The following is a 40864-nucleotide window of genomic DNA, read 5'->3' as shown; positions in this document are numbered from 1 at the left end:
GGTTTTCGGTTTTTCTTGATAACAATTTGTTTTGCAGTGAATTTGATCATTTAAAGCTATAAATATTATTTTTTCACATTAATATTTGGATACTATAAAAGATTTTATATTTTTGTCTACTTATTCTATAGACAATGTATTATTTATCTATTTCCTCATTAGTTTTGATGCCCCGAATGCAGAGCCACACTGCATGCTGTTGTTGTTAATTCCACCCCGAATAACAATACGTAATAACACATTTTTTAATTTTCTTTCAACCTTATTCCATGAAATCTTTTAAAAATTTCTTAAAGCTCATTGCGCTTTTTTTGACACTTGTCCCGAGTGTGGCCCTGGCCCAACTGAACGGGAACTACGCGTTAAGCGGTAAAGTTAACGACGAACACGGGCAGCCGCTTATAGGCACAACCGTAACTATAAAAGGGACCAACAATAAAACCGCTACAGATAGTACCGGTAGATTTACCTTGCAAACCAATGCTAAGCTGCCGTTTACCTTGGTGTTTAGCGCTATAGGTTTTCAAACGCAAGAGTTTCTGATAAAGAATAGCAACAGTGCATTAAATGTGCAGCTAAGTACACAGGCCTTACTTATAAATGAGGTAGTGGTTACCGCATCCCGCAGGGAAGAAAAGTTGTTGCGCTCGCCGGTGGCTATTGAAAAACTAAGCATAACAGCGCTTAAACAATCGCCGGGCCCCAGTTTTTATGATGCGCTGGAAAACGTTAAAGGTGTGCAAATGACCACTACCAGTATCACCATGAAAGTGCCAAATACGCGTGGTTTTAACAGCCCCAACAATTTCAGGTTTATGCAACTGGCAGATGGTGTGGATATGCAATCGGCAACATTGGGTGTACCACTTGGAAATGCCATTGGCCCCACCGAACTGGATATAGCAAGTATTGAGCTAACACCCGGTGCTGCCGCGGCCTTGTATGGTACAAATGCTATTAATGGCTTATCGAATTTATTCACTAAAGATCCATTTAAAACGCAGGGACTTAGCTTTTACCACCGTACAGGTATTAACCACGTAGATGGGATAGGTGTTAGCCCGAGTGCTATAAATGAAACTGCCATCCGCTTTGCGAAGGCATTTAATAATAAATTTGCCTTTAAAGTGAATGCCAGTTATTTAACAGGAAAAGATTGGCAATCAAATACCCGCCGTGATCAAAACCCCGGCAATTTAAAAACAGCGAATCCGGCCTATCCGGAACTTACCGGCACAAGCAATGCGGCTTATGACGGCTGGAACAAATATGGTGATGACGCGCTTGCGGGCAGTAATACGGTATCTATAAAAGGTATTGTTGTTGATGGCGTAGCAAGGCCTAACCTAACCGTTGCCCGTACCGGATATAACGAGGTTGATTTGGTTGACCCTAAGGTTACTAACTTAAAACTGGATGGTACACTGGCTTACAAGATTACCCCGAACACTCAATTATCATACACTTACCGCTATGGTAACATGGATGGTGTTTTTCAACGCGGTAATAAAATATCTCTAAATGGTGCAACTGTACAAAACCACAAAATTGAATTAAAGGGTACCGATTTCCTGGTTCGTGCCTACGAATCTATAGAGAACACCGGCAAGTCATTTAACGTTAAACCATTAGCAGATAACCTTGATTTGAACCACGCCAGTAACTCGGCATGGGGAACGGCTTATAAAAACGCGCTTACATCATATGCCAACACACATGGCGGCTCTTTAACATCGGCAAATTTGGCTGCTGCTAACGATGCTGCCCGTGCTGCCGCTGATGCAGGCAGGGTTGAACCAGGCACACAAGCGTTTAATGATCTTCGCAAAACCATAATTGGTATAAATAACTGGGATATAAAATCGAGCCTGATACCTAACGCGCCAGTAACAGGTGGCGCTGCTTTGGTACAAAAAAGCCACATGTTTAATGCCGAAGCACAATGGGATTTGACCAAAAGAGTGAAATTTATTGATTTGCTGGTTGGTGCTGATGTACGTGTTTATGATATCATCCCAGATGGAAATAACTTTGTTGACTTTAGCCGCTCAATTGCCGACAGGAACACACCACTGCCCGATGGTAGCTTTGGCGAGAATGTTACCTACAAAAAATATGGCGCCTTTACGCAAGTCACCAAAACCTTTTTTGATGAAAAACTGAAACTATTTGGTTCTATCCGCTGGGATCGCAATCCATATTTCGCCCCTAAATTTACGCCACGTTTGGCCGCGGTTTATTCGCCAAACCCAAACCACAATTTTAGGTTCACCTTTCAGAATGGTTACCGTTTTCCATCGTTGTTTGAGGCATTATCTTACGTAAATAATGGCCGTGTTAAACGTGTGGGTAGTTTAGAATTTATAAACGAAGGTTTGGGATATTTAAATAATAGTTATACCCAACAATCGGTAACCGCGTTTAACGCGGCGGTTAAAGCACAGTCAACAACCGGCGATGATGCGACAGCTTTAGCCAACAGGAATTTATTGAAGGTAGCCGATCTGCCAAAGGCACGCCCGGAGCAGATCACTTCGTTTGAGGTGGGTTACAAAGGGATCTTTTTTGATAACAAGGTGTTTATTGATGTAGATGCTTATGCTAATCGTTATAATGGCTTTTTAGGGCAGGTACAGGTATTTGTGCCAAACGCTGCCACAGTAGGCTCTGATGCTGCAGTATTAGCCATGCTTGATATCAATCGCGACCCTACAACAGCTACTGCAAACAACGCCGCAAGCGCCGGCCAAAGCCGTTATCGTGTTTATACCAATGCTAAGAACATTTATAATAACTACGGTTCATCTGCAGGGTTGAGTTATAATTTCTATCAGAAATATACCGTATCGGGTAACGTAAGTTTTAACAAGCTGAAAGCTCAGCAAACTTCAGATATTTTCGTAACCGGATTTAACACGCCGGAATGGTCTGGCAATCTCTCGTTCGGTAACCGTGAGGTGGTTAAGAATCTTGGTTTTAATGTGGTTTACAAATGGCAGCAAAGCTACCTGTGGGAAAGCCCGTTGGTAACCGGTACTGTGCCGGCTATCAATACGCTTGATGCACAGGTAACATTACGTGTACCGGTATATCATGCAACATTTAAAATTGGCGCTACAGATATATTCAACAAACGATATATCCAGTATGCAGGCGGCCCAACAATCGGCGGCATTTACTATGCCTCGGTTACGCTGGACGGCCTGTTGAGCGATAATAAATAAAAGATCCTATTTGTTTTTTTAGGTATAATTTAGTTTTTCGAAAAGCGGGCGGGCGAGCTGCCCGCTTTTTTTGCTTTTAAAAGCTATATTTAACTGCTTAAATTATATCACGTATTATGTTTAAAAGCAGACTGCTTCTTGTCACACTATCGCTTTTTTTGCTAATAAATACACAGTATTTTTGGGAGGGGATGCTTGGTGGTTTTGCGATACCACTAACACTTGTATTCGCAATCACTTTCCTGGTACTTGTTTTTCAAGTATTCCGCCAAATCTATTTATCAGTAAGAGAACGATTCAGAGATAAGCAGAGGATCTATAGAGTTGGTCTTGTGATAGTACTTTTAATATTGGTGGTATTGCGCCCTTTTGGCCTGATCGACTATAGGGTATTTGAAAGTGAAAACGTGTTGGTTGCGGAAAGAGAGGGGGTTGCAAACTGTATGACTACCCTTATGCTAAAGGAAAGCGGCAGGTTTAAAATGAGAAGCGTTTGTTTTGGTGTTGATGAAGAAACCGGAACATATACGATAAATAAAGATACAGTAAAATTAAAATACTCTTCTTTAAGAAGTAATGAAGAAAACATACAGTATGCTGTTTTAGACAGTACTAAAACTTCTTTAAAGTTTAAGAAGTCTGGCGAGTATACTTTCCCATTCTTCTTAAATGTGAAGATAAATAAGATCAAATTTCATTAATTACAAGGGGCGGCGGTGAATTTGCATAATGGGATGCAAAGTGTAAAAGATTTCTCCTCACTGCGTTCGTTCGAAATGACAGGGAGTAGGACGACAATACCCCCTAAAATGCAAGAACCCTGGACGAGTTGCACCTCGCACAGGGTATTCTTACTTCACTTAACGGTTTATATAATAATTGGAATTATTCTTACTCTACCGACTGGCGCAGCATTAGCGCACCTACGGTTACATTGGTGCGGCTATCAATAATTATAGCGCCGCCATTGGCTTTATTTACCTGGTATGGGTCGAAGGCTAAAGGTTCGGCAGTTTTAATAACAATGCGGCCAATATCATTCAGTTTAAATTCCTCGTCAAAATCTTTTTCCAGGGTGTTAATGTTCACTTTGTAAATGATCTCCTGTATTTTGCAGCGGATAGTTTTTGTATTATGCTGTACCAAATAAGTAAGGGAAGTATCCAGCGGACGGGTATCCATCCAGCATAGGTCGGCTTCTATAACATTGCTTAGTTGCGGTTGCCCGGCACTGTTCACAATGATATCGCCACGGCTTATATCAATATTATCCTGCAGGTGCACCGTTACAGACATGCCCGCAAGTGCTTCTTCGGGCTGCTTATCATACACCTCAATTTTAGAAATGGTAGAACTAAAACCCGATGGCAGCACCGTTACCTTATCATTTACCTTAAATGACCCGCTTGATACACGGCCGGCATAACCACGGTAATCGTGTAGTGCATCCGTTTGGGGCCTAACTACCCATTGTACCGGCAGCCTTGCATGTGCAGATGAATCGTCAATCGTTATCTCTACATTCTCTAAATGCTGCAAAAGGCTATCGCCTAAGTACCAGCTCATTTTTGATGATGGATATACAATATTATCACCCTTAAGCGCACTCACAGGGATGTAGGTTACATTATCAAGGTTAACCTTTGCAGCCAGTTTCTTAAAGTCGGCTATGATCTGTTTAAATACATCTTCGCTGTAATCAACCATATCCATTTTGTTTACGGCAACCACAACCTGTGGTATTTGCAGTAACGATACCAAAAAGGAGTGGCGGGTGGTTTGCTCTACAACACCTTTACGTGCATCTATCAGGATAATAGCCAATGCGGCGTTACTGGCACCGGTAACCATGTTACGGGTATACTGGATATGGCCGGGCGCATCGGCAATAATGAATTTACGCTTATCAGTTTCAAAGTATTTGTAGGCTACATCAATAGTAATACCCTGCTCACGCTCGGCTTTAAGTCCGTCGGTTAAAATAGCAAGGTCAATACTCCCGTCGTCGTTTTTACGGTTTGATGCATGCAGAGCTTCCAGTTGGTCAAGCAGTATGGCCTCACTATCGTATAATAACCTGCCTATTAATGTACTTTTACCGTCATCAACACTGCCTGCGGTAATAAATTTTAGTATATCCATTCTCTTTATTTCGGATTTCGAATGTTCAATTTCGGATTTGTTAATGTTTTAGCCTCACCTAAATCCTCTCCAAAGGAGAGGACTTCAAAAAGTTTTAACGCCCTCTCCTTTGGAGAGGGCCGGGGTGAGGCTTATTAAAAATATCCCCCTTTTTTCCTGTCTTCCATGGCCGCCTCACTTACTTTATCGTCCATACGCGCACCGCGTTCGCTAATTTTTGATGATGCTATCTCGTTAATTATATCATCTATCTCAAACGCGTACGATTCAACAGCAGCTGTACAGGTCATATCACCCACAGTACGGAAACGCACATTCTTTTTTTCCACTATATCATCGGCATCCATATTAAGGAAAGGCGATGCGGCCATTAGCTGTCCGTTACGGGTAATACAATCGCGCTGGTGTGCAAAGTAGATGGTTGGCAACGGAATATTTTCCCTGCGGATATAGTTCCATACGTCCAGCTCTGTCCAGTTACTTATTGGGAATACGCGCACGTTCTCACCTTTATGGATCCTGCCATTGTAAATATCCCAAAGCTCGGGGCGCTGGCGTTTAGGGTCCCACTGGCCAAATTCATCACGTACCGAAAAGATACGTTCCTTGGCGCGGGCTTTTTCCTCGTCGCGTCGTGCGCCGCCTATACAGGCATCAAACTTATGTTTGGCAATGGTATCCAGCAGGGTAACCGTTTGCAACGGATTACGACTGGCGTTTTTGCCTTTTTGCTCAATAACTTTTCCTTCGTCGATGGTGTCCTGCACGTGGCCTATGATCAACTTTTCGCCAATGCGGGCCACCATTTCATCACGGTAGGTAATGGTTTCTTCAAAATTATGCCCGGTATCAATATGCACCAGCGGAAAAGGGAACTTACCCGGGCGAAAGGCTTTTAATGCCAAATGCACCAGGGTAATAGAATCCTTGCCGCCTGAAAATAGCAACGCAGGTTTTTCAAACTGCCCCGCTACTTCGCGCAGAATATAAATGGCCTCTGCCTCTAATTCGTCCAAGTAATCTAACCGGTATTTGCTCATTCTTTTAAATCATTTAACGTTACTGCATGTAATCCACACTCTTTTTTGCTTTGGTCCTCCCACCACCAGCGCCCGGCCCTAAAATCTTCGCCGGGTTGCACCGCCCTTGTACAGGGCAGGCAGCCAATACTGGGGAAACCCTTATCATGCAATGTATTGTACGGTATATTATATTGTTTGATGTATGCTTTTACATCATCTAAAGTCCAGTTAAAAATAGGATGGAACTTGATCAGCCGATTGCCTTCGTCCCATTCTACATTGCTCATGTCTTCGCGGTTTGGCGATTGCTCGGCACGGATGCCGGTTATCCAGCATTGGTTGCCTGCCAGCGCACGGTGCAAAGGCTCTATCTTGCGGATACCACAGCATTCCTTACGGTTGGCAACTGACTCATAAAAGCTGTTAGGGCCTTTAGCGTTCACCATAGCTTCCAGTTTGTTATGATCCGGATAGTATGCATAAATAGGCTGGCCGTAGATCTCCATAGTGCGGTTCCACACATAATAAGTTTCGGGGAACAGTCTGCCGGTTTCCAGCGTGAAAACTTTTATAGGGATGTTATTGGCGAATATCATGTGCGATATTACCTGGTCTTCCCACCCAAAACTGGTAGAAAATACTATCTCACCCGGGAATTGCCCTGCCAGTGCTTGTAATGCAGCTATAGAATCTTTCCCGTTTACTAATTGCGATATGTAGCTTATATCTGCCACTTATAAAATTTTTGTTATAAAATTAAAAATACTGCGTATGCTGATCAGGATAACAATAACCGCTACCGAAAACATAATAGCTTTCGCTGATATTCTGTTAGAGATCCTTGCAGCCACAGGCGATGCTAAAGCACTACCTATAACTAACCCGGCCACCGCATCCCAGTGCGAACTATTAAGCATGGTGATGAAGGTTAATGAACCCATCAGCGCGATAAAAAACCGCGAAAGTTTTACTGTACCTAACGAAAATCTTGGATGACGCCCGCCCGCTATCAGGGTAGACAGCACAATTGACCCCCAACCACCGCCGCCAACCGCGTCAATAAACCCACCGCCTAAACCAAGCAAGGAGATGTTTTTTATTTTAGCTTTAGTGCGTTTACGATTCAGGTTAATGGCTTTTGATAATATTACGCAACCTAATATCAAAGTGTAAAGTGATACTACAGGTTTTGTGTATTGGCTATAATGCTCTAACGAGGATAACAGGTATGCGCCTGTAACCGCGCCAATAACGCCTGGTAACAGCAACAGTTTAAACAGTTTCCAGTTTACGTTGCCCATGCGGTAATGCATCCAGCCGGCAATACCGTTGCTCATAATTTCGGACAAGTGCACACCCATACTTGCCGAAGCCGGAGGGATGCCCATAGAAAGAGAAAACGTGGTTGATGTTACCCCGTATGACATGCCGATAGCACCATCTACCAATGCGAAAACAAAACCTGCACCCAGGAAATAATAAAACATAGGTGGGATGGTTTCCACATAGCCTCTAAAAGCTGGCTCCCTATACCAAAGCGAAGCAATCACTATAAGCAAAAAAGCGATAGACATACCCCAAACCAGTAGCTTAAGGTTTTTATTGCTTGGTGGTTTTTGCGTGCCAACCAGTACCGCGGTTACCCGGTTAAGTTCTTTTACTTTATGGGTGAAATCGCCAGCTAAGGTATTGCGTACCTCGTTCATTTGCTGCAGGGTAATATCCAGTTCGGCCGGTAACGCTTCGCCCAAAACTTCTTTAAGTCGTTTGGCTATCGTAGGCGATTTTCCGTTGGTAGATATTGCTATCTTCAGATCTCCTTTTTGTATAATAGAACCCAGATAGAAATCACACAGTTGGGGTTTATCGGCTACATTGATCAGCAACTTTCGGTCATGGGCCGATTGCCTTACATAACTGTTTAACTCACTATCATTTGTGGCGGCAATTACCAGGTCGGCACCGTCTAAATCAGTATCGGTAAATGGTTTCTGAATAATATTTACCTGCGGGTGTATTGATGCCAGAAGGTGCACATCTGTTAAAAAAGTTTTAGAAATAACAGTGACGGTAGCAGCCGGACTGTTTTGCAGCAGGGCGGTTAACTTTTCCAAGCCAACATTACCTGCGCCAACCAGCACCGTATGCAAATTGTTCAGCTTTAAAAATACCGGGAACAATTGATTCCCCTGAGTTTTCTCAGACTGAACGTCTGTTAAATTATCATCCTTTGGTAACAATGTCATAAACTTCTTTTACCAGTTTAAACTTAGGGTGTAGTGAAACCACTTCGCCAAAAACGATAAGGGCAGGAGAGGTGATGCCATTTTCTTCGGCCAAACCTGCAATATTATCGGCTACGCCAATAACTACCTTTTCATTAACGGTGGTTCCGCTTTGTATTACGGCAACTGGTAATTTACCTTTGCCTTCATTCTTGAATATCTGTGCAATTTGCGCCAATTTGTGGATACCCATAAGCACCACAATTGTCGCGTTAGTTTTGGCTGCCTGATATAAATCGGCAGATACTTTACCATCGCTTGTTGTGCCGGTAACTGCCCAAAAGCTTTCGCTTAAGCCCCTATGGGTAACCGGTATACCTTGCATGCCCGGCACGCCAATAGAACTCGAGATCCCCGGAACAACCTGGGTAGGGATGTTATATTCGGCAGCAAAATCCAATTCTTCGTGCCCGCGGCCAAATACAAATGGGTCGCCGCCTTTTAACCTAACCACATGACCATAGTTTAGGGCGTAATCAACCATTAGTTTGTTGATGTTCTCTTGTGAAAAAGAGTGATCGCCTGAGCGTTTGCCTACATAAACTTTGGTAGCATTAGCTGGGGCAAACGTTAATATTTCTTCGTTCACTAAAGCATCGTATAAAACCACATCAGCGGTTTGCAGGGCTTTAATACCTTTAAGGGTAATAAGCTCTGCGTCGCCGGGGCCCGCACCCACGAGGGTAATACGTGGTTCTTTTATACTATTTATATTTCTTGATATCATGATTGCAACACAGCCTCTCTTTTAACTTTAACCGCTTCTAAAAAATCTGTTGCCTGTTGCTTGTAAGCGGTGGCAAATTCTTCAGAAGGTTCATTTTTATTTATTTGCAATATCAGGTCGTTAAATGTACCATTTATATCAATCTCTCCGGTTGATACATAATGCGTATCAAACTCGCGGATAATACCTGCCTGCGTGCTGCTGTTAACGCCTTTATCCAACAACAAAGCCTTAGCCGAGCTGATGAAAGTATTGTAGGAATGATAGATAGCATCTGACCACAAACCTTTGGCATAAGCGCCCTTGGCCCAGCCCAGCTTCTCGTCGCTTTCATATAGCAAGGTGGCAACCAGATCAATGATCACACCGGCACACTCGCCAACACCAATTGCAGAAACATAAGTTTCCTGGTGACCCCAGTCAACAAATTCGTCATCTGTAAGCGTGGTTAGGTCGGCCAGTGGTTTTAGCAGGCGATAAAAATAATCCTTACCCTGCCTGTCGTAATAAGCATGGAATGTTTCCCCTTCGGGCGATAATGTTTTATAATCATCCAGCACAGCCCTTAAAACATGGGTTGCTCGTTTAGATGGTACTTTTATAACACGTTCTGCCACACGGCCTTCGCCATTGCCAACGGTACCACCACCAAGCATTACCTGTACAGATGGCAATACTCTTGTACCGGCCTTAAGCGAACTGCCATGAAAACCAATATGCGCCAAACCGTGCTGGCCGCAACTGTTCATACAACCGCTTATCTTTATCTTTATTTCGCGGTTATAAATAAGATCCTCATATTCATTAAATATCACATCCTCCAGTACCTTAGCCATGGTCATACTGTTACTGATACCTAAATTACAGGTATCGGTGCCAGGGCAGGTGGTTACATCGGCAATGCTGTCAAAGCCTGGTGTGGCCATGTTTAAAGCATGTAAACCTTCGTAAAGCGCGGGTAGAGCCTCCTTACGCACATATTTTAATAATAGACCCTGGTTTTGGGTGATGCGTATCTCGTCGGCTGCATAAGGTTGTATGGCAGCAACCATTTTGCGTGCAATATCGGTTGGGATATCGCCAACAGGCACTTTTACATATACGCCATAAAAACCTGTTTGCTTTTGCTCAAAAACGTTTGTTATCAACCATTGTTCGTAGCGCAGCGGATTGCTTATATTAACCTGCGGATAGGCAATTAAAGGCGGAATAACAGGCTGCGGAACCGAGTCGCGGTTGATAGGCCAGGTTTTTACCTTAATGGCAGTGCGTTCTTCGGCTGCAAGACGTAAAACTTCGTCCAAACCTATTTTTTGTATCAGGTATTTTAAACGGGCCTTGTTACGGTTATTACGTTCGCCGTAACGGTCAAATACGCGGATAATTGTTTCTATGTATGGTATCAGCTGGTCTTCTGGCAAAAATTCCTCTACCGCACTTGCCAAAAAGGGTTGGGCGCCAAGCCCACCGCCTAAAAGTACTTTAAAACCGCGTTCACCGGCTTCATTCACTTTAGGGATCAAGCCAACATCATGTATGTAAGCGAAAGCCGTATCTGCTTCGCTTGATGAAAAAGAAATCTTAAACTTACGGCCCATTTCCTGGCATATGGGGTTACGCAAAAAGTATTCAAACGTAGCCTGTGCATACGGCGAAACATCAAAGGGTTCCAGAGGGTCAATACCCGAAGTAGGGGACGAGGTTACATTCCTAACCGTATTGCCACAAGCCTCGCGAAGGGTAATATCATCCTGCTCCAGCTCGGCCCATAATTGCGGGGTGCGGTCAAGGCTAACATAATGGATCTGGATATCCTGGCGGGTAGTTAAGTGCAGATTGCGGCTTGCATATTCATCAGATATATCGGCAATTTTTAAAAGCTGCTTAAAAGTAACCTTACCAAACGGTAATTTAATGCGTACCATTTGTACGCCAGGCTGCCTTTGGCCATAAACGCCGCGCGCGAGGCGCAGGCTTCTAAATTTTTCGTCGTGAATTTTGCCTTCGCGAAAAGCCCTTATCTTCCGTTCAAGGTCGATAATGTCCTGTTCTACGATCGGGTTCTCCAGTTCTGTTCTGAAGCTTTGCATATTGTTGGTGGATTACTTTAAACTTATAAAAAAGCCCCTTCGGCTAAGCTGAAGAGGCGTATATTTCTCATTTACACATACTTACAGCCACGGTTTCTCCTGTTGCATACAGCAATAAATTAGAAGGGTGCAATATGTTAAATGTGTGTTATTCATTTCTATTCCCCAAATATATATATACCATATGGAATTAGTAGAATTTATTTGAAAAAAAATAGGAAGTGACATTTAAATTATTAAACCAGCATATTAAGCGTTTGCCGCTTCCAGGATCTTCCTTACCCTATCAGCACTGGTAACATCAATGCTATATTCATCGCCGGGGTTGTTGCTCATCAGTATATGATCATTTTTATACTGCATTTGCCCGGGCATGCTAATGCGGGCAGAAGAATGTACTTCTGTTGCACCGGTAAAGTGGACCAGGTCGGCCACGTTGGTTTCGGTGATTCCGCTGCCGGGCATAATGGCTATTCTGCCCGCCGCTTTTTCAATTAAATGGGTTAAAATAGTTGCACCTTCCATGGCAGTGCTTTTACCACCAGAGGTAAGTACGCGTTCGCATCCCATCTCAATAATATCCTCAAGGGCCTGGTATTGATCTACACACATATCAAACGCACGATGAAAAGTAACACCAAGTCCCCATTGGCGGGCCAGGCGTACAAGTTCGGTACAGCGTTCTTTATCAATACTTCCATCAGGTTTAAGCATGCCTATTACAACGCCATCACAGCCGGCCTCAATGCAGTTTCTGATATCAGCCTGCATCACTTCAAACTCCAGATCGGTGTAAAGGAAATCCCCGCGCCGTGGGCGTATAAGCACGTAAAGTTTAATATGTAAAAGCTTGCGTGCCAGTATCAATTGGCCATATGAAGGTGTGGTACCACCTTCGGCTAAATTCTCGCATAATTCAACCCTTGCAGCCCCACCGTCCTGTGCGGCAATAGCCGACGTTACCGAATTAGCACAAACTTCGAGTATAACAGGTGATGGTTCGCCGTTCATTATGTAACAAAAGTAGGGATTATGGTTATCAAAACTCCATTTGATGAAATATGTTTGGAAGAGTTACTGATATAGCACCCACAATAACCCATAATAATTATTTAGTTTCTTTATAAAAGCTCTTGCCGGGTATTAATAATTCTTGATTTTTATCATCACATACAGCAAACGAAAAACCTTCCTGAATGGCATAAGCACCGTATTCGCCTTTTTTGTTGATAGCCAAAAAACCTACCTGTATCTCTTTAGCGGTTTGCGGTTTCTTTTTAATGATGCGGCTAACAGCTTCTTTACAGGCATCCTCGGGCGAGTAGCCTTGTCGCATTAACTCAACTACTAAAAAACTCCCTACGTTACGTATCACTTCTTCGCCTACTCCGGTTGATGTAGCACCGCCAACTTCGTTATCTACATAAAGCCCGGCGCCAATAATAGGGCTATCGCCAACACGGCCATGCAGTTTAAAAGCCATACCGCTGGTGGTGCAGGCACCACTGATGTTTCCTTTTGCATCAAGCGCCAGCATACCAATGGTATCGTGGTTGTATTTGCTGCCCGGGCGGCGTTGTTTGTTCTCGATATTTAAAATAGGTGAATATTTGGCTGTTTTAAGCCATTCTTTCCATGCCTTGTATGACTCAGGTGTTAGTAGTTTTTCTTTTTTAAAGCCCTGCTCAATGGCAAATTGGGTGGCACCATCGCCAACCAGCATTACGTGAGGGGTTTTTTCCATCACCAAACGCGCAACCGAAATTGGATGTGCAATGTTCTCCATAGCAGCTACAGATCCGCAATTGCCAAACTCATCCATTATACAGGCATCCAGCGTAACATGGCCATCACGATCAGGGTAACCGGCACGGCCTACGGTATGGTTCTTCATATCCGCCTCGGGTATTTTAACCCCGGCTTCAACAGCATCCAAAGCACGGCCGCCTTTAGATAGTGTTTTCCAGGCCTCTTTATTGGCTTCAATGCCAAAATCCCACGTAGAAATTACAATCGGAAACTTTTCTGCACCCGCACGAACAATAGGTTTTGCAAGGGTATATTTTGATAAAGCTGTTAAAGAGGCAGTTACTGCGGTTAATTTTAAAAATTTGCGGCGATCATACATATGGCTAAATATAATAATAGGGCAATAATAAGTATAAATGTATCAGCTTTGATACAATAAGAGAGCCTTACCCCGGCCTTCTCCAAAGGAGAGGGCGATGCTATGCTTTTTAAAGTCCTCTCCTTTGGAGAGGATTAGGTGAGGCTTCGAGCTTTTAATCAAAATCGCGCCGGCAATTAAAGCAATGCCAGGATTTGCGTGCATAAAGCGGAAATGCCGATAGCAGAACAAATAGTAAAGCTGTAAACCAATGCGTTCTTCTTTCGGTGGCAGGGCCGTAACGCACATTACTTGATGCGCAATAGGGGCAAATAACAGGGGAGTGGGTTTCCTCGTCAATTTCAAAATGGTCTTGTTCATGCAGGTCGCCACTTTCTGCCAATATTTCGCGACAGCGCTCCAGGTCGCGTTCAAATATTTTTAGTTTGATGCCGCCAACCGCGTTGCTATATATCGGGTTTGCAGATATTATGTTATCATCGGCAATAAAACAGGGTATGCCGTTATCTTCCAGCTTGGTACGAATAATGTGCGCCAGCATAGGATCATAATACTGTTCAAACGTGATGATCTTATCTTCGGGTTGTTCTGCCATTATTTATATAACATTTCTGCTAAGGTAATTAGTTTTTTTGTTTATTTTGGGGCATGAACCGCATCGACCGTATATCTGCCATATTAATACAGCTGCAAACACGCAGAGTGGTAAAAGCAAGCGATATCGCGGCAAGGTTCAATATTAGTTTGCGCACCGTTTACCGGGACGTGCGATCGCTGGAAGAAGCGGGCGTTCCTATTATTGGCGAGGCTGGTGTAGGCTACTCATTGGTTGATGGTTATCGTTTGCCGCCTATTATGTTTACCCGGGAGGAGGCCACTGCATTTTTAACTGCCGAAAAGTTTGTTGAGAAAATGACCGATGCTTCTACCGCCGCGCAGCATAAATCGGCCATGTATAAGATTAGGGCAATATTGAAAACTGCCGAGAAAGACCTGCTGGAAAGCATGGATGGCAGTATTGAGGTATTGAAGAGCCAAACCCAGCGCAGGGTAAATAATAACGATCATATCCAGACCATATTAAACTGCATAGCCAATAAAAAGGTGCTTTGTATTGATTATACGGCTGGTTATACGCAAACTAAAACCAACCGGCACATTGAACCCATTGGCATATTTTACCTGGATAGTTACTGGCACCTAATAGCCTATTGCCGGATGCGAAACGATTACCGCGATTTTAGACTGGACAGGATACAAGCCCTTGCCGAGACCGATATGAGTTTTGAAGGTAATCATCCAACGCTTAAAGATTATATAGCCCAAACTGCCTGCGAAAATAAAATGGAAACCATCGTTATAAAAGTAGATAATGAAGTATCCAGTTATATAAACGAACAACGCTATTACCACGGTTTTGTATCTGAAAAGCAATTCACCAAGTACCGCGAAATGACCTTCCTTACCATCTCAACTGAAGGGTTTGCGCGTTGGTTCATGATGTTTGGCGACCATGCCGAAGTGCTTAGTCCAAACAAAGTAAAGGATAGGGTAGCAGAAATAGCCGAAGGTATTGTGAGACGGAATTCATCTGTAGAAGTGTAATAACTCAGTCAGCCTGTGTTTGTCCAAACTTCCACACCCTCACGTTTGATGGTTCAATAAACGCGCTATTGCAAATTTTTTTCTTCCCCCTGTTGACATACAGCTGTCAATACACCACCTTTCTTTGTGGCTAAGTTTTTGTATTAAATAATTCAAGCCAACACAAATGTCACAAAGGTATTGGATAGCTGTAGTATCAAAAGATCACCTGGCCCGCGGGGTTAAGGGCGGATTTATGCAGGCAAATCATGGCAAGGAAGCACTGCTTAAAAAACTAAAGCCCGGCGATTGGGTTATATTTTATTCGCCCAAACAAACCTATGGTGGTAAAGAACCATTGCAGGCTTTTACCGCTATAGGGCAGGTGGAAGGCGACGAAATATATCAGCATAAAATGAGTGACGATTTTGTGCCTTATCGCCGCAATGTTAATTTTTATAAATGCACCGAAACGCCAATTGAACCATTGATACCCAACTTACATTTCATTGAAAACAAGAAGGCCTGGGGATTTAAATTCAGGTTTGGTTTTTTTGAGATACATGAGCATGATTTTAAGCTGATCAAATCGACCATGATAAACGGCGAACCAATAATTACTAAACATATCTAACTATAAAACATTATGAGCAAGCTATCATTAACAACCACAATTGACATTAAAGCCCCTGTGGCCGAAGTATGGAAAGGGCTAACCGACCCAGAAATTGTTAAACAATATTTCTTCGGCACTAATGTAAAATCTGATTGGCAGGTGGGCAGTCCTATCACTTTTAGCGGCGAATGGGAAGGAAAAACGTATGAAGACAAAGGCACTATATTAGAAATTACGCCCGGTTGGTATGTAAAATATAGCTACTGGAGCAGCATGAGCGGCACCGAAGATAAACCCGAGAATTACGCGGATATAAGTTATGGTCTTAATGAGCAAGACGGGGTTACTACCATAGCTATTACTCAAGACAACATAAAAGATGAAGCTTCAAAAGAGCACTCTGAAAAAAACTGGCAAATGGTGTTTGATGGTTTAAAAAAGATACTGGAGAAATAATGCAACCAGTAATTGCAAGGGCGAAACTATAATTATAATAATCTATCTTCACATACTAAACCAAAATCATAATGGATCACGAAATTAAAGACCTGCCGATGTTTTACGTTGCGGGTTTATCTGTAAGGACTATTAATAAAGACGGGCAGGCCAGCCAGGATATTGGTAGCTTATGGCAAACCTTTACGCAAGGTAATATGGCCGAAAAGCTGGAAGATAGAGAAGGGGATGAGCTGTATTGTGTTTACACCGATTATGAATCTGATCATAACGATTACTATGTTGCTATTTTAGGCTGCAAAGTAAGCTCGATAGAATACCTGCCCGAAGGTTTTACAGGTAAGGCCATTCCTGCAAGTAAATATATGGTGTTTACACCAGTGGGTAAGTTCCCGGCTAATATTGCCGCTACATGGCAACGCATCTGGCAATCGGGCATCGAAAGAAAATACACGGCTGATTTTGATGTTTATGATGTTATTGGTAAAGCCTTTGAAGATATTGAATCAAAGGTTTATGTGGCCGTAGATTAGTCCTGCTTGTCCTGCTGAACATACTGAAGCATCTATCGCCGATCTGAAAAGTTCGCGAATAGATGGCTAATATTAAACTTAGCGGGTAAAGGTCATTCTTTGTCCGCTTTTTTCGTTGGTAAGGCTGCCATTTTCGTAAGCCAGATTGCCGGATACAATTGTACTCACCACCTTAGCCTTAAAAGTACTACCCTCAAACGGCGACCAGCCGCATTTGTACAAGATGTTACTTTTATTAACCTGCCATGGGTTATTCAGGTTAACCAAAGCCAGATCGGCCCAGTAACCTTCGCGGATAAAGCCACGTTTTTCTATCTGGAAAATGGTTGCCACGTTGTGGGCCATCTTCTCTGCTATTTGTTCCAGCGTTATTTTACCATGGTGGTAAAGTTCCAGCATGGCGGGCAGCGCGTGTTGTACTAACGGGCCTCCACTTGGTGCCTGCAGGTAAGGTTGCGCTTTTTCTTCAATGGTGTGTGGGGCATGGTCGGTAGCAATTATATCTATATGACCATCTAATACTGCTTTCAATATTTCGTCCCTGTCTTGCTCTGTTTTAACAGCGGGGTTCCATTTTATCAGGTTGCCTTTTTCTTCATAATCCGCATCGGTAAACCATAAATGGTGGATACAAGCTTCGGCGGTTATGCGCTTTTCAGCCAGCGGGATATCGTTGCTGAATAAATGTGTTTCTTTTGCGGTAGATATATGTAGAATATGCAGGCGGGTGTTATGCTTTTTAGCCAGTTCAATAGCCATTAATGACGACAGGTAACAAGCCTCGGCGCTACGGATCTTTGGGTGCAGTTTTACCGGGATATTATCGCCAAGTAACTGCTTGTAATGTCCCAGGTTGCTTTTTATGGTAGCCTCGTCTTCGCAATGGGTTGCTATCAGCATGGGCGATTGCGCAAACAGGTGCTCCAGCGTAGTTGGATTATCTACCAGCATATTCCCGGTTGATGAACCCATGAAAACTTTTACACCGCAAACGTTTTTGGCATCGGTACGCAAAACCTCGTCCAGGTTATCATTTGATGCACCCATAAAGAATGAGTAGTTTGCAGGCGAGCTTTTCGCCGCTATATCGTATTTATCCTGCAGTAATTGTTGAGTAAGCGTATTGGGCACGGTGTTGGGCATCTCCATAAAAGATGTAATACCACCAGCTACTGCCGCGCGCGATTCTGAAGCGATGTTGCCTTTATGCGTTAATCCCGGCTCGCGAAAATGCACCTGATCATCAATACACCCCGGGAAAAGGTGCAGCCCTTCGGCGTTAATTTCTTTATCGGCAGGTGTGTTTATCTGCCCGTCAATCTTCTCAATAAAACCATCTTTAATTAATATATCAGCTACTTGCTGGCGGCCCTCGTTAACTATTGTGGCGTTTTTTATGATGATTGATGACATGCAACAAAGATAGTTTTTTAGAAGATAATCTTAGAGGAGAATCAAGATATAAGAGTCAAGAATCAAGAGACAAAACAAAGGGTTATCCTGTCTTGGCTCTTGATTCTAACCTCTTGAATCTATTTCCCTCCGAAATAGTAATTTATACCAAAATTGAAGTTGTTGTTTAAGCTTGCGTTTACAAAACTACCGTGGCTTAGGTAATTATATTGATAACTTATATTACCAAAGCCCATGTTAAGGCCAACCTTGGGAGTAGGGAAAAATACCACATTAGGCCCTGCATAAGCAGCAAAGTGGCCATTGGTAAAGTTATTAGCTATGTGCGACGTGCTGATACCCATTTGTGGATAAATACCAAATTTATCGGTAAGCATGCAATAGTAGCGCAGGTTAACTGCCAAACCAACAATATCCGTGTGGTATTTCCTGGTGTAGGTATAGTTGTTTGCTGGATTTGAGTTGGAGTAGAAGTTTGAGGTTTCGGTACCAGATACCCTTGAGTAACCCGGTTGAATGCCGATTGCCCATTTATCGCTCAGGAAAAAACCAAACTCGGGGCTAATGTTAAAGCTAACAATGTCGTGGTTAAGGTATTGGGTAACACCGGTGTCAAAATTGTAGTTTTGAACGGTGCCATCTTCATCATAGCTAAAAGTAAAGCTGCCGCCAAGGTATTTGTGGCCTTTGCCGGTTTGTGCCAATACGGCACCGAAAATAAAAAGAGAGGTAATTGCGGTAAGTAAAAGTTTTTTCATGTTTTAAATTAATGGGGGCGAAGATAGTTCTTCGAGGCTTATACGCAGAAAAATGTTTGGATGATACAGACTTTTTAGATAATAGATAAAGGACGAAAAGAAAAAGGACAGGATTAGCTTAGGAGAATTTCTTTTCGGCCATTCCTTATAAATCCTTTGTCTTTCCGTCCTTCATCTTTGCTCTAATTAGAAAACCTTATCTTTGCGGCTATGGCTGTAACTTTTGAAGAATTTAATTTTAACCGGCAGATATTGAATGCTATTGCAGATGCCGGTTATACCGAAGCTACACCTATTCAGCAAAAAGCTATCCCGCCAATAATGAACGGGCAGGATGTAATGGGCATTGCGCAAACAGGTACGGGTAAAACCGCTGCCTATGTGCTGCCTATTTTAATGAAGCTAAAATACGCGCAGGGCGATAACCCACGTGCGTTAATTGTATCGCCAACGCGCGAGCTGGCTATGCAGATAGAAGAGAACATCAGAGCCTTCGCGGCAAATACCGATCTGCGTGTTGTTGTGCTATACGGGGGTATTGGCCCCAAAACACAAATAGAAAATATTAAAAAAGGCGTTGATATTATTGTAGCTACTCCGGGTAGGTTTTTGGATACTTATATAGCCGGGCACATCGTCACCAAAACCATAAATACTTTGGTACTGGACGAAGCCGATAAAATGATGGATATGGGCTTTATGCCGCAGATAAACCGCATTTTAGAAGTTGTACCGGTAAAACGCCAGAACCTGCTTTTCTCGGCTACCATGTCAGAGAAGATCCAGGAGCTTTCGCATAATTTCCTGGAATTTCCTACCGTGATTGAGGTTACACCGCAGGCAACTACTGCCGAAACGGTTAGCCAGCAATTATACCATGTGCCCAATGTTAAAACCAAGATCAACCTGCTTAAATCGTTGCTTGATATAGAGGGCGACATTAAAAAGCTGATGATATTTTGCAAAACACGTGTAGCTGCCGAGGATGTTTTCAAGTTTCTGCTACGCAAGTTTGGCGAAAAGGAAGTGAAGGTGCTGCATGCCAACAAAGGGCAAAATACGCGTATCAACTCCATCAACTCGTTTAAAAACGATGAGGTGAAGATATTGGTGGCAACAGATGTAGCTTCGCGCGGCATTGATGTAAGCGATGTAAGCCACGTAATAAACTTTGATGTACCTGTGGTAATTGAAGATTATGTACACCGTATTGGCCGTACAGGCCGGGCATATAACTCTGGCGTGGCCATTACCTTTGCCGTGCCGTCAGAAGAGTATTATGTCAACAAGATCCAGAAGCTAATAAGGCAAACTATCCCGGTTTATGATATCCCTGTTGGGGTATTTATTGAGGAAACCCCTTACGAAGAGCGACAAGACCAGGCACGCGAAATAGATATGCAAAAGCGTAAGGAAGACCCAGATTTTAAAGGGGCTTTCCACGAAAAGAAAACGCTTACACAGATCAAAAAATTTGAAGCCGAAAAAGCTAAAAAACAACCTAATAGTGCTAACAAGAAACCAGCTAAACAATATGGCGGAGCAAAACGATCTGGCAGAAAAAAACGATTCTAACCCGGTAAAATTCAGGATAAGCCCTTTAAATTTTGCTACCGCGGCCTTTTTTATACTGGCCGGCTATATATTTATTAACGGCGCCAAAATTACAGGCAGCCCATACGAGCACTGGAGCGGTACTATTGGCTGGATCTTTATCCTGTTTGCGGTAGTTGTGTCATTGCTGGATATAATTTTCCGTAATTTCTTCTCCGAAACCAAAAAACTATGGATTGTAGAGCTAAGCTTTATAACTTTGGTGCTGATAATATTTTTTCTTGTTAAATAACACGTTCAATGAAGACTGCTGAAATAAAGCTAACCATACAACTCGACGATAACAACATTCCTGAAAACATCCTGTGGGAATCAACCGATTCAAAAAATAAAGAAGCCCTGCCTGTACAGGCCATGATGCTATCACTTTGGGATAAAAGCTACCAAAACACGCTGAAAATTGACCTTTGGACAAAGGATATGCCTGTTGATGAGATGAAACGCTATTTCTACGAAACCCTGCAAACCATGGGGGATACCTTTTTGCGCGCAACCGGCGAAAAAAATATTGTAGAAGACCTTCGCGATTACTGCGCCCACTTTGCCGATAAAATGGAGATAAAAAAATAATCTATGCGCCCAGCCTTACTTATCACATTATTAGGGTTTATAATCCTTATTGCAGCAACCTATTGCCCTATGCTGCGCGCATTTCATATTAAAACATTGGATGTTTATGATCTTAGCAGACCTTATGGTATGATAATTATGCTTACGGGCGTTATTGGCATATTGTGTACTGTTCTCGGTCAAATCAAAGTAACACGTATTGCGGCATGGGCATCACTGATATTAGTGGTGCTGCTTTATGTAGCTGCCTTCTTAAAAGTAAAGGCCAGTTTTAGCTTTATTCCATTTAAAGGCATTGAAGGTTTTTTAACCAAACAAATAGCATTTAAATGGGGTTGGTACGTATTATTTGCTGGTTCGGCGCTGTCAGTTATAGGGGCTTTGGCTTCAAAAAAACGTGTTTATACCGAAGGTAAATAACCGGCTTACAACCTGGGTGTTTATTACTTAATAGTATTTTGCGTGCAAATATTTTTAAACATATTTGTAATGCATAAATTAAATCACATCTATGTTCAAGCTTAATTTTCGCAATCAGGTATTAGCAGGTTTTGCTGTATCTATTTTGCTTGTATTAATTATTGGTATACTTTCTTTTAAAAGCATAAAGCAACTCGAAGATGATACTGTATGGGTTAATCATACGCAAAGGGTCATAAAAGCTACCAATAACTTATTACAATTGCTTATTGATAGTGAAACCGGTATGCGGGGTTACGGTGCAACTGCAAATAAAACATTTCTTGATCCTTATAATGAGGCTATTCCGCGCATCACCGAAAGTTTAAACCAACTAACTGTTCTTGCCCAAGACAACCCTACCCAACTTAAAAGAATTGATTCACTTAAAACATTGGTTAACCGCCAGCTGACTATTTTAAAGGTTAATGTTGAAACCCGTGAAACCAAAGGGCTTGATTACATGCTTGCAAACCATATGTTTTTGAATGGCAAGGGCAATATGGATAGTATACGCGGTATTAATGGCCGTGTTATAGAAACAGAGAATACCTTATTAAATGAACGTAAGGCAGCATCAGATAAAGCATCCCAACAAGCAATAATAATCATTGTTATAGGCTGTACTGTTTTCTTGCTGATTATAGTAATAATGTTTTACTATATACAGGCAACCTTTGCCCGCCAAAAACGCGTTGAAGAAGAAGTTAGGATAGCCAATATTGAGCTTGAAAAGGTATTGGCAGAGAATGAGTCTAAAAACTGGCTGTTAATTGGTAGCGGTAACCTTAATGATAAAATGCAGGGCCAGCAAAACGAGAAAGAGCTTTCTAATAATGTATTATCAGAGGTTAGCAACTACGCTAATGCACTTACCGGCACGCTTTATTTATATGAAGAGAACGAAGATAAGCTTGACCTGTATGCCTCATATGCTTTTAACGATCCGGGCGCTTTAAAACAATCTATCCGGATATCCGAGGGATGGATAGGACAGGCCGCTAAAGATGAAAAGGCCGCTGTTATCAAAGGCAAAATGAATGACAGGCTGCTATTGGGCTCGTCTATTTTAGAAGATGAACTGGTAGAAACATTTATAATCCCTTTCTTTTTTGATAAGAAATTAAAAGGTGTTATCGAGCTTGGTTTCCGTAATCAGGTCCCTGAGCATATCAAGGAATACATACTGCTTGTAGCTAATGATATTGGAATAGCGGTAAACACAGCGCAGGCACGCACCATAATGCACGACTTGTTTGAAGAAACCCAACAACAGGCCGAAGAGCTGGAAGCACAGCAGGAAGAAATGCGCGTAACTAACGAAGAACTGATGAACAAAACAGAAATGTTGCAGGCATCAGAAGAAGAACTGCGCGTACAACAGGAAGAACTGCGTACCATTAATGCCGAACTGGAAGAAAAAGCCAGCTTGCTGGAAGAGAAAAACCAAGCCATTGAAGAAGCCCGCCAGAGCATAAGTATTAAAGCCAGCGAGCTGGAAACAACCGGCAGGTATAAATCAGAATTTTTGGCCAATATGAGCCATGAACTGCGTACGCCACTAAACAGTATTTTGGTGCTGGCACGTATTTTAAAAGATAATAAGCCGCTAAACTTATCAGAAGACCAGATAAAATATGCCAGTGTAATATTCAACGCCGGTAACGATCTGCTTACACTGATAAACGATATTCTGGACCTTTCAAAAATTGAATCGGGCAAGCTGGATATGCAGAACGAGAATATTCGCATTTCAGATATCTTAAGTGACATGCAATCGTTATTTGCCGAAGTTGCAAGTCATAAGAAGATAAATTATTCCACCAGTTTATCTGATGTGCCGCCAACCATTTATACAGATAAAGTAAGGGTAGAGCAGGTTATTAAAAACCTGCTATCAAACGCGTTTAAGTTTACGCCCGAGAACGGAACGATAACCATTACTGCTGTTGCAGGCCCGCGCGAAAATACGGTGAGTTTCAAAATAAAAGATTCGGGTATTGGTATTCCTGTAAATAAACAGAGGATAATTTTCGAGGCATTTCAGCAGGCGGATGGTTCAACCAGTCGCAAATATGGCGGTACCGGTTTAGGGCTTTCTATCAGCAGGGAACTGGCTGCATTACTTGGTGGTAATATCACTGTAAATAGCGAGCCGGGCCAGGGCAGTGAATTTATATTAACCCTGCCGTTTGAGGCTAAGTATGTAGAAGCACAGGAAGATAACCTGCCTACAGTTGAAAATTATAAGCCGGCAATATTTTTGGATAATTTTAAAAGGGCAACCAACCCTGATCATGAACCATTTGTGGTGATTGTAGAGGATGATAAGAACTTTGCCAGCATTTTGCAGGATTACTCACGCGACCACGGCTTTAAATCTGTAATGGTTAATGAGGGTACCAATGCTGTTGAAATAATTAAAGAACAACAACCAGACGCGGTTATACTTGATATTATGCTGCCGGGTAAAGATGGCTGGCAGATATTGAAAGAGCTGAAACAAGACGAAGCCACATTGCATATACCGGTGCACTTAATGTCGGCAGGTGAGGCCGCGGCCAACCGGGTACGCAAAGAGGGCGCTATCAGTTTCCTTAAAAAACCGGTGAATACCGAAACGCTGGATAAGCTGTTTGGCGATATTATGGCCAGCAACGGTACTAAGTTTACGCAAATATTATTGGTTGAAGACCACAAGGCACAAAGCCAGGCCCTTAAAGATCTGATGCAAAGCCAGGGCATAACGGTAGATCAGGCATTTGATGGCGAATCGGCCTTTAGGATGCTGCACGAAAACGAATATCAGTGTGTGATACTTGACCTTAACCTGCCGGATATATCGGGCCTTGATCTGTTAGATAAGATAAAAGAGGTAGATCGTTTCGCGGTGTTACCGGTTATTATCAACACGGCAATGGAACTGGATAAAACATCAGTTAACAGGCTAATGCAGTATGCAAACGCCATGGTGGTAAAAACCAATAAATCGTCAGACAGGCTTATAGATGAGGTTAACCTGTTCCTGAATAAGATAAGTGAATCGGGGCCGCAGTCAAATAATATTCCTGGTAAAGCTAAAACCACCAGCAAGGGCAAGGATACTATTAAAGGTAAAAAGGTATTGATCGTTGATGATGATATGCGTAATATTTTTGCCCTGAGCAGTGCTTTAGAAAGCTACGAGCTTAATGTAGTAATTGCTAACGATGGGGAAGAAGCAATAGCTAAGCTGGAAGAGATAAGCGATATTGATATTGTGTTGATGGATATTATGATGCCAAAAATGGATGGCTACGAAGCCACAAGGCATATTCGTAAACAAAACAAATGGGCAAAACTCCCTGTTATTGCATTAACAGCGAAGGCAATGAGGGATGACCGTGAAAAATGCATAGCGGCAGGTGCTAATGATTATATTACAAAACCTGTTGATATGGATAGGCTGATATCATTGATGCAGTTGTGGTTGGATAATTAATATATGAAGGCAACGATAACTAAAGATTCGATTACGAACGAGCAGCTAAACGAATTAATAGATATTGTAAAAAAAATTCACGGGTTTGATTTTAGTGATTATACAGAAGCATCTTTTAAACGGAGGCTTGCACGTATAATGATGCTGAAAAAGTTGGGTTTTTACGATTTAAAGCATGTGCTGGTAAACGACCCCGATTTTTTCCAGGAATTTTTAGAAGAGATCACTGTTAACGTTACCGAGATGTTTCGCGACCCGGCTTTTTACAAAGCGCTTAATAGTCAGGTTGTGCCTTATCTTTCAACTTATCAGCATATAAAAATTTGGTGTGCCGGATGCTCCTCGGGCGAGGAAGTGTACTCGTTGGCCATTTTGCTGAATGAGGAAAAGCTAAATAAAAAATCGTTCATCTATGGTACTGATATTAATACCGGTGTACTGAATGAGGCACGCAAAGGCATTTATAGTTTACGTAAAATAAAAAGCTATGCCGAAAATTACCTGTTTACGGGTTTACCCGGCTCTTTGACAGACCACTTTACCATGATGTATGATGCTGCGGCTATACACAGCGAATTAAAGCAGAATACATTGTTTTCTGTTCATAATTTAATATCAGACACCGGCTTTAATGAGTTTCAGATGATTACGTGTCGCAATGTGTTCATCTACTTCGAAATCGAATTGCAATACAAAATACTCGATCTGTTCTATAAAAGCCTTTGTCCGTTGGGGTACTTGTGTTTGGGCAATAAAGAAACTATTCGCTCAGACGCTTTTAGGAAAAAATTTAAGGTTATCAATCAAAAGGAAAATATATACCAAAAAATTGGCTCTTGACGATAAAATAAAACTCCGTTGGAAGGAATCCCGTATATTGCTTTTGGGCGGTTCGGCGGGGTCGTTTAAAATATTGTTTCGTTTGGTAAAGTCACTGCCTGTAAATCTTAATAAAACAGTTATAATAGTTATCCATCGTAAAAAGAATTTTTTTAGTGAAATAGAAAGGCTTTTTGGTGAAAATAGCCGTATGTTATTAAGAGAAATTAGTGATAAAGAGCCAATTGTGAATAATACAATATATATTGCACCGGCAAATTATCACTCACTGGTTGAAAATGAAGGCTATTTTAGCCTGGATGTATCAGAACCGGTTTGGTACTCAAAGCCATCAATAGATGTAACCTTTGAGAGCGTTGCTGATGTTTATAAAGAGAAAGTTACCGCTATTTTGCTTTCTGGAGCAAACCAGGATGGAGCAACAGGGCTTTTAAAATTACGACAAGAAGGTGCGTTAACAATAGCCCAGCACCCCGAAGATGCAGAGATGGCCGAAATGCCACAGTCGGCAATTGATATAAACGCGGCCGAATATATACTACGAACAACAGATATTTTTGAGCTACTGGAAGATACGAATTGATGCCCATAACTTACTTTATTTAGATGATCCCAATAAACATCCTTATTGTTGACGACAGAGAGGAAAATATTATAGCGCTTGAAGCGCTGTTGAGCCGAAATGATATATCCTTGTTTTCTACCACATCTCCAAATGAGGCTCTCAAAATTGCCTGGGACAACACTATTTCTATAGCCCTTATTGATGTTCAAATGCCCGGAATGGATGGGTTTGAGCTTGTAGAGATGCTTAAATCTAACCCGCGTACAAAAGATATAATGGTTATTTTTGTTACCGCTATATCCAAAGAAACCAAGTATGCTGTTAAAGGATTTGGCGCCGGCGCTATAGATTATTTATACAAACCACTCGACCCCTATATTACTTCGGCCAAAGTTGATGCCTTTATCCAGCTTGCCCGCACGCAGGAAGTTATTAAACAGAAAAACGAGGAACTGCAGAACTTTGCTATTGTTGTAAAAAACAGTGCCGATATTATTTGTTCTGTTGATGCCGATACTTTACGTATAAAATCAGTTAATCCTGCGGTTGAAACCATATTGGGCTATAAACAGGCCGAAATACTCGGTAAAAATATAGTTGATCTGGTTGTTGAAAAAGATAGCTCCAGTTTGATAAAAAAGCTGGGAGAGATCATAAAAGATAATCGGAACTTTTCGGTATTCGAGTTTCAGTTTAATACTTTCGATAAACATATTATTTGGGCGGAGTGCCGCGCATCGTATCGCAACAAAACCATATTTATAAATATCAGCGATAGCTCACCACAAAAAAGTTATCAGCAACAGCTTATCAAATCAAAAGAAGCTGCCGAATATGGTAAAAAAGTAAAAGAAACATTTTTGGCCAACATGAGCCACGAATTGCGTACGCCGGTTAATGGCATTATAGGCATAAGTAACCTGCTGCGCAAAACTCCACTAAACGATCAGCAGAATGGTTTGCTGGATATGCTGGAAACATCATCACGATCGTTATTGGGGGTAATAAACGATGTGCTGGATATCTCAAAAATTGAGGCCGGGAAATTTAGTATTGTACGTTCATCTAATAACCTTCGTACTATTGTTAACTCGGTTGCCGGCCTGTTAAAATTTAATGCAAATGAAAAAAACATTGAATTTATACTGGAGGTAGATAACGATGTGCCGGATACTTTAATGGTAGACTCGCTGCGCCTTAATCAAATATTGATGAATCTGCTAAACAATGCCATTAAGTTTACAGATAGAGGGTATGTAAAGCTAACAGTATCTGTACTGCAAAAAGTAAATGAAAAAGTTAAGCTGAAGTTTAGTGTGGAAGATACAGGTATAGGTATCCAGGCTGACCGGTTATCAAAAATATTTGAATCTTTTGAGCAAGCCGAAGACGATACCGCTAACAGATATGGTGGTACCGGTTTGGGGCTTACCATTGTTAAAAGGTTGGTAGAACTAAAAGGCGGCGATCTTACTGTAAGCAGTAAGCCAGGCCAGGGTAGTATATTCAATTTTACTAATTGGTTTGATATTACCGTTGAAATACCTGATCAAAAGCCTGTTAAATTTGATAAAAAGCTTGCCCCGTTTGTAAATACCCGCGTTTTGGTAGCCGAGGATAATATGATAAACCAGTTTATGGTGTCAAAAATGCTGAAAGACTGGAACATTGAGGTAGATATAGCCGAGAGTGGTAACAAAGCCATTGAGAAGCTTAAAGAGGCCGATTACGACCTGATACTAATGGACACCCACATGCCGGGATTAAATGGCTACCAAACCGCCCGCATTATTCGTATGGATTTTGAAGAGCCTATACGCAGTGTGCCTATTATATCCCTGTCGGCATCTGCATTTGAGCATGAACAACTGGAGGCTATTGCGGCAGGCATGAATGATGTATTGCCAAAACCATTTGAGGCACATGAACTATATGCCAAAATGTTAAAACTGTTAAAGGGGAAGTCGGAGATTAGAAAGCCAGTTTAGTTTGACCTGTGCCCATTACCCGGGCCTCATGCTCTAATAACCATTGCTTGCGCCACAGGCCGCCTGCATAGCCTGTTAAGCTGCCATTGCTGCCAATAACACGGTGGCAGGGCACAATTATCCATAAATTATTTTTCCCGTTGGCGGCTGCAATGGCGCGTATAGCCAGTGGGTTTTTCATTTGGTTAGATTGATGCCCATATGTAATAGTAGTACCGTAAGGTATTTGTAATAACTGCTGCCAAACCTGTTGTTGGAAATCACTCCCCGGCTGGTTCAAAGGCAGGTCGAACACTTTCCTATCCCCGGCAAAATATTCATCTAATTGTTTAATAGCCTCGTTTAACAAGGGCGAATCTGTAGTGGTTTCTTCCAGTTCTTCGTCACGGATAGATACTTTGGTAATGTGGGTATCATCTGCAGCAATAAGGGCTATACCCACGGGCGTACGGTGATAAACTTCATACATGGCAATTATTCCTCCTGTGCTTTTGTAAGCGACTTTAGGTACACCTTGCTCATTTTTCCGCTGATAAACTTCTTGGGTAAAAAGTTCATAAACACATTGCCAACACGGTTAAAGAAGCCGGGTACATAATTATATTTACGCGTAATAAATGCGTGGATACCCTCTTTTGCCGCCTCGCTAACCGGCATTAGCCAGCCTTTAAGGTCATTAAATTTGCTGTTATCGGTCATTTCGGTAGCTATGCCGCCGGGGGAGAATACCGTTATCGAGAAATCAGGATTCTGTAACTCGTTATGCAGGGCATTGCCAAAAGCGGTAATAAAAGCCTTTGTTGCCGAATAAGCCGCCTGGTAAGGTACAGGGAAAAATCCCGCCATACTTGATACCAGCATAACGCCACCTACACTGCCCGGTTTATCAAAATGTTTTACCAGGCTGTTGGTCATGCGTACTACACCAATAACATTGGTCTTTAAAATACTTTCAAAGTTATCCCAGGGCAGTTCTGTATGCCTGCCGAAGTAGGTTACACCGGCGTTTAAAATTGCGCCATACAGGTTGCCGTTGGCAATGCTTTCGTTAATTACCCTGTCGGCCTCTTCGGGGATAGATAGGTCGGCTACTATTACCTTTACTTTTATCCCTGTAGCTTTCTCCAGTTCGGCTTTTAGCTCTTCCAGTTTATCGGCACGGCGGGCGGCTATAATAAGGTTGGCTTTATGGATATGCGCCAGTTGCCTTGCCATTTCCTGCCCCAGGCCAGACGATGCACCGGTTACCAATACCCATTTATTATTCAAAGCCAGGTTTTTCATCAAAATATAATTGTTTTTTAAGGTGATGAAGCTATCATATTCATGATATTTTCATGTCGCTAAGTTAATTTACTCGCGGTAATTAATTCTAAAATTTGAATTTTTACTTTTTAATTTTAGCTTTCTTTGCATTATGAAACTTGTGGGGCAAACTATTGAACTTTTAAAGAAGGAGGTCATCCTGGAGTGGCGCTCAAAATATGCCTTTAATGGTATTCTGCTTTATATAGTTTCTACCGTGTTTGTTTGTTATATCTCGTTCAATCTAAACCCCGGGTTTAAAGAAAGTGGGGGATATTCCATCGTTTGGAACATCCTGTTTTGGATAATTATGCTGTTTGCATCGGTAAACGCTATTGCCAAAAGCTTTTTACAGGAAAGCAAAGCCCGCCTGCTGTATTATTATTCTATTGCGGATCCGAAGGCTATCATCATATCAAAAACAATTTATAATACCCTGCTCATGGCGCTGTTAAGCGTACTGGCCTTATTGGTATATATGCTGTTTTTCCCCAATACAGTAAACGACCTGCTTTTTTACTTTGTTGCCGTATTATTGGGCAGCATGAGCTTTTCAACCGTGTTCACCATGCTATCGGCTATAGCATCAAAGGCGGGTAATAATGGTACGCTAATGGCTATTTTAAGCTTCCCGGTTATTATACCTGTGATATTGCTGTTGGTAAAAGTAAGCAAAGCCGCTATGGATGGTATCGACCGCAGCCTTAGCTTTGGTAACATTGGTGTGTTATTAGCAATAAACGTTATTGTAATTGCGTCTTCATTAATACTTTTCCCATATCTGTGGCGCGACTAATGTTTTCCATATCTCCCCTTCAAATATTTATGCGCCGCTGGTGCTTCCTGTTTATTTGTATTATACTGCCTTTTACCGTATCGGCACAAGCTGTTATTAACGGTAAAGTAGTTAGTTCTGCATCTAATAATGGCGTACCAAAAGCCAGTGTGTTTTTAAACAATGCTACATTTGGCACCGCTACAGAAGACGATGGTACATTTAGTTTGCGCGGTGTTAAACCCGGGCAGTACGATCTTATTGTTTCTACCATTGGCTATGAAGAATATACCCAAAAGGTGCTGGTAGGTGCGGGGCCTATTAATTTAAATATATCACTTACCCCAAAAGTGATGATGATGCGCGAGGTTATCATCACCAGTAATGCCGATTGGAAAAAGAACTTTGAGCTGTTTAAAAAAGATTTTATCGGCACAACCGAAAACGCCAAGCTTTGTAAAATAGAAAACCCCCGGATCCTTAACCTGGCCTATACGCGCAAAACACAAATATTGGAGGCATCTACCGATGAATTTTTGGTGATGGAAAATAATGCATTGGGTTATCGTGTTAAATTCTTACTAAAAGAGTTTAGCAGCAATGATATCACGCGGACCATAAACTACGCAGGCCGTGTGCTTTTTGAAGAATTGCCCGGTACCGAAGCGCAGAAAAAGAAATGGAAAATAAAGCGCGATGAAGCGTATTATGGTTCATCGCGGCATTTTTATCGCTCGTTGTATAAGAACCGGTTAGCACAGGAAGGATTTGTAATATACGATTTTAACCGTGCTATTGACCCTCACCGGCAACCCGAGGCTCTGATACAACGTAAGATAAAACAATTTAGAGCTGTTAATCGCGATTCTATCAATTACTGGCTTCAGCAGGAGAGTATGCCCAAATGGTATAAAGAGCGCCTTACCAAGCCTGCTTTAACTGCTTATGATGTTTTGCGTAAACCACCGCAAGATGGCTTGTTTGTGCTTACGTTCCCTAATTACCTGTACGTAGTTTATACTAAAAAATACGAAACCGAAGATTTTAAAGACCTGTACCGCCCGCTGGATATGGAGAATTTTGAAACCAGCGTAATAACCCTGTTTAACCCAATAGTAGTATTTGATATGAACGGATCTGTTGTAGCTGATAGTCCGTTATACGAAGGCACTTGGTCAAAAGCTAAACTGGCTAACTTACTGCCGGTTGATTATGAGCCGTCGGAGTTAATGGCTCATTAATAAATATTATCCTTAACGGCATACAATCATTTCGAATATATAAATGCAAAAGCCACAAAGAATTACTTTGTGGCTTTTGAGGATCTTTAGGTGGTGATTTTTACCTTATACTGTTTTAACTTCTTTATTCCTTCTTAATATCGACATAAAGAAACCGATGATCATAATGATGGTACCTGCCCATAAGAAGTTGATATACGGAAACTTAATCGCCTTCAATACAATGAATTTCTTTTTGCTCTCCGGCTGCTGGTAAACGGTTATTTCAACTTTTCCATCGGCTACTGTTTGGCCGGGAATGATCTTAGTGAAACGTAATTTTAAACCGGCATCCTCAATCTTTTTACCAAAATCAAAAACGGCACGGCCCTTTATCATGTAAACCGGTTCGCTTTGGTAAGTTTTACCATGGGTAATTACTTCCAGTTGCGCGCCTACAGCTATATCTTTATCAGTAAGCGGTATGTTTTGCAGTTTTACGTTCTTATTTAAGCCTTTCAGTACAATAATACCATCACGATAAGCCATAGTGTCGCCAATGGCAATTTCGTGCGCTACAGGGGCGTCATAGTTCTTGTCATCGCCTTCTTCGCCATGCGATGCTTCCTCTGTTTGTGGCGCGGTACTAATCACGTTGGTCATGGTGATGTGGGTGTACAGGTCATGGAACAGGTAATGCTTGGTATCCGGTGTTGACGACATGCCGCCTTGTGCCTGTATCACATTTGGTCTAAGCGTAAAACTTTCAGTTACCTTACCTTCGTTTATACGCTGGTAATCTATGTTGAAGAAGTGGCTTGCACCTTCAATGGTATCGCCCTTAAACGTCACCATATAGTCGCCCATTTTAAGTGGTTCGTTCTTGTAAAGCAGGATGTTCTCTTTAGGGTTTTCGTCCTTAGCAAATTCGGCGCTGTATTGTTCGCCGGTAAGGTTTTCAGATACTACTTTTTTGGTTCCTGCAGATATCAGCGCGCCAACCAATAACAGGCCGAAACCAATATGCGCTACTGCCGAGCCGGCCAGTTTGTATTTGCCTTTAAAAGAATCGGCCAGTATTTTGCCGTTGCTTACGATAGTATATACAGAGCAAAGCATCACTATAATAAATACAAAGTGCAGTTTGTAAAAGCCGGTTGCATAAACAACTAAGCCGGTAATTAAAGCGGCAAAAACAAGGTATATAAGTGTAGTGATAAAGAAACGGGTAACGTCGGTCTTTTTATATTTAAGGAATTGGGTAAAACCGCTCAATAAAGCAATTACTACCGCAAACGATGCCTGTATCACGTTGTAATGCTTAATCGGGTCCGTTGGCGGGGCAAACTTAGTGCCAAACATCAGGTTCCAAACCGGCACCGATGTTACAACAAGAAGGTGGAAACATGACAAGCCCAGGAATATAGCGCCTACAAACATCCAAAATTCGCGCGAATAGGTTTCCTCATCCTTTTTGGTGATGGGCATTTCCTTAAAGCGGGAAATAAGCAGGTAAGCGGTAATGGCTAAAAAGATAAGTACACCAATTACTAATTGCCAAAACAAGCCCAGGTCGGTAAATGCGTGTACAGATGATTCGCCCAATACACCGCTACGGGCCAGGAATGATGAATACCAAACCAGTACAAAAGCAACCAGTGTTAAAAACGTTGCCGTAAAGTAGGAGTGGCCTGTATTTTTATAAACAACAAGCACGTGTACGGCGGCAACCAATATTAACCATGGAAAGATAGAGGCGTTCTCTACCGGGTCCCAGGCCCAAAAGCCATCAAAATTTAACGATTCATAAGCCCAGAATGAACCCATAATAACACCTGTGCCCAACACCATACATGAGAACAAAGCATAAGGGATAGCAGGTTGAACCCACTCTTTATAGCGTCTTTTCCATAAGCCGGCCACCGCGAAGGCAAATGGCACAACCAATGATGCCGAACCTAAGAACAAGGTTGGCGGGTGAATGATCATCCAGTAGTTTTGCAGTGAAGGGTTCATGCCCTTACCGTCTTTTATAAAAGATAGGTAGTCTGGGTTTTGGAAGATAGGGCCTTCAATACCTGAGTTGCGCAACAGCATAAATGGCGAGCTTCCTATGTGTGCGCTGCCTATCTGCAAACCTAATATCATGGTACCCAATACCACTTGCGATAGTGCAAGGGTAGTCATTACCGGTTTTTCCCATGATTTTGCTCTCCATATCAGGATGTTACCTAAAACGGCTTCCCAAAACATCCACAGCAAAAAGCCACCCTCTTGCCCGTTCCAAAAGCCCGATATAAGGTAGTAAACAGGCAATTCGCGCGAGGTGTATGACCATGCATAGTGATATTCAAAATAATGATTGTAAAGGATATAAAACAGGCAGATACCCATACCAACTATGGCTACCGTATTTAACCAGTAACCAATACGGCCAAGGCGCAGCCAGGAGTTATCGCTTTTAGGGGCGGTCTCCTGCGTGGCAAAAAAGTAACAGATAAATGAAAAAAGAGCGGCACCAAATGCAAGAACGACAAAAAACTGGCCCAACTGCCCTGGTAACAGGTGTTCGCCTTTGAAAACTATATCCATTAAAAAAATCTAATTATAAATTGGCGCTTTTTTTGGCGCTTACCTCTGTAACATTCAATTTGTCATCGGTGTATTTAGACGGGCATTTCATCAAAATTTTTGATGCATGAAATTCATTGCCTTTCATTTGGCCGGTAAGTACAATTTGTTCCGAGCGTTCAAAGTCTTGCGGTTTTGTACCACTAAAAACAACTTTACACTCCTCGCCTTTATTATCTTTCATATAAAAAGAGAAGTAATTGGCATCTTTAGTGGCATCGTAAAACAACTCTTTAGTTTTGTTTAAATGGCCAACAACATGCAATTCGCTCTTGGTTGCCTTAGCATCGTTAAAAGAGCCATAAGTGCTTGTATTTGAATAGGTGCTGATAATAACCGCGATAGCGATAGCAATAACAACGATACCTATAATTGAGCTTTTCTTCATTAATTGATATTTTCCTGTATTACAGTTTACAAAAATACAAAACGCAAAGCTAAATAAATTTATTACAAGGGATATATGTTATTTAGAATCATTATTGATAGTGTGGGTAAGAATCAAGATGTAAGAATCAAGAGAGAAGCAAAATGTTCGTCTGAGTTTGTAGAAGACTATACCTCCGGGTCTTGTATCTTAATTCTAATATCTTGCATCTTTCCCTATGGCGTTGCCTTAGGCCCGGGCTTTTCGCTCATACACGCACAGGCTTTAGCCACGGGCCGGTATCCGCTGCAATCCCTAACGCAAATTGACTCACCCGGTCTTTGCTTCGCTCGACCACCCTCTCTCCGCAAGCGGAAAGAGGGTTTTGCATTTCTCCTCACCCTCTTTGCGCAGCAGAGAGGGGCGACCAGCGTAGCGCAGTCGGGGTGAGTAAATAGCGAGGCGGCTGGCTTGTCACACGCGGTACGTATGCGCAGCGGGGAATTCCTTTTTTCTCCCCCGTCGACAAAACAGCTTCGGGCGAAAGCGGGCAGAACAATGGTGGCCTTGAGCGAGGCAAGGGCATAGGAAATTTTGCTGAAGCGGGGGCAAAGAGCGAACGCAGTAGGGCAAAAGATTCCAGCCCGTGGTTCTGCCCGTTTTGCAGGCAAAGGCATTGTGCGGCAAAGAAGCCTTTTTGTCGACTTGATTTATTCACTTCGTTCATGAGATCGCTACGCTAAGTTTTTGTTACTTTTTGATCAAGCAATACGGCGAAGCCATCTTGAGTACCTTTAAAAACAAACAACAACGAAAAACGTAAAAGCCCTCCGCGGCGATTGAGCGGGACAATGTTTAGCACACACTATGTATGAGAGATGCCGGAATTCGGCCTTGATGGGATGGTTAAGTATGTTTGCTACCTATCCTAAAGAGATTGCTTCGTACCTTACAGCAATGACGTGGCGGGGAGAGGCATGGTGTAAAAGATTTCTCCTCGTACCTCGTTCGAAATGACAGGGTGGTGAATATAACGTTGCCAATCCCAAACTTTCCTTACATTAGCACTATTAAAATCTCTTTATAAAATATCCCGTTCTATTACAGCGCCTTTACAGGCAATGTATCTTTTGTGCTTACCAAACAGCACGACCATCAATTACTATTTACATTTTTTATAAAGAGAACAAATGAAACCCATTCATAAAGTTGCCGTTATTGGCGGTACAGGTAAATCAGGTAAGTACCTGGTTAAACAATTACTTAAGCAAAAATTCGCGATTAAATTACTGCATCGCAAACCCGAAACCTTAGATATTGCCAACCCGCTTATCGAAATAGTTAAAGGCGACGCACGCGATTATACCGCTATACATTCCCTGCTTGCAGGTTGTGATGCGGTGCTGAGTTGTTTAAGTCAGCCGGTAGGAGAGCCCACTATTTTTAGCGATGCTGCCCGGAATATTTTGAAGGCTATGGCAGCGCATCAAATTAGCAGGTACATTACTACGGCAGGTTTAAACGTAGATACTACTTTCGACCAAAAAAATGAGCAAACACAATTCGGCACCAACTGGATGTACGAGAATTTCCCCACAACAACAGCCGACAGACAAGTAGAGTACCAGCTATTAGCAGATAGCCATACCAACTGGACTATGGTGCGCTTACCGCTCATCACCCAAACGGACGATACAGGAGAGATAACAGTAAGCCTTATTGACTGCCCTGGCAGTAACATTAGCGCTACTAACCTGGCCCTATTTATGATCGCACAGCTGAGTAGTACGGAGTTTGTGAAGCAGGCACCGTTTATTGCGGATAAGTAGTCTTTACTCAAATGTCACTGTGAGCGATAGCGCGGCAATCTCGTCGCAAGTAAAGCGGTGATGCACGGGCTACAGGATTGCCGCGTCGCTATCGCTCCTCGGAATGACACGGTTTTATAATACAAAAAGGCGCTTATGGCGCCTTTTTGTATTTACCATACTAACTTATACCCAACACCCCTTATATTAATGATCTGGATGTTAGGATCAGCCTGTAAATGCCGGCGAAGCTTGGTGATAAATACATCCAGGCTGCGGGCGTTAAAAAAGCTATCATCGCCCCAAATGGTGGTAAGCAACAGTTTACGAGGTATCACTTCGTGCTGGTGTTTACATAGCATTTTTAATATATCACTTTCGCGGGCGGTTATTGGCCAGGTATTTATACCCTGCTGTAAGGTATTCTTACCCGAACTGAAAACGAGGTTACTTATCTGATAGTTTTCGTTTACTGCCTTTGGCCGTTCTAATAAGCGGTTATGGCTTAGCAAAACCCTTATCCTGATAACCAATTCTTCTACACTGAAGGGCTTCTTCAGATAGTCGTTCGCGCCGCTTTCAAAACCTGTTACCACATCTTTAGGCTGCGAACGGGCCGTCAGAAATATGATAGGTATAAGCTTATCAGTTTCGCGAATATGCCGTGCTACTTCAAAACCATCCATCTTAGGCATCATCACGTCAAGCGCTAAAATATCTGGTTTTTTCTCGCGGTATTTTAGCAAGGCCTGCTCACCATTGGCGCAAAGTATCACTTCAAAACCACTTTCTTCCAGGCTTTCGCGTACAATGTGCGCCAGCGATAGTTCGTCCTCTGCAAGTAAAACACGGATCTTATCCATTTTTTAAAGGTAAAGTAATAATAAACTCGCTGCCTGCACCGGGTTGACTTTTTACAGATATACTACCGCCATGTGCCTGTACAATATACTTAACATAGTTCAGCCCCAAGCCTGTGCCCTTTACATTATGTACGTTGCCCGATGGTACACGATGGAATTTATCAAATATATGACGAATGTGTGCCGCGGAGATCCCTATGCCATTATCTTTTATAAAGAATACGGCATTTTTACCACTTCGTGTCAGGCTTATTTTGATATCCACCGGTTCTTCCGAGTATTTAACGGCATTATCAATAATATTGGCCAGTACGTTCCTGAAGTGTAATTTGTCAGCTTCGATATCCCTAATGCTATCCTTGTTGCTATAGCTTATGTTTATCTCTTTATCTGCCTTTATTTTTTCGGATGCGATAAGATCGTTCACCAGTTCATCAACAGGTATTTGTTCTTTAGTTAGTCTTATTTCTTTGTTTTCAAACGCGGCTATGTTTAATACCTTGCTTACCAGGTTGTCTAACCGGGTTAGCTCGTTACGAGAGGTTTGCAGGTAACGTTGCGTTTTTTCGGGGTCGTTTAAGGCATTGTATTTTTGCAGGCCCTCTATAGCAACGGTAATGGTAGCTATGGGCGTTTTTAGCTCATGAGTCATGTTATTGATAAAATCATCCTTCAGTTCTGTTAGTTTTTTTTGCTTAATAATGGTAAGGATAATGTAGAACAGGCAAAATATTGTAAACACTATTAAAAAGCCCGAAGCAAGTAATGCTATGATCATTTCTTTTAACAACCCTACCTGGGCACGGTCAAAAACAGCGCGAACAAACAGAGTATCCTTTTCTGTGTGTAAAAGATATAAGAAGCCATGATATTTATATGTAAACTGTTCTGTTTCACTATAACGTAACTGGTCCACCAAATGCGGATCCTGCGATTTAGCGGGTAGGGGTTTGTCGGATATCTTCAGATCAAAATAGGCATAACGATGGGTTTTTTGTAGTGCGGCACTAAAATAGTTGTGAAGCTTAACGCTATCGGCCTGCCGGTAACTTTTGGGCAATTCAAAAGTGCCGCTTTTAACGGTCTGCTTATGCTTTATGTCTTTTAAAGCATCTTCCATACCTAATAACAGCAATAGTTTATCTCTTAAATATGGCACGTAGAACGACATTTCTGTTAATACTTCGGGCGCGGTGGCTTTGTGGTTTATTTTTTCCTGATAATAATTATATATCGGGATGGTGGTGCTGTAAGGTTCGCCTATATCCGTGTAATTATTTTTTATGGATATCTGCAATGCCAAATGGGCCGTATCCCGACCACGTATGGTGTCTACTTTGATATGCGTGCCTTTATCCGACAGTCGCTTAATCATCACTACCCGTATCGAGTCGAAATAATCTTTTTTACAGCTATCCAGCGCTTGCTGCATGGCCGTATTAATATCGCTGTCAAACTTTTTTTTGTTCAGCTTATAGGCGCTAAAACTCCAGTAAGCCTGCACGGCAATAATACCTGTGAGTAATAAGGTGGTTAAAAATAATACAATAATGAGTTTCCTTTTCATGTTGTTTGGGTTGTTTAAGATAAAAGTAATCTGCCCAAATACAAGCGGCGATATCTGTTAACATTCGTTAACGTAAAATAAGAATGAGTAAGGGAAACGTTATTCAACAGAATGTCATTTCGAACGAGCGATAACGAGGAGAAATCTTGTTCGAAATGCAAAGTTCACCGCCTGTCATTCGAACAAGATTTCTCTCTATCGTTCGAAATGACAGGTGGAGGATATAGAAACAAAAAGAGCGCCTTTCGAGCGCTCTTTTTTAATATTATTAACGGAGAATAAATCCCCAACAAATCACGGCCAAACACCAAGGTTTTGGTATGATACCGCTATTTTATTGATAGCGCCCACCATAGCTGCATTACGCAGGGTTTCTACCTTAGGGAGGTTCTTGTGTATCTCTCTTATCTCGTGGTATGAGCGGATCATGGTATCCTCTAAACCTGAGTTTACCAATTCCAATTCAGACGCGCCTTTAATAATTGTTGAACGTTGCAGCGGCGTTAACGATGTACCGGTAATACCTTCTACCATGTTCACCAAATTTAGGTTTGAGTTTTCCTCGAACCTGCGGTTAATACGGCCAAAAGCTACGTGGCTTAAGTTTTTCAACCACTCAAAGTATGATACGGTAACACCACCGGCGTTAGCATACATATCCGGGATGATCATACCACCATTTTTGTAAAAGGCTTCTTCCGCTTCCGGAGACGTTGGGCCGTTTGCACCTTCAGCAATAATCTTTGCTTTAATGCTGCCAATATTCTGGATAGTTATCTGGTTTTCTAAAGCAGCAGGCACTAAAATATCACATGACTGCTCAAGGCCGTCCATTGTATTTTTAAACTCTTGTTTGGCACCGGCATAACCTAATATAGATCCGGTTGATTTGCGATGCTGGAATACAGCCTCTACATCTAAACCGTCGGCGTTATAAATAGCGCCTTCAAATTCGCAAAGGCCTACTATTATTGCGCCAAACTCCGATAAGAATTTTGCTGAGTAATAACCCACATTACCTAAACCCTGTACAATTACCTTTTTGCCCGATAGGCCCGTAGTTAAACCTATCTTTTGCATGTCCTCGGCAACGCTTACACACTCGCGGATGGCAATAGCCACACCACGGCCTGTTGCCTCGCGGCGGCCGGCTATACCATGCAATGAAATTGGTTTACCTGTTACAGCGCCTAAAGCATCAAGCTGGCCCGGGTTCATGGTAGCATAGGTATCGGCAATCCAGCTCATTTCACGCTCGCCCGATCCATAATCTGGTGCAGGTACGTCAATGCTGGGGCCTATAAAATTCTTTTTGATCAATTCTACTGTGTAACGGCGGGTTATGTTTTCCAGCTCACCAACAGTATAGTTTTTAGGGTTTATTTTGATACCACCCTTTGCACCGCCAAACGGTACGTTTACAATAGCGCATTTGTAAGTCATTAGGGCTGAAAGTGCCATAACCTCATCCTCGTTTACCATTTCGCTGTAGCGGATACCGCCCTTGGTTGGCGACTGGTGGTGCGAGTGTTCTACACGCCAGGCATCAATCACTTCAAAGCCATTGCCCTTGCGTATTGGGAAACGAAAACGGTAAACACTGTTGCATGATTTGATCTGGTCTAACAAACCGGCATCGTGCTGGGTGAACTGTGCTGCATGATCAAAGTTTTTACATACATCACCAAAAAAGTGGGTATCCTGATCAGCAGTCGGATTATTGATATTCATAATTTAGAATTGGATAAATAATTAATTCCTTAAAAAAGTGCACAAATTTGGTATATTTTTTATCAATAATGCAAATTTTAAAAGTTAGTGTATCCGTTACAC

The 40864-nt window shown here is 42.1% G+C and carries 35 protein-coding genes; 17 read left to right on the top strand and 18 right to left on the bottom strand.

Annotated elements, in window-relative coordinates; all coding sequences use genetic code 11:
• Positions 1–269 precede the first annotated feature (269 nt).
• Positions 270–3224, top strand: coding sequence for a TonB-dependent receptor (locus JWQ85_RS06885; protein WP_299465944.1), 2955 nt, complete (start codon positions 270–272; stop codon positions 3222–3224).
• A gap of 116 nt (positions 3225–3340) precedes the next feature.
• A complete protein-coding gene (locus JWQ85_RS06880; protein ID WP_299465941.1) occupies positions 3341–3925 on the top strand; it encodes a hypothetical protein in 585 nt (194 codons plus the stop codon).
• Positions 3926–4115: 190 nt separating this feature from the next.
• Here JWQ85_RS06880 and JWQ85_RS06875 read toward each other — a convergent pair whose 3' ends face one another.
• From JWQ85_RS06875 to JWQ85_RS06835, 9 genes are all read right to left on the bottom strand, one after another.
• A complete protein-coding gene (locus tag JWQ85_RS06875) occupies positions 4116–5366 on the bottom strand; it encodes a GTP-binding protein (protein WP_299465938.1) in 1251 nt (416 codons plus the stop codon).
• A 134-nt stretch (positions 5367–5500) separates the two neighbouring features.
• Positions 5501–6406, bottom strand: coding sequence for a sulfate adenylyltransferase subunit CysD (cysD, locus tag JWQ85_RS06870; RefSeq protein WP_299465935.1), 906 nt, complete (start codon positions 6404–6406; stop codon positions 5501–5503).
• Positions 6403–7113, bottom strand: a complete 711-nt coding sequence (locus JWQ85_RS06865) for a phosphoadenylyl-sulfate reductase (RefSeq protein WP_299465947.1) — start codon at positions 7111–7113, stop codon at positions 6403–6405. The genes cysD and JWQ85_RS06865 overlap by 4 nt, the downstream gene beginning before the upstream one ends.
• A gap of 9 nt (positions 7114–7122) precedes the next feature.
• Positions 7123–8634: a TSUP family transporter gene (locus JWQ85_RS06860; RefSeq protein ID WP_299465932.1), complete on the bottom strand. Its 1512-nt coding sequence runs from the start codon at positions 8632–8634 to the stop codon at positions 7123–7125.
• On the bottom strand, positions 8612–9400 hold the full coding sequence (cobA, locus tag JWQ85_RS06855; RefSeq protein WP_299465929.1) for a uroporphyrinogen-III C-methyltransferase: 789 nt from the start codon (positions 9398–9400) through the stop codon (positions 8612–8614). Before cobA ends, JWQ85_RS06860 begins: the two co-directional genes overlap by 23 nt.
• On the bottom strand, positions 9397–11490 hold the full coding sequence (locus JWQ85_RS06850; RefSeq protein ID WP_299465926.1) for a nitrite reductase: 2094 nt from the start codon (positions 11488–11490) through the stop codon (positions 9397–9399). Before JWQ85_RS06850 ends, cobA begins: the two co-directional genes overlap by 4 nt.
• A 249-nt stretch (positions 11491–11739) precedes the next feature.
• Positions 11740–12501, bottom strand: coding sequence for a copper homeostasis protein CutC (locus tag JWQ85_RS06845; protein WP_299465924.1), 762 nt, complete (start codon positions 12499–12501; stop codon positions 11740–11742).
• A gap of 97 nt (positions 12502–12598) precedes the next feature.
• Positions 12599–13618: a N(4)-(beta-N-acetylglucosaminyl)-L-asparaginase gene (locus JWQ85_RS06840; protein ID WP_299465921.1), complete on the bottom strand. Its 1020-nt coding sequence runs from the start codon at positions 13616–13618 to the stop codon at positions 12599–12601.
• Between the two features lie 154 nt (positions 13619–13772).
• Positions 13773–14213, bottom strand: a complete 441-nt coding sequence (locus JWQ85_RS06835; protein WP_299465919.1) for a DUF2007 domain-containing protein — start codon at positions 14211–14213, stop codon at positions 13773–13775.
• Between the two features lie 53 nt (positions 14214–14266).
• Here JWQ85_RS06835 and JWQ85_RS06830 point away from each other — a divergent pair, with 53 nt between their 5' ends.
• The 4 genes from JWQ85_RS06830 to JWQ85_RS06815 all read left to right on the top strand — a co-directional run bounded on the left by JWQ85_RS06830 (position 14267) and on the right by JWQ85_RS06815 (position 16807).
• The gene (locus JWQ85_RS06830) at positions 14267–15223 is read left to right on the top strand and encodes a YafY family protein (protein ID WP_299465916.1); all 957 of its coding nucleotides are present in this window, start codon (positions 14267–14269) and stop codon (positions 15221–15223) included.
• A 166-nt stretch (positions 15224–15389) separates the two neighbouring features.
• Complete coding sequence (locus JWQ85_RS06825; protein ID WP_299465913.1) at positions 15390–15836, top strand: EVE domain-containing protein; 447 nt, start codon at positions 15390–15392, stop codon at positions 15834–15836.
• Between the two features lie 12 nt (positions 15837–15848).
• Positions 15849–16274, top strand: a complete 426-nt coding sequence (locus tag JWQ85_RS06820; RefSeq protein WP_299465910.1) for an SRPBCC domain-containing protein — start codon at positions 15849–15851, stop codon at positions 16272–16274.
• A 71-nt stretch (positions 16275–16345) separates the two neighbouring features.
• Positions 16346–16807 carry a GyrI-like domain-containing protein gene (locus tag JWQ85_RS06815; protein WP_299465907.1) on the top strand — a complete coding sequence of 154 codons (462 nt, stop codon included), beginning with the start codon at positions 16346–16348 and terminating at the stop codon, positions 16805–16807.
• A gap of 78 nt (positions 16808–16885) precedes the next feature.
• Here JWQ85_RS06815 and JWQ85_RS06810 read toward each other — a convergent pair whose 3' ends face one another.
• Both JWQ85_RS06810 and JWQ85_RS06805 read right to left on the bottom strand, forming a co-directional pair.
• A complete protein-coding gene (locus JWQ85_RS06810) occupies positions 16886–18220 on the bottom strand; it encodes a dihydroorotase (protein WP_299465904.1) in 1335 nt (444 codons plus the stop codon).
• 119 nt (positions 18221–18339) lie between these two features.
• Complete coding sequence (locus JWQ85_RS06805; RefSeq protein ID WP_299465901.1) at positions 18340–18978, bottom strand: hypothetical protein; 639 nt, start codon at positions 18976–18978, stop codon at positions 18340–18342.
• Between the two features lie 210 nt (positions 18979–19188).
• On the opposite strand from JWQ85_RS06805, the gene JWQ85_RS06800 reads away from it, so the two are divergent.
• The 8 genes from JWQ85_RS06800 to JWQ85_RS06765 all read left to right on the top strand — a co-directional run bounded on the left by JWQ85_RS06800 (position 19189) and on the right by JWQ85_RS06765 (position 28495).
• Positions 19189–20553: a DEAD/DEAH box helicase gene (locus tag JWQ85_RS06800; RefSeq protein ID WP_299465898.1), complete on the top strand. Its 1365-nt coding sequence runs from the start codon at positions 19189–19191 to the stop codon at positions 20551–20553.
• Positions 20513–20824 carry a hypothetical protein gene (locus JWQ85_RS06795; RefSeq protein WP_299465895.1) on the top strand — a complete coding sequence of 104 codons (312 nt, stop codon included), beginning with the start codon at positions 20513–20515 and terminating at the stop codon, positions 20822–20824. The genes JWQ85_RS06800 and JWQ85_RS06795 overlap by 41 nt, the downstream gene beginning before the upstream one ends.
• 8 nt (positions 20825–20832) lie before the next feature.
• Positions 20833–21162 (top strand): gliding motility protein GldC, encoded by a 330-nt coding sequence (gene gldC / locus JWQ85_RS06790; protein ID WP_299465892.1) that lies wholly within the window; start codon positions 20833–20835, stop codon positions 21160–21162.
• Positions 21163–21165: 3 nt separating this feature from the next.
• Complete coding sequence (locus tag JWQ85_RS06785) at positions 21166–21582, top strand: hypothetical protein (RefSeq protein ID WP_299465889.1); 417 nt, start codon at positions 21166–21168, stop codon at positions 21580–21582.
• Positions 21583–21673: 91 nt separating this feature from the next.
• Positions 21674–25102, top strand: a complete 3429-nt coding sequence (locus JWQ85_RS06780) for a response regulator (RefSeq protein WP_299465886.1) — start codon at positions 21674–21676, stop codon at positions 25100–25102.
• A 3-nt stretch (positions 25103–25105) separates the two neighbouring features.
• The gene (locus JWQ85_RS06775) at positions 25106–25942 is read left to right on the top strand and encodes a protein-glutamate O-methyltransferase CheR (RefSeq protein ID WP_299465883.1); all 837 of its coding nucleotides are present in this window, start codon (positions 25106–25108) and stop codon (positions 25940–25942) included.
• Positions 25932–26525 (top strand): chemotaxis protein CheB, encoded by a 594-nt coding sequence (locus JWQ85_RS06770; protein WP_299465880.1) that lies wholly within the window; start codon positions 25932–25934, stop codon positions 26523–26525. The genes JWQ85_RS06775 and JWQ85_RS06770 overlap by 11 nt, the downstream gene beginning before the upstream one ends.
• 23 nt (positions 26526–26548) lie before the next feature.
• On the top strand, positions 26549–28495 hold the full coding sequence (locus JWQ85_RS06765) for a response regulator (RefSeq protein ID WP_299465877.1): 1947 nt from the start codon (positions 26549–26551) through the stop codon (positions 28493–28495).
• Here the strand turns inward: JWQ85_RS06765 and JWQ85_RS06760 are convergent.
• Positions 28479–28964, bottom strand: coding sequence for a methylated-DNA--[protein]-cysteine S-methyltransferase (locus tag JWQ85_RS06760; RefSeq protein WP_299465874.1), 486 nt, complete (start codon positions 28962–28964; stop codon positions 28479–28481). The genes JWQ85_RS06765 and JWQ85_RS06760 overlap by 17 nt on opposite strands.
• A 5-nt stretch (positions 28965–28969) precedes the next feature.
• Complete coding sequence (locus tag JWQ85_RS06755; RefSeq protein WP_299465871.1) at positions 28970–29779, bottom strand: SDR family oxidoreductase; 810 nt, start codon at positions 29777–29779, stop codon at positions 28970–28972.
• A 133-nt stretch (positions 29780–29912) separates the two neighbouring features.
• On the opposite strand from JWQ85_RS06755, the gene JWQ85_RS06750 reads away from it, so the two are divergent.
• On the top strand, positions 29913–30596 hold the full coding sequence (locus JWQ85_RS06750) for a heme exporter protein CcmB (RefSeq protein WP_299465868.1): 684 nt from the start codon (positions 29913–29915) through the stop codon (positions 30594–30596).
• A 29-nt stretch (positions 30597–30625) separates the two neighbouring features.
• The gene (locus tag JWQ85_RS06745; protein WP_299465865.1) at positions 30626–31816 is read left to right on the top strand and encodes a carboxypeptidase-like regulatory domain-containing protein; all 1191 of its coding nucleotides are present in this window, start codon (positions 30626–30628) and stop codon (positions 31814–31816) included.
• A gap of 105 nt (positions 31817–31921) precedes the next feature.
• Here JWQ85_RS06745 and ccsA read toward each other — a convergent pair whose 3' ends face one another.
• Positions 31922–34387 carry a cytochrome c biogenesis protein CcsA gene (gene ccsA, locus JWQ85_RS06740; protein WP_299465862.1) on the bottom strand — a complete coding sequence of 822 codons (2466 nt, stop codon included), beginning with the start codon at positions 34385–34387 and terminating at the stop codon, positions 31922–31924.
• 13 nt (positions 34388–34400) lie between these two features.
• On the bottom strand, positions 34401–34814 hold the full coding sequence (locus tag JWQ85_RS06735; protein WP_299465859.1) for a cytochrome c maturation protein CcmE: 414 nt from the start codon (positions 34812–34814) through the stop codon (positions 34401–34403).
• Between the two features lie 1169 nt (positions 34815–35983).
• Between JWQ85_RS06735 and JWQ85_RS06730 the strand changes: the two genes are divergently transcribed.
• Entirely contained in the window at positions 35984–36622 is a 639-nt protein-coding gene (locus JWQ85_RS06730; RefSeq protein ID WP_299465856.1) for an NAD(P)-dependent oxidoreductase, read from the top strand.
• A gap of 152 nt (positions 36623–36774) precedes the next feature.
• Here JWQ85_RS06730 and JWQ85_RS06725 read toward each other — a convergent pair whose 3' ends face one another.
• The 3 genes from JWQ85_RS06725 to JWQ85_RS06715 all read right to left on the bottom strand — a co-directional run bounded on the left by JWQ85_RS06725 (position 36775) and on the right by JWQ85_RS06715 (position 40762).
• Positions 36775–37464, bottom strand: coding sequence for a response regulator transcription factor (locus tag JWQ85_RS06725; protein WP_299465853.1), 690 nt, complete (start codon positions 37462–37464; stop codon positions 36775–36777).
• Positions 37457–39031 (bottom strand): HAMP domain-containing sensor histidine kinase, encoded by a 1575-nt coding sequence (locus tag JWQ85_RS06720; RefSeq protein WP_299465850.1) that lies wholly within the window; start codon positions 39029–39031, stop codon positions 37457–37459. Before JWQ85_RS06720 ends, JWQ85_RS06725 begins: the two co-directional genes overlap by 8 nt.
• A 294-nt stretch (positions 39032–39325) precedes the next feature.
• Complete coding sequence (locus tag JWQ85_RS06715) at positions 39326–40762, bottom strand: Glu/Leu/Phe/Val dehydrogenase (protein WP_299465847.1); 1437 nt, start codon at positions 40760–40762, stop codon at positions 39326–39328.
• Positions 40763–40864: the final 102 nt, after the last annotated feature.

Origin of the sequence: Mucilaginibacter sp. (assembly GCF_028288105.1) — a bacterium.
GTDB lineage: Bacteria > Bacteroidota > Bacteroidia > Sphingobacteriales > Sphingobacteriaceae > Mucilaginibacter.
This window is presented reverse-complemented; position numbering and strand designations above follow the sequence as displayed.

What these genes read in the sequence shown, in the direction of transcription:
- JWQ85_RS06885 (WP_299465944.1), top strand. Translation starts at nt 270, where the DNA reads ATGAAATCTTTTAAAAATTTCTTAAAGCTCATTGCGCTTTTTTTGACA.
- JWQ85_RS06880 (WP_299465941.1), top strand. Translation starts at nt 3,341, where the DNA reads ATGTTTAAAAGCAGACTGCTTCTTGTCACACTATCGCTTTTTTTGCTA.
- JWQ85_RS06875 (WP_299465938.1), bottom strand. Translation starts at nt 5,366, where the DNA reads ATGGATATACTAAAATTTATTACCGCAGGCAGTGTTGATGACGGTAAA.
- cysD (WP_299465935.1), bottom strand. Translation starts at nt 6,406, where the DNA reads ATGAGCAAATACCGGTTAGATTACTTGGACGAATTAGAGGCAGAGGCC.
- JWQ85_RS06860 (WP_299465932.1), bottom strand. Translation starts at nt 8,634, where the DNA reads ATGACATTGTTACCAAAGGATGATAATTTAACAGACGTTCAGTCTGAG.
- cobA (WP_299465929.1), bottom strand. Translation starts at nt 9,400, where the DNA reads ATGATATCAAGAAATATAAATAGTATAAAAGAACCACGTATTACCCTC.
- JWQ85_RS06850 (WP_299465926.1), bottom strand. Translation starts at nt 11,490, where the DNA reads ATGCAAAGCTTCAGAACAGAACTGGAGAACCCGATCGTAGAACAGGAC.
- JWQ85_RS06845 (WP_299465924.1), bottom strand. Translation starts at nt 12,501, where the DNA reads ATGAACGGCGAACCATCACCTGTTATACTCGAAGTTTGTGCTAATTCG.
- JWQ85_RS06840 (WP_299465921.1), bottom strand. Translation starts at nt 13,618, where the DNA reads ATGTATGATCGCCGCAAATTTTTAAAATTAACCGCAGTAACTGCCTCT.
- JWQ85_RS06835 (WP_299465919.1), bottom strand. Translation starts at nt 14,213, where the DNA reads ATGGCAGAACAACCCGAAGATAAGATCATCACGTTTGAACAGTATTAT.
- JWQ85_RS06830 (WP_299465916.1), top strand. Translation starts at nt 14,267, where the DNA reads ATGAACCGCATCGACCGTATATCTGCCATATTAATACAGCTGCAAACA.
- JWQ85_RS06825 (WP_299465913.1), top strand. Translation starts at nt 15,390, where the DNA reads ATGTCACAAAGGTATTGGATAGCTGTAGTATCAAAAGATCACCTGGCC.
- JWQ85_RS06820 (WP_299465910.1), top strand. Translation starts at nt 15,849, where the DNA reads ATGAGCAAGCTATCATTAACAACCACAATTGACATTAAAGCCCCTGTG.
- JWQ85_RS06815 (WP_299465907.1), top strand. Translation starts at nt 16,346, where the DNA reads ATGGATCACGAAATTAAAGACCTGCCGATGTTTTACGTTGCGGGTTTA.
- JWQ85_RS06810 (WP_299465904.1), bottom strand. Translation starts at nt 18,220, where the DNA reads ATGTCATCAATCATCATAAAAAACGCCACAATAGTTAACGAGGGCCGC.
- JWQ85_RS06805 (WP_299465901.1), bottom strand. Translation starts at nt 18,978, where the DNA reads ATGAAAAAACTTTTACTTACCGCAATTACCTCTCTTTTTATTTTCGGT.
- JWQ85_RS06800 (WP_299465898.1), top strand. Translation starts at nt 19,189, where the DNA reads ATGGCTGTAACTTTTGAAGAATTTAATTTTAACCGGCAGATATTGAAT.
- JWQ85_RS06795 (WP_299465895.1), top strand. Translation starts at nt 20,513, where the DNA reads ATGGCGGAGCAAAACGATCTGGCAGAAAAAAACGATTCTAACCCGGTA.
- gldC (WP_299465892.1), top strand. Translation starts at nt 20,833, where the DNA reads ATGAAGACTGCTGAAATAAAGCTAACCATACAACTCGACGATAACAAC.
- JWQ85_RS06785 (WP_299465889.1), top strand. Translation starts at nt 21,166, where the DNA reads ATGCGCCCAGCCTTACTTATCACATTATTAGGGTTTATAATCCTTATT.
- JWQ85_RS06780 (WP_299465886.1), top strand. Translation starts at nt 21,674, where the DNA reads ATGTTCAAGCTTAATTTTCGCAATCAGGTATTAGCAGGTTTTGCTGTA.
- JWQ85_RS06775 (WP_299465883.1), top strand. Translation starts at nt 25,106, where the DNA reads ATGAAGGCAACGATAACTAAAGATTCGATTACGAACGAGCAGCTAAAC.
- JWQ85_RS06765 (WP_299465877.1), top strand. Translation starts at nt 26,549, where the DNA reads ATGATCCCAATAAACATCCTTATTGTTGACGACAGAGAGGAAAATATT.
- JWQ85_RS06760 (WP_299465874.1), bottom strand. Translation starts at nt 28,964, where the DNA reads ATGTATGAAGTTTATCACCGTACGCCCGTGGGTATAGCCCTTATTGCT.
- JWQ85_RS06755 (WP_299465871.1), bottom strand. Translation starts at nt 29,779, where the DNA reads ATGAAAAACCTGGCTTTGAATAATAAATGGGTATTGGTAACCGGTGCA.
- JWQ85_RS06750 (WP_299465868.1), top strand. Translation starts at nt 29,913, where the DNA reads ATGAAACTTGTGGGGCAAACTATTGAACTTTTAAAGAAGGAGGTCATC.
- JWQ85_RS06745 (WP_299465865.1), top strand. Translation starts at nt 30,626, where the DNA reads ATGCGCCGCTGGTGCTTCCTGTTTATTTGTATTATACTGCCTTTTACC.
- ccsA (WP_299465862.1), bottom strand. Translation starts at nt 34,387, where the DNA reads ATGGATATAGTTTTCAAAGGCGAACACCTGTTACCAGGGCAGTTGGGC.
- JWQ85_RS06735 (WP_299465859.1), bottom strand. Translation starts at nt 34,814, where the DNA reads ATGAAGAAAAGCTCAATTATAGGTATCGTTGTTATTGCTATCGCTATC.
- JWQ85_RS06730 (WP_299465856.1), top strand. Translation starts at nt 35,984, where the DNA reads ATGAAACCCATTCATAAAGTTGCCGTTATTGGCGGTACAGGTAAATCA.
- JWQ85_RS06725 (WP_299465853.1), bottom strand. Translation starts at nt 37,464, where the DNA reads ATGGATAAGATCCGTGTTTTACTTGCAGAGGACGAACTATCGCTGGCG.
- JWQ85_RS06720 (WP_299465850.1), bottom strand. Translation starts at nt 39,031, where the DNA reads ATGAAAAGGAAACTCATTATTGTATTATTTTTAACCACCTTATTACTC.
- JWQ85_RS06715 (WP_299465847.1), bottom strand. Translation starts at nt 40,762, where the DNA reads ATGAATATCAATAATCCGACTGCTGATCAGGATACCCACTTTTTTGGT.